Here is a 57,671-nt window from a genome sequence, read left to right on the forward strand (position 1 = left end):
TAAAGTGATTGAAACATCCTGACTGATACTGGGGTGACATATCGATTGGATTAGAGTGGCCTATTACTAGTGTTGACCGAATAAATAAAACGTATTATATTTCCTATTTCAATGGGAAAACCCTGAAAAATTCAGGTAAGGTAAGGTTTGAACGATACAATAATTCGGATACGGTTACACATTCATACCCATTTTTATAAAGATAAGCTAGTGTTGTTTCTAAAGCACGAACTGTTTGGGGGCGGTCACTCCAATCATGAAGTAAAATGATATCTCCGGGTCGCAAGGATTTAATGATGTGGTTTGATATTTTATTGGCTGGAGGCCTAGCCCAGTCTTTTGGGTCCTGATGCCAAGACCAGAGTACCACTTTAAATCCTTTATTAACCGCAGTATTGATGATTGTGTCATTATGGAAACCACCTACAGGACGATAAAGAGAGGGTTTATATTGTGCAAGGTCCCATATAATCTTATCCGTATCATCTAATTCCGATGATAGTCTATGAGCAGTTATATTCCTATCATATGGATGAGTATAAGTATGGTTGGCAATTTCATGACCTTCCTTAATCTCTCTTTTTAAAACATCGGGGTTGCTCTTCACTTTATTACCCGCTACGAAGAAAGTAGCTTTTGCATTATATTTTGCTAAAAGATCCAGGATCTGAGGAGTATAGTCTGGATGGGGCCCATCATCAAATGTAATGGCAACAATTTTTTCTTGAGTATTCACTTCCCAAATAACATTTCCTGTTTTTTCGTAAACTGCTCTGCTGTCTGTTGCTGCCTGGGACTCGTTATACGAGGCAGGAAACAAAATAATGAGGGATAGGGCAATAAATAAAGTTTTCACAATAGTTTCCTCCAGGAAATACGGTTATACATGTTATTATGCGGAGTTTGTCTTTATTTATTAATGATTAGGAATGAGAAGAAGAGAGGTAAGCAATAAGTGCACGTCATTGAGGAATGAAGATGAATATACGTCATATACTGAAACCAGTATCACTTTAGTCAAGTACCCGTTTTATAATGTTTTTCATGATAGATGTTGAGTAATTGGTCAAGCTGTTGACTAAGTTCGATGGCAAGATGTGAACTTAACCCATTTCGCTCCACTATAGTAATAAGTTCACTTCGTTTTAATTCGATTTGTTCAAGACATTCATTACTTTTTAACATAGCTATTCCTTTCTAATCCGAATGCATTGGCGTTTTTTTAGATTTGTTGTAAAATATGTATGAATATAACAATTATAAAGCCTTGATGAATTGTTATCAAATAAGTTTTTCACTTATGGGTAAAGATCATTTTAATTAGCTTTTTCAGGTGTCACGAAAAATTATCAATTCCAAAAATGTATTTTTTTATCTAATTTGATACAATGTTTATAGGTTGTCTTACATAGGAGTGGAAGTCTTGGATGAAATTAATATTTTCTTAGCATTTGGAGCTGGATTTTTGAGCTTTATTTCTCCATGCTGCTTGCCGTTATATCCTGCTTTTTTATCATACATCACAGGTATGAGCGTGGGAGAAATCAAGTCGGATAATACTATGCTGCAAAAAAGAAGCATGTTGCATACGTTGTTCTTTTTGCTAGGTTTCTCGTTGGTATTTATAGCGCTAGGATTCGGTACTACATATTTAGGTTCTTTCTTTTCGGATTATAAAGAGTTAATTCGTCAAATTGGTGCCATCTTAATAGTCCTTTTTGGATTGTTTATAGTGGGAATCTTCCAACCGAAGTCCTTAATGAAGGATAGCCGGTTTGAATTTAAGAACAGGCCTGGTGGTTACTTGGGATCGATTCTTATTGGTCTTGCTTTTGCAGCTGGATGGACGCCATGTGCCGGTCCCCTTTTAGGAACTGTCATGACGCTAGGGGTAACAAATCCTAGTGCCGCTATGAACTATATGATTGCTTATGTATTAGGATTTGCCATCCCATTTTTTGTTTTATCCTTTTTTGTAGGGAAATTAAAATGGATAAAAACCTACAGTCAGTACATTATGAAAATTGGTGGTTATTTAATGATTGTTATGGGGATTATCTTATTTTTTGATTGGATGACTAAAATCATTGCCGTTTTAACTACACTATTCGGTGGGTTTATTGGATTTTAGTGCATTTTCATGTAAAAAAATATATTTTTTGAATTGTATAGGCTTTTCATTGAGTCTTTGGTCTCTTTTTTTTATTCCTTTAGTTATAAAATTCGTTGATTTTAGGACTTAATTTAGATATTCTAGGAATATATAACTTTGAATATCTTTTATTTGTTCTGCTTGTTGTTTGAAATGAGGAGGAGCGGCTATGGCCCAATTATTAGTAGTTGATGATGCTAAATTTATGAGAATGACACTTTCAAATATATTGACTAAAGCAGGCCATGAAGTGGTTGGTGAAGGTGAAAATGGAAAAGAGGCGATTGAACTATATCGAAGACTGAATCCCGATTTAGTCATAATGGATATAACAATGCCGATAATGAGCGGGCTTGATGCAGTTAAGGAAATAAAAAAGGAGTTTTCCTCTGCAATGGTTATTATGTGCTCAGCTATGGGGCAGCAAAAAATGGTTGTGGAAGCCATTGAGGCTGGAGCAAAGGACTTTATTGTAAAGCCTTTTGATGAGAATCGAGTCTTGGATGCCGTTAATAGGGTATTGGATTAAATACTCGCCTTGTTAATCTGATTTAGGTACTATATACTTTGTTTAAGGTTATAATTATTATATAGTTTTCTTAGTGTGTACCTACTTACTATTAGCTAAAAAGGATGAGTTAAATGATATATATAACAACAGGAATGGCTATTTTGATGGCTTTAGTTGTTTTTAAGTTGCGTATGAAGGAAACGGAAAGACCGGTGAATGCGAAAAAGATTATACTACCGCCTCTTTTCATGAGTACAGGAGCTTTGATGTTTCTTTTTCCGATGTTTCAAGTAACACGTTCTGAACTTTTAGAAGCTCTTATAGCTGGTATGTTATTTTCTATCTTATTAATCAAGACTTCGAAATTCGAAGTGCGTGATGAACAAATATATATTCAGCGTTCCAAAGCATTTATTTTTATTTTAATCGGTATTATGGTAATTCGTTTGGTAGCTAAATTGATTTTGGGAAGCACGATTGAAATTGGAGTGCTTGGTGGGATGTTTTTCCTTCTTGCTTTCGGTATGATTGTTCCTTGGCGAGTTGTGATGCTTTACCAATATAAAAAAGTCAAAGCAGCTTCTTTTAGTGAAGGTAAGATGATTTGACTTTTACCCAGTGAAAACCGCATGTTGACACATGTGGTTTTTTTGTTTGGTAAAAACACTTAGTTGTTCTATTCAAAATTAGGTTAGAGGAGAAATTCATTAAAAATCATAGTAATTTCATGCGAATTATATTATATTAATATTATTGTTGTTTACTTAAGGGGGAAACGGTTTATGTTACAAATGATTGTGTTAGGGATTATTTGTGGTTTACTACTAGGATTTGTGCTTCAAAGAGGCCGTTTCTGTGTTGTTGGTGCATATCGTGATTTGCTTATAGCGAAAGACGGGCGAATGTTTTTAGCTACGTTCATTGTCATTGCGATACAAAGCGTTGGTGTGTATGCACTACGGGATACAGGAATCATTCAATTTGGTAATGATGGTTTTCCTTGGTTAGGAACCATCCTCGGAGGCTTTATATTCGGTATCGGGATGGTTCTTGCAGGAGGCTGTGCGACAGGAACATGGTACCGGGCAGGAGAGGGTATGATCGGTAGTTGGGTCGCACTCTTCGGTTATATGCTTGGAGCTGCAATGACGAAGTACGGCGTGTGGAAAGCTACAGGGGATCATCTGGTTTCTTATCGTACGAGTGATACGTATATTCATGAAACGTTGAATGTGTCACCTTGGTTATTGGTCATTGTTTTGATAATCATAGTTGGTATCTTGGTCATCAGGGAATTTAAAAAGCCTAAACTTCCTATGTTCAAGATGAAACCGAAAAAAACGGGATTGGCTCATATTTTATTTGAAAAACGCTGGCATCCCTTTGTCACTGCATTATTGGTAGGACTTATTGCCATCGTGGCTTGGCCTTTAAGTGCGATGACCGGGCGAATGTTCGGTTTAGGGATTACTACACCTTCTGCGAATATTTTAACGTTCCTTATCACAGGAGATGATGCGCTCATCGATTGGGGTACATTTTTAGTATTGGGCATTTTCTTGGGTGCTTTCATTGCAGCCAAAGGCAGCGGGGAATTCCGTTGGAGACTGCCTGATATGAAAACATTGCGTAATAATGCTTTTGGTGGAGTGATTATGGGATTTGGCGCGAGTATCGCAGGCGGGTGTACCATAGGTAATGGACTGGTTAACTCAGCATTATTTGCGTGGCAAGGCTGGGTCGCGATTGTCTTTTTCTTATTAGGAACATGGGTAGCGGCTTATTTCACTATCATCCGTAAGCAAAAGAGTTCAAGCGCATCAAAGGCTGCCTGAGTTTTATCACATTAATTAGAGGAGTGGAGTAAAATGGCAAAGGTATTAGAGACATCAGGAATGGTTTGTCCGTTTCCATTAGTAGAGGCTAAAGAAGCAATTGCAGGTATGACAAAAGGGGAAGAATTGATCATCAATTTCGATTGCACCCAAGCAACGGAAAGTATCCCTCGCTGGGCTGCAATGGAAGGTCATGAAATTACGGAATTTGAACAAGTCGATGACGCTCAATGGCGTATAATCGTTAAAAAAGGGAATTAATAGAAAAAATGTGCCGGGGATTTCCTAGCACGTTTTTTTCTATTTTGAAGCTAAATCGTTGGCGTTAAGCAGTCGGAGTGGTAACATAACTTTAATCTAATATACTAAGGAGTTGTTAATGAAATGGTTGATGAAGTTGTATTGAATGATGTTTCGCTGCAGGTCACAAATTTTCATGCCGAATCTATAAAGAACCCTGAAAGCGGAGAACTTAGAAAGATTAGTTTTGATTTTAAAGTAACGAGCGAGGAGTATCATGATATCACAACGCTGCTCTATCAAATGGTTTTTGATTTAAAGATTCCTGAGACAAGAGAAGAATACCGGGCAGAAATCTTCAACTATTCAACATCGCTTACGAATTTATATGAAGAAAATGCTGTGGGAGACTTTTCCCTTACGTTAATCGAAGTAGATTCTCAAGATTGATTCCATTACCAGCCTTGTAAAGAAATGGGTTACTGTCTATAATAATGGTAACGATAAATTAATTTATACATATGAGGTGGTTCTTTGCTAGGAGGCTGGTTTTTATGGTTTATCCTTTTTTGGGTAGTCCTTTTAGTAACGTTGATGAGCATTGGTGGCTTTTTCATGTTTCGGAAGTTCTTAAAGAGATTCCCGAAAGAAGACGGGAAATCAGATATGGATTGGGAAGAGTATTACTTGGAACAAACGAACCACTTATGGTCACAACAGCAAAAGGATTTACTTGAAGATTTAGTAAGCCCTGTACCGGAACTTTTTCGTGATGTGGCCCGTCATAAAATCGCTGGTAAAATCGGTGAATTGGCTTTGAAAGAAAAGGCACCGGATATAACAGAAGATTTGGTGATTCGTGGGTATATCATTGCCACACCCAAACGAGATCATAAGTTTTTACAAAAAAAGTTGACGGAACGACAAGTGAATATGGATCCCTATCAGCATTTATTTAGCTGAAGGCAGGGTGGGCATACTCTTTAGAGTGTGCCTTTTTTATTATGGATTGTGGTAATAATTAGAACGTTTGTACTCTATCAAGGCTTTCTTTTTAATATTTGATATAATAGTAGTAAGAAAAACGAGGACGGAGTGAAACGATGAAATTTATCCATACGGCCGATTGGCATTTAGGGAAAATTGTTCACGGGGTCCATATGACGGATGACCAACGTCATGCCCTGCTACAATTTATTGAGATAATCGAAGAGGAAAAACCCGATGCGGTGGTCATTGCCGGTGATCTTTATGACCGTTCCGTACCACCGACTGAGGCGGTTGAGCTACTTGATGAGATTCTTTATACGATCAATGTAAAAATGAAAATCCCCATTGTGGCCATATCAGGGAACCACGATTCGGCTGAAAGGTTATCATTTGGCTCATCATGGTACCGCCATAGCCAGTTATACATTCACGGGAAACTGACAAAATCATGTGAACCAGTCCATATCAAAGGTGTTAATTTTTACTGTGTTCCTTATGCAGAACCAGGGACGGTTCGTCACGTTTTCGAGGATGAAAGCATCCATTCCCATCAAGAGGCGATGAGAAGGATAACAGGGGCTATAGAGGAAAAGCTTAATCCAAACGAGCCGAATGTATTGGTGGGACACGCTTTTGTATTGGGTGGTAAAACGAGCGATTCAGAACGGGTTCTGTCAGTGGGTGGATCTGGTTGTGTGACAGCCGATTTATTCGATGCATTCGATTATACGGCACTTGGGCATTTACATAGCCCGGATGCAATTCGACATCAAAAGGTTTATTACTCCGGATCACTTTTAAAGTATTCATTTTCTGAAGCTAAACAAAATAAGTCGCTATCCATCGTTGAAATGAGAGAAGATGGTAACTTTGAGATTCGCTATCGGTCCCTGACCCCTAAGTATGATATGAGGGAGATTTCAGGCACGATGGAAGAATTACTTGACGTTACTTTTTATCAAAACCAAAAAGTAGACGATTATTTGAAGATTACCTTGAATGACGAGGGATCGCTCATCGATCCCATTAACCGATTGCGTCAAGTTTACCCGAATGTGCTTCACCTGGAACGGAAATGGGATCTGACCGATTTGAGACGAAAAAAATCATATTCCTCCGTAAAAGATGAAAGGAAGTCTGAAATAGACTTGTTTGAGACGTTTTATCAGGAGATGACAGATAGAGAGTTCGATTCTCAAAAGCAGGAACTGATGGTTTCCGTCATTGAAGCTGTCAAGAAAGAGGAGGCTTTGAAATGAGACCTCATATTTTGACGATGCAAGCATTCGGTCCATATGCGGGTAAGGAAATCATTGATTTTAATACACTGGGAGAACGGACCATGTTTGTCATTTCAGGAAAGACCGGTGCCGGGAAAACGACCATTTTTGATGGGATTAGCTTTGCTATATATGGGAAAGCGAGCGGTGAAGACCGTAGTGGACAAGATTTACGAAGTCAATTTGCCGAGGATGACGTCTTAACGGAGGTTTCATTGCAATTCACTCTCCGTGGAAAAACATATTTGGTTACCCGATCCCCACAGCAGGAACGAAAGAAGAAATCAGGAGAGGGTACCACAACCGTTAGTGCGAAAGCAGAACTATATGAATTGGTACAAGGCGAGGGGAGAAAGTTACTGGGAGCCAATGTTCGCGAGGTTGAAGAGAAAATCAAAGTACTCATTGGGTTGGATGCGAACCAGTTTAGGCAAATCCTGATGATTCCGCAAAATGAATTCCGTAAACTATTAACATCTGATAGTAAAGATAAGGAACAGATTTTGCAAAAGTTATTCCATACCGAATTATATAAGAGAATAGAAGAAAGATTAAAAGAGGAAGCATCACTTCTTAAGAAACAAAGTGAAAAAAGCGCACAGCGTCGCATTGAATTAATGAAGGGCATCAAACCGGGTGATCATGCGGAGCTTCAATCTTTATTGGAAGCAGCTGAACCAAATGAACAACAAATTCTTCCTTTGCTTCATTCGGTGATATCAACGGCTACAGAAAAGCATCAACATTTAGGTGAGCTTCTAAAGGAAAAGCAGAATGCCCGTGATCAGGTCAACCAAGAGCTATACAAAGCCGCCGATTTATTGAAAAGATTTGCTGAAAAAGACAGATTACAAAATGAAAAAGCAGACTTAGAAAACAGGCGCCCGGAAATTATGGAGTTAAAAGAACAAATGAAAATGGCTCATAAAGCGGCCTCGCTAGAAAAACAAGAGCAATATTACTTGCGAATCGGTAAACAGGTAAAAGAGGTGACATCTGAACTTCAAAGTTTAACGAAGCAGGCCGAACTACTGTTAGAGGAGCGCCTGAAGAAACAGAAAGTTTATGAGCAAGAGCTGGCAAAGGAAGAGGATCGAGAACAGGCATTACGGAATGTACATCAGCTTGAACAGGTGAAAGAAGCCGTTTTGACTTATTCAAGTCTTAGAGAACAGGTTACTTTAGATGAAACAGAGTGGAAGAAAAGTAAGCAACTCCGTGAACATAATATTTCAGAGCTTGCTAGAATCGAAACGGACTTGGAGAAAATCAGCCTTGAAAAGGCGGAAGCCGAAAAAGTGGCCATCCTTTATGGAGAGAAAGAAAGGGAGTTTGAAAAAAACCAACAGCTTCTTTCAAAACTTAGAAAGCTACAAGCTGTTTATTCAGAATGTGAAAGCATGATGGATGTCTTGGAAAATAAAAAGTCTACATTTCAAATGATGCTCGATCATCATCTCCAGGAAAAAGAAAAACTAGAGGTAATCAATCAAAACTGGCGTGCCGGTCAGGCTGGTATGCTAGCATCCATGCTTCATGATGGTGAAAACTGTCCCGTCTGTGGTTCGATTGATCACCCTGAGCCTGCACACTTGCATAAGAATATGCCATCGGATGTAGAATTGAAACAGCAGGAAAATATAGTGAAAATGGCCGATAAACAAAAAAGTCAGGCTGAAAGTGAATTTTACCAGGCAGAATCGAAATTACAGGCACTCACAGACACCAAGAATGAAAGATTCACAGATTTACAAAATGACGTTCCGGAGTTCGCTTCCGAGCTTATCGACGAATACTTGAAGTCATATGAGGAAAAAGGAAGAGAGTTACAAAAGCATTTACAATCATTAATGGATAAGAAGGATGCAGGAAGCGAATTGGAGAAACGATTGATTGCCTTAAAAGAGAAGGGTACTCAATTGAAAGAGAACTTGGCATCTTTAGAGAAAATGGAAGATACTACAAAGACCAGGTTTATTGAGAATTCAACAAAGCTTACAGGCCTAACGAATTCCCTACCAGAAGGAATTCGTACTGAAGTAGAATATGCAAGGGCATTTGAATTGGCAGTCGGAAGGCAGAAGCAGTTACAAAAATCATTGGAAGAGGCACAAAAAGCCCTTCAATTGGTCAAAGAAAAAGAATCGGGCATCCATGCGAAAAAGGAATCGTTCGCAGGAAATATAGATGCATTGAAGCTTGAATTAAATCAAGAGCGTGAAAAGCTGGTTGTGGAAATGTCCAACCAAGGATTTGCTACTTATAAGGAATATACTGCAGCCAAAAGGACTGAAGAAGTGCTTGAATCTATGGAAAAACAAGTACAATTATACGAACAAAATTGGCAAAGTGTGATTAGCTTGTTTCATGATCTGGAAATGAAGTTAAAAGATGTACCAAAACCGGACTTGGAGGGGTTAAGAAAGACCTTTGAATTCATTGACGGTGAATTGGAAAAGTTGCGACACACACAGAATGAACTACAGGCTGAACAAAGGAATAACCAGGAAATCGAGCGGAAATTGGCATATATTAGAGAAGAGCAGAAAAGCCTGGATGAAAAATATAGCATCGTTGGGCATCTTTCAGAGATTTCAAAAGGCCAAAATTCATTCCGAATTACGTTTGAACGGTATGTTTTGGCTGCCTTTTTAGATGATATTCTAAAAGAAGCCAATCTGAGACTGTTAAAGATGACAAGCGGTCGTTATCAGCTATTGCGAAAGCTTGACCCAACTCGCAGGAATATTCAAAGTGGGTTGGAGCTGTCAGTATATGACCAATATACCGGACAGGAAAGGCATGTCAAAACGCTTTCTGGCGGAGAGAGTTTTAAAGCCTCGCTTGCCCTTGCTCTTGGGCTTGCAGATATTGTCCAGCAGAATGCAGGAGGAATTTCCCTGGAAACGATGTTCATAGATGAAGGTTTCGGTACTCTCGATCCTGAATCACTGGATCATGCCATTGAAGCATTAATGGATATCCAGAGTAGTGGACGGTTAGTCGGCATCATTTCCCATGTTCCTGAATTGAAGGAACGAATCGATGCACAGCTTCAAGTCACATCCACTCAAAATGGAAGCACCACAACATTTAATTTTGCTGGCTAATAAAAAAGAATGGCTCTGGAAGCAAGTAGCTTCTGGAGCCATTCTTTTTTATTTAAAGCTATTCGATCTGAATACTATCTTGGTCTTTACCGGGGGAATACTTATGAATACGAATCACTAATGATGGGTGGGTAAACTCGGCAGTGATCCTTCGTGAACAGATGGAAAAAGGGAAAGAAATTTTTCGTTGTGTAGGTGATGTAATCGCTTTATCTTTATGAAATAGCTTTTGAAAAGGTTTGTGAGGCTTTTCAACGGTAATCAAAATTTCGTTATCTTTTAAACGCACTTTAATATCCTTTGCTTCATGGTTTTCCAATATTGCTTCCACCATATACTCGTCATCACTTTCGTAAATGTCAATTGTAAATAATTGATGGTCCAATTTACTTGTCTCCGGATTAAGAAAAAACTTTTTCACCCATTCATCAAAAACCTTTACCTCATTCATCTGTACATCATGTAGTTTATCTTGCATGTGGATACCCCCGGTTTTGCCTTTGTTTGTATTATATGTTGGAAGTATCGAAAATGGTGATAATTAGGAAAACTTTCTAACTTAACTAAAATATATGTGGATTAGATACAAACACAACGGTGATTTTCTTTCAGTGCAATGATTATTATCTTTGCGCCATACGAAGTGAAGACCGATAAAATTGGTGCTGGCAAAACCATTAATCGATACAAGCAAAATTAATGCACGAAACTAAAGAGGATTTAGACTCGTTCATGAAGAAGATAACAGTATAAACAGAAAAATCGAGGAGAGCAGATTGACCTGCTTTCCTTTTTTTCTTTAAGAAGCTAGGAGGAACTGGAATGGAACATGAATTTGTCATTGTAAGTGCGAACCGTACGGCTATAGGTAAAATGGGAGGACAACTAAAAGATGTACAAGCGGGTCATCTAGCGGCAACGGTCATTAAGGATGCAATCGAGAGAGCAGGTCTGGCACCCGAGCAGATAAATGAAGTGATTTTTGGTGAAGTGCGCCAGTCGACCGAATCTTCAAATCTAGCACGTGTTGCCGCGTTAAGAGCGGGTATCCCTCCTGAAGCTTCGGCTTATACAGTAAACCGCCTATGTGCTTCAGGCATACAGGCAGTGATTTCCGGTGTTCAGCATCTAGCTTTTAATCCGGATGATATTGTCGTGGCAGGTGGAGCGGAAAATATGAGTAGAGCCCCCATTTACCTCAGAAATTCACGATTTGGAGAAGGAAAACCTCATCTAGTTGATTCTAATCTTGAAAATGGACAGCAGCCAACCGAAGTGTATGGAAAAGATTTGGGAATGGGGATAACAGCAGAAAACGTAGCGGAAGCCTACCAAATTTCCCGGGAAGACCAGGACACCTTTGCTGTAGAAAGCCAAAGAAGGGCAAGAAAGGCGATTGATTCTGGTTCCTTCGAATCTCAAATCGTTCCGGTTGAAATAAAGACTAGGAAAAGCACAACAGTATTTCAAGTGGACGAGCACCCAAGAGAAACATCGATAGAAAAACTGTCCCATTTGAAGCCCGTCTTCAAAAGTGATGGAACAGTCACGGCTGGTAATGCCTGTGGCCGTAATGATGGTGCAAGTGCTTTAGTTTTGATGACCCGCGAAAAGGCTTCTAATCTTGATATCAAACCGATTGCCAAGATTGTAAACTGGTCTACAGCTGGTGTCGATCCACGTTATATGGGAATCGGTCCCGTTCCCGCGATCGAGAACCTATTGAAAAAGACTGGACTGGCAGTTGAAGATATCGGACTGTTCGAGTTGAATGAGGCATTCGCATCACAATCATTGGCTGTTATACGGGAAGCCAAGCTAGACCCTGCTAATGTCAATGTCAACGGTGGAGCCATTGCATTAGGCCATCCACTAGGGGCGACGGGGGCGATTATCATGACCAAATTAATTCACGAGATGCAACGGCGCCAAGAGAAATACGGAATGGCAACCCTATGTATTGGCGGTGGACAAGGGATGGCCATTTTATTGGAATTGGCTTAATAGGGATTTGAAAAACTCTTCACTAAGCTTAACTCATTAAAACACAAAACTTAGCCACCGATTATACCTGCACTTTCTCTTAATATGCTAGTATACCCATCCTTATTGTAGAAGGTTGGGTTTTTTGATTTTCTGGTAAATGAGAAAAATTCAAAAATGAATTATCAGGTTATGGATGAATCCTTTAAAACAAAGGCTTTATAACGAGTAAGATTCAAAAATGAATTTGATCACTCTAAAAAATTAGCTGTTTCCCCAGTGTGTGATTTGGCATGAAACTTGCATTGTTATATGTGTAAACCATATGTAGAAGAATCGGATTTGAGAAAAATGGAGGGGTTAAAGGTGCGAAAAACAGTAAAACAACCATGGGAGCAATGGTATGCAGAAGGAATGTCGTCATTACTTCTACCGGAAATTTCCGTCTATACACTACTGGACCAATCAGCAAAGAAATTCCCTGATCATACAGCCATTATTTTTGAAGGCCATCTCATGGATTATAAAAGCCTGAAATCACAGGTAGATAAACTTGCAGGTAAGTGGAAAGAAATGGGGTTCGTGAAAGGTGAAAGAATTGGCCTTATGATGGCCAACCATCCTTATTTCATCATCAGTTATTACGCTGCACAAGCGCTGGGACTCATTGTTGTTCAACTGAACCCTATGTATAAGCCTAGGGAACTGCTCCAAATATTAGTGGATTCTAATGCTCTATATATTGTGTATGACCAATTGGCCGCTACTACCATTGAAGAAACAAAAGCGATATATGATTTTTCAATCTGCATGAAGACGGACGATGACCAATTAGACGGCCTATCCCTACGTTCTTTGATAGAAAATGGAGAAAAAATCAAGGAAGTTGAAACGATAAATCCTCTTGAAGATATTGCGGTCATCCAGTATACGGGAGGGACGACGGGGAAAATGAAGGGAGCGATGCTTACCCATTACAATCTGACTTCCAATGTTATACAGAGCTCTGAAATGTATGGGGATTTGATGGTGCCCGGAAAGGAAGTCGTGCTGGCAGCGACACCGCTTTATCATGTTTACGCGATGACAAGTGCCATGAATCTCGGAATTTATATTGGAGCTGCCATTCTATTATTTCCTAAATTCGAGATTCAAAATGTACTAATGAATATTCAAAAGTACCGTCCGACTTTTTTTCCAGGCGTTCCAAAGATGTACAATGCGTTCGTCAATCATCCTGAAATCGAAAAATATGGACTGGATTGTCTGAAAAATTGTTCTTGTGGCTCAGCACCCATGCCAGTTGAAGTCATTAATCGATTCGAGAAGCTGACAGGTGCTTCTATAGGAGAAGGTTTTGGGTTATCAGAAGCCTCTCCTTCCACACATCGTAATCCGCCCTTAGGTAAAAGGAAAATCGGGAGTGTCGGCATTCCTTTTCCTAGAACCGATTGTATGATCGTAGACGCGGACAATAATGAAGTGCCATCCAAAGGGGTGGGAGAGCTGCTTATAAAAGGCCCACAAATTATGAAGGGATATTGGAATAACGAGGTGGAAACGAGAAAAGCTCTCCAAAATGGCTGGTTGTATACAGGCGATCTTGCTTCAGTGGATGAAGAGGGGTATTTCTACATTGTCGGCAGAAAAAAAGAAATGATCATTATTAGCGGGTTTAATATATATCCGCAAGAGGTGGAAGGTGTCCTTTATCAGCACCCGGATATTCAGGAGGCGGCTGTGGTGGGGATACCGCATAAAGAATTAGGAGAGGTCGTAAAGGCATTCATTGTTCCAATGAAGGATGCCAACATTGACCTTGAGGAAATTGAAGGATATTGCTATACCCAGCTGACACCCTATAAGGTTCCGAAGCAATTTGAAGTAAGGGAGGAACTGCCGCGAAACACCGTTGGCAAACTATTAAAAAGGTTGCTTATAAAAGAGGAACTGGAAAAGAGGACAAAGAAGGATTGAAGCGGATCCAGCTTTTTAATGGAGGTAGTGGAAGCAAGAATCAATAGCATTCCAGTGGAGGAAATCGGGAAGTCGGAAGATATGCTTTTTTCGAAGATGAATGTTCTTCATTCCTCAGTGGCCAGGTACTACTGCTATATGTGACTGGAGGTTCTAATGAGATTCCTAGTTTCGTAATGGAATTCAACCAAGAAAGGCATTAATTCGACCACACAGCCAGATAATTCAACCATGGTAGCAAGTAATTCGACCATCAGAAGCGATAATTCAACCACCAAGACTATAAGACTATCTATTCACAAAGAAACGAGGGGATTCACATGCGTTGGTTTGTTCTTTCTCTATTATTCCTCGGAGCGGTCATTAACTTTGCTGATAAATCAATAATCGGACTGGCCGCTGTGCCAATCATGAAGGAATTCGATCTTTCCTATGCCGAATGGGGACTTGTAGGAAGCAGTTATTATTGGCTCTATCCTGTAACGGGCATTTTTGGAGCCGCATGGGCTGATAAGCTCGGGGCCAAGAAAGTACTGGGGTTCATCATGCTGACATGGACTGTTTTACAATTTGGTGTTTTGGCCATTGCTGCTTTGCCACTATTAATTATTTATAGAATCTTACTTGGGGCATTCGAAGGGCCATATAGCCCTATTGCTTATAGCCATGCGGATAAGTGGTTCCCCCCGAAACAACGGGGATTAGCCAACTCGGTTGTAGTGGGAGGGGGAACGGTTGGTGCGATGATTGTTGCACCGCTTCTTGTTTCCATGATTACCATTTTTGGATGGAAAGTGGCCTTTGCTAGTCTTGGAGTAGCAAGCCTTGTCTGGTTCTTCTTATTTCAATTTTTAACGAAGGAAAATCCCGTTCAAGTATATGAGAAGGTCCAGAAGAAAAAGAAAGAAAAGATGGAGAAATTCAAACTGAAAGACTTTCTCGTGCTTTTAGCGTCTCCAACCGCTTTATTTACGACACTCGCATATTTCTCAACGTATATTCTGGTCGTCTGGTTTTCCGTTTGGTTACCGATTTATTTAGTGGAAGTCGTAAATATGACACCCGGACAGATGGGCACGAGCATAGCAATCATTGGAGTCATTTCCGTATGTATTTATATGGGTGTTTCCATGTTATCGGATTACTTATTCAAGAAAAATCAGAATTGGCGTTCATCCAGGGTCTTGGTTGTAGCTGGAGCAATGATCATGGGTTCACTATTCCTATCTTCCATCATGGTCTTTCAAAATCCAATTTGGGTGATTTTTGCAATGTGCTTGGCTAAAGGTCTCACCTATTCCATATTACCGATTGGACCAACGATCATGATCAATGAAATGCGTGAACGCGGCGGACTGATGACAAGTATCTTAACGTCTTCAGGCAATCTTGCAGGCATTGTAGCTCCTCTACTAACGGGTTATATCATTAGTTTAGCGGCGGGGAATAAAATACTAGGCTATAACTTGTCCATTTTGTTCATGGCTGCCCTTGTTCTGGTATTCGGCTTATTGTTTGCCATGTTCGTTAAGCCAACTAAGTCAAAAGATGGGCAGGAAATCAGACCAACAGAAGATTATGATTTGAAATCTTCATAAGAGTTACCCAGCATAAAAAATATAATAGAGGAGCGGATGAGGAAATGAATAGAGATGTGAATAGAGAGGCTGTCATTGTTTCAGCAGTAAGAACGGCGATTGGGAAGCGAGGGGGCGCACTAGCGACAGTACCCGCACACGTATTTGGGGCAGAAGTGGTAAAAGAGGCATTGAAACGCGCAAATGTAGCTCCTGAAATGGTGGACGATGTCATCATGGGGAATGTTTTAAGCGGAGGAGGCAATATCGCTCGATTAACCGCCCTTCAGACAGGTCTTTCCATGCAATTACCGGGTTTAACGGTCGATCGCCAATGTGGGTCCGGAATCAATGCGGTCAATTTGGCTGCACAAGCAATCTGGGCGGGTGATGGGGACGTATATATCGCTGGAGGAGTTGAGAGCATGAGCCGGGCTCCTTATTTGATGGATCGTCCGGATAAACCATATAGCTCTTCTCCACCAAATTTCAGGAAATCTCAGTTATCTCCAAAAGAGGTAGGCAATCCACCGATGGGAATTACCGCCGAAAATTTAGTTGCAAAATATGAGATCAGCCGGGAAGAACAAGATGAGTTCGCCATTGAGAGCCAGAAAAAGATGGCGAGAGCGATGGAAGAGGGACGCTTTACTGAACAAATTGTTTCAGTGAACATCCCGGTTCGAAATGGAGAGCCGGTAGGATTCAAAGTAGATGAACATCCACGTCCGCAAGTAACCAAAGAAGCGCTAGCGAAACTTCCTCCTGCATTCCTTGAAGGTGGCTCCGTAACGGCCGGAAACAGTTCGGGTTTAAATGATGCGGCGTCTGCTCTTGTCATTATTATGTCTAGGGAGAAAGCAGATGAATTGGGAATTAAACCTCTAGCGGTGATTAGAGCACACGCGGTTGCTGGTGTCGATCCCAACATCATGGGAATCGGACCGGTTCCAGCAGTAAGAAAGGTCATGGAAAAATCAGGGCTCTCGCTAAACGATATGGATATTATCGAAATTAATGAGGCTTTTGCGTCGCAAGTAATTGCCTGTAATCGGGAATTGGAAATGGATCCAGCCAAAGTGAATGTGAATGGAGGGGCGATTTCTCACGGACATCCACTTGGTGCCACAGGTGCAATTCTGATCACGAAAGCGGCCCATGAATTGAAACGATCTGAAGGAAGATATGCTCTCATTACGGCGTGCATTGGTGGTGGGCAAGGAATTGCCACAATCTTAGAACGGGAAGGTTGATTTTTCTTAAATTCGGAAGGAAATTCACTAGCATTTTTTTAATAGAATTGTTCCATTTGCGAATCAGACGAATTAAAAAAATCCACTATTAGGAGGCATTTGAATTATGACCATTACTTTAACGAAAGAAATGGAACAAATGAAAGCAATGATTCGGAATTTTGTTGAAAAGGAAGTAGAGCCTCTAGCCCAACAAATTGAAGAAGAGGATCTCATCCCACAACATCTTGTTGAAATGTCCAAAGAACTCGGATTATTCGGGATTAGCATCCCGGAACAATACGGTGGAATTGGCTTGAATACAGTAGAAAAGGCGACTGTATTAGAGCAGTTAGGCAGAACGCACAATGGGTTTGTTTCGTTAATAAGTGCTCATACCGGTATTGGAAGCACAGGCCTGGTAAGGCTTGCATCTGAACAGTTGAAAAATAAATATTTGCCTGAAATGGCGGCGGGTAATAAAATAGCCGCTTTCGCTTTATCCGAACCTGGTGCAGGTTCGGATGCGACCAATTTGGAGACGACGGCAGAGAAAAAGGGCGATTATTGGGTGATGAATGGTACAAAGCATTTCATCACCAATGGACCGATTGCTGATGTTTACACAGTTTTTGCGTTAACGGATAAAGATAAGGGGGCCAAAGGCGGGATAACTGCCTTTTTGGTGGAAAGAAATTTCCCTGGGGTCACTGTCGGTAAAAAGGACAAGAAAATGGGATTAAGAGGTTCGTATACATCTCAGGTCATTTTTGAAAATTGTATCATTCCTGAAGAAAATGTCATTGGTGAAGTGGGTATGGGATATATATCAGCTCTTAGAATATTAGGGGAAGGCCGTGTCGGACTTGCCGCAAGGGCGGTAGGATCATGCGGCAAATTAATCGAGCTATCTACCAAATATGCAAAAGAGCGGATTCAATTCGGTAAACCAATTGCAGATAATCAAGCCATACAATGGATGCTAGCGGACATGGCAACAGAAACAGAAGCCGCAAAGGCCTTGACAATGATGGCAGCACAAAAGATTGATGAGGGGAAAAAGGTGATCAAAGAAGCCTCCATGGCTAAACTGTTCGCTTCCGATGTTTTTAATAGAGTAGCGGATAAAGCGGTTCAAATTCACGGGGGTATGGGGTATATGGCAGAATATCCAGTGGAACGCTTTTATCGCGATGCTCGCATTACAAAGATCTATGAAGGAACAAACGAAGTTCAACGGCTCATCATTGCTAGAAATGTTTTGAATGAGTACTGAATGATGTACTTTAGTATCAAGTGAAGGAGTTGTGCATATAAAGTTGCTTGGTAAGGAAGCGAACTGGACAGCTATATGAGAACTGTTCAGTTCCAGACGTTGAAGGTATGATATGAGCCTTTTTAGGACCTATATGAAGCAAGTGTGATTTTTATATAAGAGGGGGAAAGAATAATTTGACAACTAATGTGGAGGATATTCGCAACCAATTCGAGAGCAGTCCATTCTTTGCATATATTGGATTTGAAATTATTCGATTTGAAGAAGGAAATGTCCTTTTGAAATTAAATATCGAGAAACATATGCTTAATGTAAATGGAACGCTGCACGGGGGTATTCATGCGACCATGCTTGACACCATTCTTGGGATAGTAATACGTTCTCTGACTAAAGCACGTGTTGTGACGACGAGCTTGACTGTTCATTATCTCGGCAGCCTGTCATCAGGAGAAATATATGCGGAAGCCAAGATTCTTCAGGAGGGGTACAAAACCGCTTTTGCAGAAGGAGAAATTAAAGATTCCGCTGGAAATCTCATTGCAAAAGGTACGGGGGTATTCAAATTGATTCGAGATGAATGAAAATAGTGATTGGCGGTGGAAAAAGAAGAAGGAGTGAAGCCGATGAATAGAGTGTGGCAGAAATCTTATCCGGAAGATACCCCCTTTGAGGTAGAAATTCCTTTAATGTCTATATACGAAATATTGGACCATTCGGCACGACAATACCCATCCACCAAAGCTGTTATTGATGGAGAAAGGGAACTTTCTTATTTGGAATTGAAGAGAAAAATTGATTGTTTTGCAGGTTCATTAAACAAGTGGGGATTTAAAAAAGAGGATAGAATCGCATTGATGTTACCCAATTGTATAGAATACATCATTGCCTATTATGCTATCCACCGTTTGGGAGGCGTGGTGGTACAAGTGAACCCGATGTATAAGGCAAATGAACTAGCCTATATATTACGGGATTCCAATGCCACATGGTTAATTGGAAATGATGAACAAAAGAAAAAGATAGTACAAACTGGTTTGGCAGATAGGCTCACGATTATTTCAGCAAATAAAATGCAGGAAGACAGTTACTATTCATGGAAAGAAGGCGATAATGAACTCCCTGAACTGGATATTAATCCAAAAGAAGATATTGCGTTATTCCAATATACAGGGGGAACTACAGGAAGAGCCAAAGGGGTCATGCTCACTCATTTCAACCTGATTGCCAATGTCATACAAGATTTTGCATATACAGCCAACGCCCTTCAACTGCAAAAACCGGGTGAGCGTATGCTTGGATTGACGCCACTGTTTCATGTATTCGGTAATGGCAGGATGAACAGTGCTTTTTATGCGGGAGCAACGTACATCACTCTAGAGAGATTTGAAATAAACAAGGTCGTCGATTTGATTAGAAAACATAGACCGACCATTTTTCCAGGCGTTCCTACCATGTATATCGCTTTACTAAATCATCCGGATTTGACAGCGCAAGATCTCAGCAGTTTTAAATACTGCAGCTGTGGCTCGGCGCCCCTTCCAGTGGAAGTTATCCATCAATTTGAGCGTAAATTCGGTGTGTCAATATCAGAAGGCTTTGGCATGTCGGAAACTTCACCTACCACCCATCGAAACCCAGTAAAAGGTCAAAGAAAGATAGGAAGCATTGGTATTCCCTATCCTAACACTGATGCCAAAATCGTCGATATCGAAACGGGGAAAGCGGAGCTGCCGTACAATCAGGCAGGGGAACTAATCATTAAGGGTCCACAGGTGATGAAGGGGTATTGGGGAAATCTAGAGGAAACTTCAATGGCATTAAGGGAGGGTTGGTTATATACCGGAGACATAGCCACAATGGATGAAGAAGGGTATTTCTTTATTGTGGGCAGGAAAAAAGAGCTAATCATTGCAAGCGGCTATAATATTTATCCGATTGAAGTAGAGGAAGTCATTTATCAGCATCCCGGAGTGGAAGAAGCTTGCGTATTTGGCATTCCGGATACCTATCGCGGGGAAACCGTCAAAGCTATAATCGTGCTAAAGAAAGGGGTAATTGCAACAGAACAGGATATCATAAAGTTCTGCAATGAACGTTTGGCTAATTATAAGGTTCCACGAGTGATAGAGTTTAGGGAACTTATTCCGAAGTCAGCGGTTGGAAAAATTTTACGACGGGTTTTGGTTGAGGAAGAAAGCAAGCGGACTAAAGCTTAAGAACTTACCGTTGATAGGTTTAATAATTCCGCACAATTAATGATCCTGAAAAATCTTGGTCAGTTCTACATACTCTATATTAAGGACAAGACGATGTTCATCATTGTTTATGTCCTATTTTTTATTGCTAAGATTATATTTAAAAATAGTGCTCGAAATCCTATAATTGGAAATAGAGGGACTTGTAAATATAATCTTAGCCATAATACTGGTATGAAGTTATAATTAGAGGAGAACAAGTTAAGCTTTTTCAAATCAATGTAAAAGCAAAGGAAAGTTTAATTTAGGAATTAAGGAAGTGTAGGATGAAAAAACATATACCTAATATGCTGACTTTGGGAAATCTATTATGTGGGTTCTTAGCGATAGGATGTATTATTACTGGTGATTTAAGAAATGCGACGATATTGATTTTTATCGCGTTAATGCTGGATGCATTGGATGGCAGGGTGGCAAGGATCCTTGGGGTATCTAATGAGATGGGGAAAGAATTGGATTCACTTGCCGATATCGTATCTTTTGGAGTAGCCCCCGCCTTTTTAGCCATACATACATATTTCAACGACTTTGGACAAGTTGGGATGCTAATCGCCGGTTTGTTCCCTCTATTCGGTGCATACCGATTGGCCAGGTTTAACATTACCGATCAAGCGGAATCTGTAAAATACTTTAAAGGGGTTCCCATCACATTAGCAGGCGGAATTGTGGCTTTTTTCGTCTTGTTTTCAGGATCCGTACCATTATGGATATTTATTATCCTGTATTATGGACTGTGTATATTGATGGTAAGTACAATGAAAATCCCAAGCTTCAAAAAAGTTGGCAGACCGAAGAATAGTGTTCTTATTACCTTGTTTTTATTCTATTCATTTTATTTAGTGGCTAAATCTAAATTTGAATCTGTTCCGATATCTTTCTATATTGCATTAGGAACCTATATATTGTTAATTGTGGTGAGATATATAAAAGAAAAAGAACCAAAATTCCCAAACAAAAAGAAAGTTAAAAAGCAAAAAATCAAAGTGATTCGTAAGAAAAGGATGAAACAATAAAAAGGCGCTGTCCCAAAAGGCATGGATAATGACTTCTGGGATGGCCCTTTTTTTCGATAACAAGAAACCGTCTAGTCTTTAGTTTTTGTTCGAAATAAAAGTGAAAGAATTTAGTTTGACATTATACCCCTGCAGGTATATTATTGGGATATAAGTTGTTCCACAGGTTCTTTGTTTGTCTATATAGATAGGTGGGTGGGTATAGATCATGGAATACGATAAAAGCGTCATCAATCGGTTAAGACGAATTGAAGGCCAGATTAAAGGTGTGCTAGGCATGATGGAACATGGCAAGGACTGTAGAGATATCGTCACTCAGTTATCAGCAGCTCGAAATGCGATTGATAGGACGATGGGAGTCATTGTTAGCGCAAATCTGGAACAATGTGTGAGGGAGAATGTCATGAAAGGCGAAGATACAGATAGCCTTGTCAAAGAAGCTGTTGAATTACTAATCAAAAGTAGATAATATAGCCCAATAAATAACGCAATTATGTAGACTGTCCAGCTCTCAAGTGGGTTGACTACTATTATTTTTTTGTCTCATATATACCCCTGGGTGTATAACGGGAGCAGGTAAATTTTTTAAAAAATATACCCAATAGGGTAATTTGAATACAGGGGGAAATACTAATGACAGAACAGAAAAAAACGACGATCATTTTATTTAGTGGAGACTATGATAAGGCAATGGCTGCTTACATTATTGCAAATGGAGCGGCGGCTTATGATCATGAAGTGACCATTTTCCATACATTCTGGGGGTTGAATGCATTACGAAAAGATGAGCCATTGACATTGAAAAAAGGCTTCCTTGAAAAGATGTTTGGAAAAATGATGCCGCGTGGTGCAGATAAAATGGGATTATCCAACATGAACTTTGCAGGCATGGGTCCTAAGATGATCAAGCATGTCATGAAAAAACATAATGCCATGTCCCTCCCCAGTTTAATTGAAATGGCCCAAGAACAAGAAGTGAAACTGATCGCTTGTACGATGACCATGGATTTACTTGGTTTGCAGCAAGAGGAATTACTAGAAGGCATTGAATATGCGGGTGTGGCTGCTTATTTAGCTGACGCAGAAAATGGTAACGTCAACTTATTTATCTAAGGTAAGGGAGGAATCAAGCTATATTGGGTACACTATTAAATATCCTCATGATTGCTATAATCGTCTGGTTCTTGTATCAACGATTTATTCCGGCAAAAGGGATTAAACAGATTACTACGATCGAATTAAGAACACAATTAAATAATCAAAGTAAGCAATATATTGATGTCCGGACGCCTAATGAGTTTAGGGGAAAACATATCAAGGGATTTAAAAACATTCCCTTATACGAACTGCAAAATAGAGTGAAAGAACTCTCTAAAGACCAAGAAGTTTTCGTAATCTGCCAAAGTGGTATGAGAAGCAGTAAGGCAAGTAAGTTATTGAAAAAAATGGGATTCATAGAAATCACGAATGTTAAAGGCGGAATGAGTGCTTGGCACTAATAAAAGGAGGAAGTCTGCTATGAAGGAAATTTCAACACAGGAAGTCGAAACTCTTTTAAATCAAAAGGCACCAGTGAATATTATCGATGTACGTGAAGTGGATGAAGTGAAAACGGGTAAAATCCCATCTGCCATGCATATACCTTTAGGACTAATAGAATTCAAGATGCAAGATCTGGACAAGTCAAAAGAATATATCATGGTCTGCCGCTCTGGTGGTAGAAGTTCAAAGGCCGTAAAACTACTTGAGGATCATGGGTATCAAGTAATCAATATGACAGGCGGAATGCTTGCCTGGAACGGACCAACCGCGTAATTTTTTTGAATAGTTAAATACCCCATGCAGTATAAATCGAGGAGGAAGAAACATGATTAAAACAAATTCTGTTTTAGATGCAAGAGGATTAGCATGTCCGATGCCCATTGTCAAAACCAAAAAGGCTTTAAATGCCTTGGAGTCCGGTGAAGTATTGGAAGTCCAAGCAACGGATAAAGGTTCAACGGCCGACATGAAAGCTTGGGCAGAGAGTACAGGTCATCAATATTTAGGTACAGTCGAAGAAGGAACGGTTCTGAAACATTACCTTCGTAAGTCAAGCGGAGAAGAAAGTATGGAAAAGAGACACCCGAACGTCATTTCTAATGAGGAGCTTCAACAAAAGCTGGAAGCCAAACAGAATATCGTCGTACTGGATGTACGAGAATCAGCAGAGTTTGCTTTTGAACACATTCCCACGGCACAATCCCTTCCCCTTGGTGAATTGGATGGCCGTCTAAGTGAATTGGATAAAGAATCCGAGATATACGTGGTTTGCCGTACTGGGAGCAGAAGTGACCTAGCTGCGCAAAAACTAACTGAATCAGGATTTAAACAAGTAATCAATGTTATGCCTGGCATGAGCCAATGGAATGGTCCGACAGAAAAGTCAGTGAAGTAATAAAAACTAAAACTAATATGGAGGAATGAAGGATGACTAAAAAAGTAGCAATCATCGCTAGTAACGGTGGATTATTTGACGCATATAAAGTTTTTAATATTGCCACAGCAGCGGCAGCAACAGATCAAGAGGTAGCCATTTTCTTCACATTTGAAGGGTTAAACTTAATCCACAAGGAAGGCAATAAACAACTTCCGATGCCAGAAGGAAAAGAACATTTTGCGGAAGGATTTGCAAAGGCCAATGTACCGGCCATTCCAGAATTACTTGCTATGGCTCAAGAATTGGGCGTTACATTCATAGGATGCCAAATGACAATGGATGTTATGGGACTAGTGAAGGAAGATTTCGTCGACGGAATTGAAGTGGGCGGCGCCGTAACATTCTTGGAATTCGCTAAAGATGCGGATGTTACTTTAACATTTTAATAGCTAAAAAAAATAAAAAAATTTGAAATTAAATATACTGTAGGGGGTATATAGAATGCCATACAATGAAATGACAGCTAAAGAAGTGGCAAAGAAAGTAATCAATAAAGATGACCTATTTATCTTTGACGTTCGTAATGAAAATGATTTTAACGATTGGAAAATTGAAGGAGAGGGTTTCGAATACTTTAATATGCCGTACTTCGAATTGCTAGATGGTGTGGATGAAGTCATGGATAAAATCCCTGCCAATAAGGAAGTTTTGGTGGTATGTGCAAAAGAAGGTTCATCCGTTATGGTAGCGGAAATGCTATCTGATGCAGGGCTAACGGTTTCTTACTTAAAGGGCGGAATGAAAGCGTGGAGTGAACACTTAGAGCCATTGAAAATTGGCGATTTGAAGGATGGTGGGGAGATCTATCAATTTATCCGTCTTGGAAAAGGATGCTTGTCCTACATGGTCGTTTCCAACGGAGAAGCAGCCATTATTGACTCTACCAGGATGATTGATACCTACCTTGATTTTGCAGAAAGCATTGGTGCAAAGATCACACAAGTATTTGATACACACTTACATGCTGACCATATTTCAGGTGGTCGACAAATTGCAGAAAGCACGAATGCAACGTATTGGTTGCCACCAAAAGATGCAACCGAAGTTGTCTTTGGATATGAGCCTTTAGAGAATGGTAAAGTAGTTAAAATCGGTCACACGGCTATTGAAATCCAAGCTCTATATTCTCCAGGACATACAATTGGTTCTACTTCATTTGTTGTCGATGAAAAATACCTTTTGACAGGGGACATTCTATTCATCGATTCGATTGGTAGACCGGATTTAGCTGGATTGGCTGAGGATTGGGTTGGCGACTTGAGAGAAACCCTTTATACACGTTACAAAGAACTATCAGACGAGTTGATTGTCCTTCCATCTCATTTCATGATCATTGAAGAATTGAACGAAGACGGCAGTGTCGCTAAGAAGTTAGGATCGTTGTTTGAAGAAAATCATGGCCTGAATATTGCAGACGAAGCAGAGTTCAGAAAGATGGTAACGGGAAACCTACCTCCACAACCGAATTCTTACCAAGAAATCCGTCAAACGAACATGGGGAAAATCACGCCTGATGAGGAAAAACAACGTGAAATGGAAATTGGACCGAATCGTTGTGCGGTACGATAAAACATCACAAAAAACTATGAATAGAGGAGATTTATCATGATGAAATCAGAAAAGATATTAGATGCTAAGGGATTGGCTTGTCCAATGCCAATCGTAAGAACAAAGAAAGCGATGAATGAATTGGAATCCGGTCAAGTATTGGAAATACATGTAACAGATAAAGGCGCAAAAGCAGATTTAGCGGCTTGGTCAAAATCAGGCGGACATGAGCTAATTGAAATGGCAGAAGATAATGGCGTGTTGAAATTCTGGATTAGAAAAGGCTGATAAAGATAAGGGGACCAATTAGGTTCCCTTCTTCTAAAGGAGAGACTGACATGGACATTACTTTTATCATCACCATATTTTTAATTGGTTTCATTGGCTCCTATATTTCAGGAATGCTTGGCATAGGCGGGTCGATCATCAAGTACCCGATGCTTTTATACATTCCACCGATCTTCGGTTTAGCGGCATTCAGTGCCCACGAAGTTTCAGGTATCAGCGCCGTACAAGTATTATTCGCCTCCATCGGGGGTGTATGGGCTTACCGTAAGGGTGGTTATTTAAACAAGCCGCTTATCCTCTACATGGGTATCAGTGTATTAATAGGAAGTGTGATTGGGAGTTTCGGATCGGAATCGATGTCGGAAGACGGTATCAATATTGTCTATGGCCTGCTTGCTTTAATAGCAGCTGTGATGATGTTCATACCGAAAAAAGGAATCGATGATATCCCGTTGGACCAGGTCAAGTTTAATAAATGGTTAGCGACAGTACTTGCCTTAATAGTCGGTTTAGGTTCCGGGGTTGTCGGGGCAGCAGGGGGCTTCTTACTTGTTCCGATTATGCTCGTTGTCTTGAAAATACCGACGAGGGTAACCATTGCCTCTTCACTAGCCATTACCTTCATTTCCTCCATTGGGGCAACAGTCGGCAAGATCTCTACAGGCCAAGTTGACTATTACCCGGCAATCATCATGGTAGTTGCAAGTATCATCGCAGCCCCACTTGGTGCCATGGCAGGGAAGAAAATGAACACAAAAATCCTTCAAGTTATATTGGCACTATTAATATTAGCGACGGCGGTTAAGATTTGGATGGGGATTTTGTTGTAGAATTGGTAATAGAATATTAGACCTCTACCTTGACAGGGTAGAGGTCGCTGGTTTGAACCCAGTCGGAATCATCATTTCTGGAAGCCGCAAGTCCTTGTGTATCAAGGGTTTGCGGCTTTTTGTTTATTTTCTGACACCTTGATTTTTAGCTGTTTTTTTATGCGTTACACAGAAATTGGACAAACACTGCACAAAACATCCATTTACATCAATCGTGTCAAGGGTTCCAGCTTGTGTCGTATTTTCTTTTTTGTCCATTATGTCCAAAAGTTCTGGTCAAATCGTTCGGCCGTTTTTCGCTGCATCTCCTCATTTGTATGTGAATAAATATCGAGCGTGATACTGACTCGTGCATGCCCTAATCGCTCACATACAACCTTTGGGTTCTCACCGGAACGCATTAACATGGTTGCGTGTGTATGACGAAGATTATGAAAAGAAATATACGGAACGTCTGCTTTTTCCGTTAAGCTTTTATACATCCTCAGCAAATTCCTTGGTTCGACATACGTTCCTTTTTTCGAAGGAAAAACGAGATCCAAAGGATTATCGGTTTGGTGCTGTTTGTGTATGGTCAAAGCTTCTGTGAGGCTGGGAGAAAGAAATATTGCTCGTTCTGAATGAGCGGTTTTCACCTCTTTCGGTTTCAGCCCATGCGCTTTTGTTCGTGCTAAAGCTTCAGCAACATGAATCACACCTTTTTCTAAATCAACGTTATTCCAGCGCAAGGCAAGGATTTCACCTCTTCTCATGCCAGTGAACAGTGCAACTAGAAAAAGAGCGAGGCAGTTTTCTGCTTCACAAACCTTTAGGAATCCTTTTGCTTCATCCAATGTCCATACTTGTTTGTGTTTCTTATGAATGGATGGCGGAGCGGCATCTTTAGAAGGATTGCTTTGAATTAGACCCCATTTCAACGCTTTTTGCAATGCTTTTGATAACAAGTTATGGATCTTCTTTACATAAGCATTTGATCGTCCTTCATTTAACTTTTGAGCATACAATTGGTCAATCATATAGGGAGGTTAGTAGAATAAAGTAACCAACTTCTGAATATACAGTACAAAGATAATCCATCTGAATGGGAGAGTTGTACTTGAGAATACTTGTAACTGGTTCAACAGGAAAATTAGGGTCGGCTTTGTTAAAGCAATTAAAAGGTTTAGATTATCAAGTAAAAATAACTTCGAGAAGAAAACCAGAAGGAGTAGACTTTACATGGGTTTACAGCGATTTATTATCTGGCGAAGGTATAGAAGAAGCGGTAAAAGATGTTGATGTAATTATTCACGCAGCAACTAGTCCGATAAAAAATTCTAAAAGCATTGAGGTTGATGGGTTTGAAAAACTTTTAAGCAAGTTGCATCATATAAAACTTTTTATTTATCCATCAATTGTAGGTATTGAGGAAATCCCCTTCAAATATTATAAACTTAAATACAAAGCAGAAGAATTATTAAAAAATAGTTCTGTACCTTATACAATTGCTCGTGCAACTCAGTTTCATAGCTTTGTTGAGAATTTATTCTTATCAAAACCTTTCTTTAAAAGATATATAGTCCCTGGAAAGATTAAATTTCAAAGCGTGGATGTTAATGAATTCGCTAGACATTTAATCGATTTAGTTAATAAAGGCCCACAAGGAAAATTAGATGATTTCTGTGGTCCAGAGATAATGACATTAAGAGAAATGGCGGAGTTGAAAATTAAGGTTAACAATGAAACCAATGATGTTTTAAGCATTCCTTTTTCAGGAAAACTATACAATTCTTTGACTGAAGGAAAAAATACAAATCCTATGCAAAAGAAAGGGATGATTACTTATGAGGAATATCTAGGAATAAGCTGAATTAAATTTACTGAGTGAATTTATCAATAAGGTATCAAGTAAACAGCATATAAAGTGGTTTCATTTTTTTTTGAAAGGAATTGATGATATCGAACGATTTGATAATTACAGGAGGTTAAACAGTTGAAAGCAGCAATTTATAGTTCTTATGGTTCCCCTGAAGTAATGGAGATTAGGTATGTTGAGAAACCGTTCATCAAAGATGAAGATAGGGTATTAATTAAAGTGGTCTCCGCCTCTGTAATTAAATATGACATTCTATATCGAAAAGGTTATTTGCCAACAAGAATGGAGAATGGCCTTATAAAACAAAAACGCAAATTCTAGGAATAGACGTCGCAGGTACCGTTGAAGCCGTGGGAAAAAATAATTGGCGATCGTGTTTTTGGAAGTTGCGTCGGTTCCCATGCTGAATATGTCTGCCCAAAAGAAAATGTTCTGACATTTATGCCAAATAATGCAACGTTTGAAGAGGCAGCCGCAATACCATGCGCTGCACAGACCGCTCTACAAGCATTACGAGATGTAGGGAAGCTAAAAGCAGGCGATAAGGTTTTAATCTATGGTGCATCGGGTGGAGTGGGGCATTTTGCTGTTCAGCTTGCTGTGGATTTTGGCGCTGAAGTAACCGCAGTTTGTAGTACGTCTTATATCCAGGAAGATTTCGCTCACAACGGAAAAAATACGATGTCATTCATTACACCAACCAAAACGGCTGTCTCCGAAACATTCACTGCGGCCATAAACCAATCTCCTGATAGTAACGGCTGATATAATAGTACAGCAATAACTGCACTTGCGTCGGCAACAATATAAAATATACCGATAAAGAGGAATAAAAAAATATCGATTCCACTTAAATAGGAATCGAGTCAAATTAATTAAACCCATCAGCACCAATGTGTTGCCACATACATTCTACACATTGTGAAGCGGTCGCTTGGTTAGAATTGGTTTAATAGTGAAATAAAATAAAAAGTAGAATGTTTAGAAGTTTTGGTATCGTATTTCTAATTTATTTATGGTGGAGCAAGGCACTCATTATAAAGTAATCACCACTTTACCTTTAGCGTGACCTTCTTGAAAATATTTGAATGCTTCCGTTATTTCACTTAACTTAAATCGTTTATCAATTATTGGTTTTACTTTTCCCATTTCAAGTAACTCTTTTATATCATTTAAGTCTTTTTGATTTGCTCTTTGTAACAGGCTACTTATTTTCTTGCTTCCAGTCAATGAAATAAAAGGTCCAAGAAATAATGTTTGATAAAGTTGAGACTCGGAACCTCCTACGTGAACAAATTTCCCATTTAATTTTAGTACACGTTTATAAGCTGCAATGGAATTAGAACCATTCACGCCTAGAACCAAATCATAACATTCCTTATCTTGTGCGAAATACTCTTCTGTATAATCAATGATATGATCTGCTCCTAGAGAACGCAATATTTCAACGTTTCGTGTACTACATACGCCCATTACTTCAGCACCGAATGATTTAGCAATTTGTACCGCAAAAGTACCAACGCCTCCAGATGCGCCATAGATTAATACTTTATGCCCCGATTTAATTTCACCTTTATTACGTAGTCCTTGTAAGGCAGTCACGCCTGCCATAGGAGTAGCAGCAGCTTCCTCAAAGGAGATATTGGTTGGCTTTATGGCTAAAGCAAATTCGGGGGCCGTTACATATTCAGCAAAACCACCCCAGCCACAACCAGAGAGGTCACCAAATACTTCATCACCTACTTTAAATAGTTTAACTTTTTCCCCAACAGCTTCAACTGTACCAGCTATGTCACCTCCTGGAATTGAGTATTTTGGTTTTGTTAGTCCAAAGGCAAAACGGGCTAAGAAGGGTTTACCTTTCAAAAGAACTAAGTTGCCAAAGTTTAAAGATGCTGAATGAACCTTAACTAATACTTGATTCTCGGTAGGGAAAGGTTTTTTTACCTCCTTTAATTCAAGTACATCGGGCGAACCATATTTATCACAAACTATCGCCTTCATAAAAATCCCCTCCAAATGCTAATATCTTTGATTAAATTTAATAATAACAAGGTGATAAAAACCGTTCATTAACTTAAGTTAATTTCTAGATACTTTATAATTTTTTTTTAATTCGTTTTTTTATTCTACTTAACGACTCAGGAGTAATTCCAAGATAGCTAGCTAATTGATGTTGTGGTAAACGGTCAATTAACTCGGGGCGTTTCCTTAAAACAGATTCGTATCGTTCTTCTGGAGAAGAACCAATAAATTCACCGAATTGTTCTTGTATTTCACCAACGTTTATTTCCATCATTTTGCGTATCATTATTTCAAGTTGTGGGTATTTGTTAAACATCGTATTTTCAGAATCAACATCACCAACAACTAATATGCAATCTTCAACACACAATAATGAATACTTAGATAAGTCATCTTGAGTCTTTTCGTTGATAATTGGAATAGCTTGATCTTCAGTAAAAAAATTTGATGTTACTTCTTTACCTGATTCATCTATAAAAAACTTCCTAACACACCCCATTAATACGAAATAACATTTAATGGCGGAAAGTTCTCCTTGTCTAAGAAGATATTGTCCTTTTTTATATTCATCAGATTGCCCGCTGTTCATCTTCGCTGATTAAAGTAAAGTCAGACATATATTTTAAGAGTATATCAATCATATATTCTCTCCCTCTCTAATTGAAGCAATTTAAATGTATCTTAATCATTTCAACACCTTTATTAGATAGAAACAATAGAAATAGCATCTCTTTTACTATTCAACTAAAGGGATGCTTTAGTAAAGAAAGGAGTTATAATAAAGCATATAAAAATTAATCTAATAACATTCCAAAAGAAAAATTAGGCATACTAAAAAGGACCAGGTTCTACGATTGTAGGACCTAGCCAATTACTTAAATCCTCAAGCATTAATGTGTTGCCACATACAGTCGGCACATATGGTATGTGGGAACATAGTATACACATAAAATACTTTTTATGTTGTGAAAGTTTAAGGGTAAAATGATTCTGATTCTTATTTTGAATAGAATAATGTGATGTTCAACAATCGGGCGCAATTCCTAAAAAGGGGTTATGCCTTCTTCAGCTAAAGGGCCAGATTGTTGAATAACATTCTTTTGTGAAAGGTAACCAAATGACGCTATGTTAACTTAAAAGGCACTAAATGTTAGGATGATTAGATACTTTTGCAAGATATTTGCTTTGTTCACAATTTGTTGCCCTTTAGTAATTCTAAAGAATATTTAGTTTTCAATACGATGTGACGATGAGGAACATCAAAAATAATAATTCTTGTAGTTTTTTTCAGACCAATCATCTGTGTACTGCTTTCCACACTTATGAAAATAACGGCTTTTACAAGTAAAGCAACCAAATACGGTTCAGCAGTATATTCACTGCCAAGGCATTTTGCATAGCCTAAGTCTATAACCATTAAAATGTTCTTTAAGTATTCGTGTAATGACCCAACTATTCTTTTCAAGCCAACTACGAACTTTATACAGAACAGTTATTCACAAATCGATTATTTTCAAATTTCCTAAACAACAAAAAGGGTGTTGATGAATTTTGATTCATCAACACCATAAATAATAGAACCCTATAGATATTTAAACAACTTTTACTTTCTGTTCGGCCTTTGACAACACTAGATAGCCTACCGCTGCGAATGCTGATAAGAAGGCTACAACTATATAAGACCAGAACCAACCAAATTGATCAGCTAAAATTGGCATTAACCAATTGGAACCCATGTTTCCAATTAAATACGCTGTAACACCCACAAAACCAATTGCCGTCCCAGCTACATTCAAAGGAACAAAGTCAATTGTTAGAATGTTAACAATTAATTGTGGTCCATAAATTAAGGCTCCTAAAATCCCACAAACCACCAAGAACAATGCGTAATTTTTTACACCACCGCTAACTAAGCTCTCGTAGAAAAAGACAAACACCACCATGGCAAACAAGCCAATTGCTCCAATTTTAGCCATTTTATTTGGGTATTTAACAGCTAACCATGCAAATATAAGTGATCCCGGGATCGCAATCCATTCAAGAACTGAAACAGCCAATTGTGCTCTTGTATTCGATAAGTTCCCCACTTCGCTAAGATAAATTGGCATCCAATCTGCAATTCCAAAACGGAGAAAATATAAGGCCACGTTGACAGCAGATACTAGTAATATTAGTGGATTGGTAAAAACATATTTCCAAATTAATTGCCAATAGCTCAGTCCAACTTTTTCTTCTTCAGTTGCCACATTAGATTCCCCGGCATCCCCATACATGGTTCTTAAGGAATCGAGGCCTTCAGATTCAGGGCTATCTCCGCCATAACGCCAACATAAATATGCAAAAATCAGTACCAAAACTCCTGGAACTAAAAAAGCCATGAAAATATTTCCTGTTTCAGGAACGACTAGTCCCATACTGGTTAGGGCCACAATGATTAAAGGAAGTAAAGCTGATCCCACATTTTGTGAGATATTCCAACCCGCAATGGCTGCTCCACGAGATTTATTCGAGTAATAATTAGCAAGCATCATTTGAGAGGCAGGAGCTAAAGCACCTTGTACAACTCCACTCAATATTAGGAGAATGGCTAATACTGCAATCGATGTGTTGAAAAAGCCAATGAGAATGGCGATTAAGGCACTTGCTCCCAAACAGACCGAGAAAAGTTTTCTTATACTAACACGGTCTCCTAATGCTCCCATATAAAACTTAGCTAATCCATAAGAAATCGTTAAACAAGAAAGTAACAAAGCAATATCTGTTTTATCCCATCCATTTGTAGTCATGATACTATTTGACATTAACTTAAAATTATTCCGCACAAGATAAGCACATACATATCCTAGAAATGCAATTAGAAAAATTATTTTCCGCCGATAGAGATAACGTGCAAATTTCTCGGTATTTTGCTTTTGGTTAACTAATTCCATTACTGAAACCACTCCAATACAGTATATTATAAGTTCTAAAGTCTTGATTCTATTAGCATATTTTATTAAGCTGCTTGAAATATCTTCTAATGGCATCCCTCCTGTTATAATGGAAGCGCTTAAAAAAGGTAGGTAACACAAGTGTTTTACATAATAGTATTATCTTACTTTTTAACCCTTTAAACTATCAGCAGATTTCCTATTACCTGTCAGAAAATATCCTACACTGTGCGACTAATACTATTAAACTAGTAACAATGTGAAACTATGATTGTGATATAATAGTAAATACTACTAATTACTAGGAATAAACTTCTAATCTGCGAATTGTTTTTGACGAATTCGTCCTAGAAAGGGATATATGGAAAAATTATACAAGTCAATTCCAATTTTATTAATGATCACATTATTAATAGGTTGTGGGTCGAACCTATCAACCTATCAAATTGTTTTTTCAGAATATGAAAAGCAATCTACAGATATTAAAGAGGATAAACAAGACCCGATACGGTTGGCCATGTCGAGTGTGCTTTCTCCAACAGATACGATTATTTACTATCGAAAAATCGCAAATTATATCGGTAAAAAACTTAACCGACCAGCCATTTTAATCCAACGCAGAAGTTATAATGAAATAAACAACCTAATGATCAATGGGGGAGCTGATATAGCCCTGCTTCCAACAGGAGCTTATATCACGTATAGAGAAAACGGAGGATTTGAAGGAATTGCAACGCAAGAAAGATTTGGGAGCCCTTATTATTATGGTTACATTGTTGCAAGTGTTGAAAACGGTTTCTCGACAATTAATGATTTGGAAGGCAAAGATGTTGCATTTTATGATCCTTCAAGTTATTCTGGATATCTTTTTGTGGAAGAAGAGTTGGAAAATTTGGGGGAAGACATCAAAAGCTTTTTTGGGAGACATGTATACACATATAGCCATGAACGATCCCTTAGTGCCGTTTTAAATAATACCGTAGATGCTGCAGCTGTCAATTCCCTAGTTTTTGAAACGATGGAACGTGAAAACCCTAAAGAAGTCAAAACATTAAAAATTATCGGAAAATCGATGCCATTAGGTACTGGACCTGTTGTTATCAGAAGTAATTTAGCTAAGGAAGAAAAGGAAATGATTAAAGCGAGTTTTCTTACTATGCACGAACAGGATTCTATGAAGATAGCACTTCAAGGTTTATATATTGATCGCTTTATCCCATTCGACTCGGAATATTATGAGGTTCTTTATGAAATGGATAAATAACTTGAAAATAAACCAAAAGATACTTGGGGCTATCATGTTCTCCTCACTTTTTCTAGCTAGCATTTTTGGATGGATCATATGGGATTCACTTACAAATATGATGACAGAGGATCTCGCGAAACGTGGTGTCAATATCGCAAAAAATGTTGCAGAAACAAGCTCAGACTACATTCTCTTTGACGATCAATATGCGGTGGATAATCTTATTAAAGAAACAAAAAAGGTAGATGAAGAAATTCGCTATATCTTAGTTTTTGATAGTCGTCGCACGCTTTATGCTCATACATTTCCGAATCCTGAGATTCTTCCAAAAGGAATAGTAAAGGCACATACACCAAAAGGGGTTACCCAAAAAGAGGATGCGACTTTATCCTCAGATGAAGGTAATATCCACGATGTCATAGTTCCTATCGAAGAAGGAGAAGTAGGGTATGTTCGAGTGGGGATGTCAGAGGAAAAATCGTTGGAATACATATATTCTAGAATCGTTAAATTACTTATTGTCACATTACTAATATCAATTGGTGCCATGGGAATGGCTTATTTTGCTACCCGTATGATAACTAAACCGATCAATACTTTAGTAGATGTAGCTTTAGGCATATCGGCAGGTAACTTGTCCTTAAGAGCAGAAGGAACCAATAACGATGAGATTGGAAAACTGGCACAAGCTTTTAATGAAATGACTGATCATCTTATTAATTCTAATAATGAAGTGGACTATTTACTTAAGGAACTTCAACAAAAGGATTTATTGCGTGATAAGTTGATATCGAAGTTATTATCTGTTCAAGAAGATGAGAGAAAAAGAATTTCACGTGAACTTCATGATGAGACAAGTCAAGCTCTCACCTCATTAATGGTAACCATGCGAATTATGGCTAATGAGGCGAAAGATGGTGAACAACGTGAGTTACTTTATACAAGCAGAGATATAGCTGCAGGAATTTTAAAACAGATAAGGGATCTAGCCGTCGAATTACGGCCACCGATCCTTGATAAGATGGGGCTTGTTTCAGCGATAAAAAAATATGCGAGAAATTTTGAGGGAAAATACAAAATCCAAGTTCATTTATTTGTTCCTGATGATGACGTTACTATAGCTGAACATGTTACGTTGGCTCTATATCGAATTGTTCAAGAAAGCATGAGTAATGTGGTGAAACATACCAATGCAACTGAAATTATGATTGGCTTGGATATTAATAAACGATGGATCTATTTGACAATAAATGATAATGGTCAGGGAATTCATGAAGCAGATTTTGAAAAAGCTAAGCAACAAAATAGGATTGGTATACATGGAATGAAGGAAAGAGCAGAGTTGCAGGGTGGTACATTTTTTATCAGGACGAACAAGATGGGAGGGACAGAAATTTCCGTTTCTCTACCATTAAATTAGAAAGAAGTGGTAAAGTTGAAACAGAGTTTTAAAAGGAAAATCAGTATTATACTAGTTGATGATCATGCCATTCTTATATCAGGGTTAAAACTTTTATTGCAAAAACGGACTTCTTATCAAGTTGTGGGAGTAGCTGATGATGGGCATAAAGCTCTTGAGCTTTATGATAAATTAGTGCCGGATATTTTGATCCTCGATATTTCTTTGCCCGGTATGGACGGGCTACAGGTACTAAAAAATATAAGGGTACGATATGAATATGCAAAAGTGATTGTCTTAACAATGTACGAAGATGAGGAATATGTATCGTTAATTATGGAAGCAGGTGCATCGGGTTACGTCCCGAAAGTGGCTGTAGATGAAGAATTGTATTCTGCTATTGATACAGTTATGGATGGCTATATATACTTACGCCCAAAGGAAATGACGTCAATGATAAAAAATAAGCAGAGTGAAGAAAAGATTCACAAGATGTATTCAACAATAAGCCCCCGCGAACAAGAAGTATTACAGCTGATTGTTAAGGGACATTCATTAACTGAAATTGCAGGGAAATTACTGATAAGTATAAAAACAGTAGACACACATAAAACAAGAATCTTCAATAAACTAAACATTACTAAAAAAAGTGAACTGGTTGAATTCGTTTTTAAACATAATCTGATTGATATATAGAGGCAGCTGAATGTCGGTGCCTGTTTTTCGGTACGCTAATGTTTATATATCGAGGGACAGAAACCATACCTCCAACGATTACTAGAACTTGTTTCTCTGGGTAACGCAATTTTGCTGCTAGGGCAGATGGTATCAAATCCACTATAAAAAACTACCTAACACATCACATTAATACGAAACAACATTTAATGGAAGTGGTATCTCCCTGCCTAAGAAGAGATTTTCTTTTGTTATATTTATCAATTGTATACTTTCAGGGATTGCCTGCTCATCTTCACTAATTAAAGTAAAATCAGACATATATTTCATGAGTATTTCTTTCCCCTTTTCTGATTGAGGCAATTTAATTGTTTTTTTCATTTTTTTATTTATTTCCCTTTTTAAATTAAACAATCGAAATAGCACCTTAAAATTATCAGGCGCGATTCTGGAATAAGTACCTCTTTTCCCATTCAACTAACGGATCCCTTAGGAAGAAGGGATTTATAAAGCATACGGAAATTTCCCTTTAACATTCAAATATAAAAAATTTAAAATACTAAAAAGCTAGGTTCTACTTTAGTAGGACTTAGCCAATCAATTAAACCTATCAGCACAATATGTTGCCACATACAGTCGACACACTGTGAAGCGGTGGAGTGGTTGGAGTTAGCATAATAAAAATTGAAAACCAAATATATATGTTGTACAAGAAAAGTTTGGTTTACAAGTCATAGGTTAAGAAACTCAATTATCAAATTATTTTGAGGAATGATTTGGTTCGGGAACAAAGCCTATTTTGAATGGGATAAACAAGAATTGCTAACTATCCAATCCATGAATCAAACTTTTTGATACTTATTTAACGCAGTTGAACTTCAGTGAATATACTCAATAAGATTGGCAGGGAAGGGGTCGGGGTTCGAATCCCTCATAGGTCATCACTTTCCAAAGGCTAGAATACTTGATAAATCAAGGGTTCTAACCTTTTTTGTTGTTGTCGTACTAACTGCATTTTAATCGGCTAGAGTGATTTGCTAACATAGTTATTTTTCTTAGCTGAATTTAATAACCGGAAATAATCAATACAGAATTTTGATAAATCAACTTTCGAGACTTAATGTAATTAGTTGTTCTAGATTATTTTGTTCCATGAAATTGAAAGGAAAAAGGTGTAGGTTAACTCCCGCCCTCTCCAATAAAACACAATTATAGAGGGATTTTATGAAATAAGTGAGTAAGAACAGGCTATGTTGGATCATCTTATAAAAAAATATGTTGATAGTAAATTTGACGTTCTTAAAGTTGCAATTAAAGGTGTAGATAATAAAGAAATTATTAACTCTCTTCTAAATAATAATTTTTAAGCTATCAAGACGCAATCTCTCTCTATATAGACGGGTTATGGAACGAATTTCTCTAGACCTTCTAATATAGAGAAATTTAAAAAAACTTTTAGTGTTTAAAGGTGACTCTACTACATCTCTTTTATATAAAATGTCCACCATCCACACTCACCACATGTGGAGTGCTGTGCGTTGATAATTTCTTTAATCCTCCAATTCTACACTTTTAGACATTCATTTTTGGACATTCTTCGATTAGCATTTTTATCTCTGAAGTATTAACTTTAATCCAAATTATGCACCATTTCACCTTCAGTAACCATCGACTCCTCTAACTATTCTATAGCATGCCAATATCACGGAGTATAAAATGTCAGGCTCTACATGGACTTGATTATTAAAGGTATCGACAAGTTTTTTTATATCAAAAATATCTCTACAAAACAGGTCAAAACCTATGAACAACTGACAAATACTTTGAAAGGTATCCATTAAATACGTCGATTCCTACCTATTAAACAAATTGAATGTAGGGTTTTGTCAAATAAAACATTTTTATAAATCCGAAAACCAACAAAATTTTCACTAAGTAATGCTTATGATTAACACTAAGATTTAAAGGAATCTATTAAATATTTTTTAAAGAGATCATCATATCTATGCACCTGGAAAATCTGAATTTACAAATATAACCAAATGGTAAATTTCATGCAGGTGTTGTCCGATTTATTACTATACGGTTTATGGCTTTGGAGGGGATAAACTAGGTAAGGCATTAAGCTGTGACAGGAGGAGAGGTGATAAAGGAGCGTGTTTCTAACCAATGTTGAAGCCTCTAGCTAAATAGTAATGATTTAAAAGCGTCTGGGACGGTATTTGCGGATATTATCTCGCGTGAAATACCAACAAGGCAGTAAATTCAGCCGAACCGGGCTCCACGGTATCAACATAACGATTTAACACCTAGCAATTACCTAATCGGACTGGCGTAACAGTATGATAGGCGGTAAGTACAATGAAAAATCAGAATCTGCGGATAAGGTTGTCAAACAAATGCTTGGTTTCAAAGTGATGTTGGATCATCAAAAAAATACGAAATGCAATGATTGAGGTCTGGCAGTAGGTTAGATTACACATGTCAGGATATGCCTTCTGTGCCGGGGGAGGCACGGCGTAGGGGGGAAACGTGAAAGTGACAATTTATGAATAGAAAAGCCGGTTAGTGTACAAACCCATGTTAAAAAAGGGGAGGTCGTTACTTATAAAACAAGTGACGGAATTCTAATTACCCATCGGATTGTTAAGGGGCGGGGACGCAATACATAACTAAGGGCAATCACAAAATGTACCGGATGCCCCTATATATCATTGGGCATCTATATTGGGGTTACAATTCCTTATCCTGGTTATATCAGTCACTTTATCAATTCAAGTGAGACTAGCGCTTTACTGCTTATTCTACTGGGGGTGTTGTTATTCTTAATGCAGGTTTTACCATTTGGTAGATCTTAAGGGGAATTGGAAGTAAAGAAGATAGCGAAGGAACAATATCAATTAGATTCGGTTATAAAACTAAACTTGATAGCCGTTCAAAAATAAAACCCCTAAAAAAGGGGAAAAAGTTTAAGGAGGAGTAAATATGGAATTGAAAAAGAAGTTAGGTATGGGAATTATGACGGGAATAATGGGGATATCTTTAATTGGGGGGGGGACTTTCGCGTACTTTAGTGACAGTGCAGATGCGAGCGGTACGTTTGCGGCGGGGACACTCGATTTATCTGTGCAACCCACAAAGATTATTGATATCAGCAACATCGCTCCTGGAGACTCGATGACGCGTGTTTTTGAACTGCATAATGACGGGACACTAGATATCAAAGACGTGACGTTGGGTACCCAGTATTCCGTGGTTGATACCAAAGGGGATAACACGGAGGATTTTGGCAAGTATATTGAAGTGGAATTTCTGTACAATATGGACCAATATAATGAAATCATTTACAAAACAACATTGGATAAGCTAAAGGGTATGAGCCCAAAAGCGGTGTCAGAAAAGATATTTAACGAAGCTCTTGATGGTGGCATCCTTAAGGTGGGCGATGAACATGATTTAGTAGTGAAGTTCAATTTCATTGATAACGAGGGAGATCAAAATCAATTCCAAGGGGATAAACTTAAACTATCATGGACTTTTAACGCCACACAAGGCAAAGGTAGAGACCTATAAGATAAAAAAAGCTGTGTCATGGCTGTTTATTTATTTTGATTGGGACACTTCTCTATCAAACTTAATTATAGATTTTCGCATTTATGAGATTCATAGGAAAAAACCAATAGAATGACTGGGACAGTTGGAGAACTGTCCCGTCTAGTATAGAATTGAGAAGCCAAATTGGCATTTACTTGCTGCCTGAACTTTGCCCTACATAGTTATATTTTTACAATACCCAGTGAAATATCGGAGGCATTTTGAAGCTTATTAAGCTTTTTATTTGATGGGTAAACTCAAGTCTGATCAGTCAGCGACAATGACTCTGGAAAGTTATGAAAAGTAGGAATTAAGATAATTGATGAAATTGATCAGTTTTAGCCATTTTATCCATTAGTAGTTGATATTAATATCGTAGAACCTTACATCAATTACATAGTTAATTATCATAACGAAAGTGTTTGTCATTATAAAGTATCAGGCTATTCTTATGGAATGATTACACCACCCTTGAATTTTTAGAAGGGGACGGAGGAAAATGTATCAAAAAAATTGATGGGAGGTGATTTGCAGGCGCTCTCCTATTAGGGTGCTTAAGAGGTAATTCCCTTAAGTTGCATAAGAATTGAGGTTAAATAAAAGGCTCTTGTATTCCTCAATTTGTTAAATGTCAAATGCTATGGGGATGTCTGCCTTAAGGGCCCTATTAAGAATTTGGGAAGAGCGGATAGTTTGCCAAGCTACGTTTTCAAAGTAAAGGCGTGGAATGTTAAAAAAATTAAGGATTAGATTGAAAAAGCAAAAAGGGAGCATTCATTTTTAGAAGCTCCCATTTGGTATGACGGGGTGCTAAATCGTGGCGAGACAAACATGACAGTAAAGAAGCATTAGTAAATACTGGCCTTGTAAAAGATGGCGCTTCAGTTACCCACGTATCATGAAGGTATGGAGGCGGAACTTCGCGTTAGAATCGAATGATGAGAGTTATTACTAGTCTCATAGAGGCTACATAAGTTCCTACATCCCTTTATTAGACCTAGACAACAGGATAACACGGAAGAAGCTGGCACTATTTTTTCGATTCTACCTCGAGTTCCTAAGATTGCTTGGCCAGCCTTTTCCTTATGACTGGATTTAACGAAGGAATGTAGGCACACTGATGCCTAAAGAATCAGGAAGGGATGTTAACATAGGCATTTAATAATCCATTCTGCAGTGCACAAATCCCTATGACTACTTTCCATAATTATCTACTAGTGAAAGCACAGCGTACCCATATCTTGAGATAGTTTCACAGAATATTAAGATACTATAAGAGACTTTGTCAAAAAAACTTTTTGACACTCTACCAAAAGTTAAAACCGTTGGTACTACAACATATATACAGGGGAGGAATATGATGAAAAGGTTTGGTCTGAAAAAAGTTTTTTCAATAGCGATAATAATTGCATTTCTACTTGGTACGAACCAAATGAGTTCTACGGCTGCGGAAAATCGAATTTTCAATGATATGCCACATACAGGAAATGTTTTCGCAGACATGGAAAAACAAATTGATTATTTTAAAGAAGATGGGAATATTCGGAGTGATATCGCGGTCCGTACATTGAAAATGCACATTAGCGGAGTAGCTCTTTTTCAAAAACAAGGACAGACCGATAAGGTAATTAAACAAATGCAGAGTTTTAAACGCCTGCTTGATAATCAGAAAAGCAGCGGGGGCATTTCCGGAATAGCGCATGATGTCCTGAATACGTACACGCAATACGCGATTGGAAAAATTAATGGTTCATTTAACTCCGATAATGTTATGAAGCATATCAAACACCTAAGTGTTGATATTGGGCCAAGGGAGGCAGGCAGCGAAGGAGAGAGAGCAGGTGCTGAATACATTGAAAGTGTGTTGAAAAGTTACGGCTATGAGACCAAAATCGAGGAAGCGCCCAGGAGCAATCGAGTTGAATTGATACTTAAGGTGCTCTCCGACAATAACAAAAAACTTCCATTGAGGGCCGTTAGTGGAGCCCCTCAAACGACTGGGGACGGTATCACAGGGAATATTTATCATGCGGGTGCTGGCCAACCGAGTGATTTCACTGCGGCTGCAAGGGGCAAAATCGCCTTAATACAAAATGGTGGAATCACTGCCGGGGCCAAGGTGCAAAACGCAATGGCTGCAGGTGCGATAGGTGTCCTTATATATGACAACCAGGATCGCTTTACCCTTCCATCTGTTTCCCTAGGCAGCGTACGCCCTAACATTCCGGTTGCGACAATTACCAAGAAGGATGGGGAAGCATTTGTTTCTCAACTTTCCAAAGGAAATGTAGAAGTCCAACTTTCAATTAAAACACTGACGAATCAAAAAACAGTCAATGTAATCGCTGTAAAAAAACCAAAAGGCATTGAAAATCCTGAAATTTATTACATTGGCTCACATTTGGACAGTGTTGCATTCGCGCCAGGGGCCAATGATGATGCCTCCGGGACGTCTACACTAATGGAGTTGGCAAGGATTTTTAAAGACTATGATGGCGACAAAGAATTACGCTTCGCTGCATTTGGGGGCGAAGAACTTGGATTTGTAGGTTCGAAATACCATATCGGTAATTTGTCAGAAGATGAAGTTAAAAGAACAAAAGTTCAGTTTCAGATGGATATGACTGGTACGGCTTGGGTACCTGCCTCGCAACTTTTTATTAATACTGTAGATGGGAAATCGAATCTTGTTTCGCAATCAACACACCAAGCTGCTGAAAAACTAGATATTAATAAGGATTTATTGCCTGTTCATATGTTGAGTAGGTCTGATCATGTACCATTCCACGAGAAAGGGGTACCATCAGCATTGTTCATATGGATGGAACCTGGTACACCACCTGGGGGAGCTGATATCGAGCCTTATTATCACTCTTTAGAGGATAAAATAGAGCATGTAAGCCCTGAAAGAATACAACTTACCGGGGATGTAGTTTTTAAAGCTATTTCTGATTTAATTGGTTTCCAGAAAAATAGTGGTAAGAATGAAGAGGCATCACTAAAGGATGCTTCATAGATTCATAGTTAAACAGATGAATGCCTGGAGAACAGCTTGATTTCGTAAGGAACTTCCAGATAAGTAACCAAACATATCAAACATTTCCTTGGGAAGCCTAAGGGAATATTTGATACACTCACCACATTACGAAGCTGTCGCGGTACTGGAATTAGTTTAATAAGCCAAAAATAGCTGTGTCAAAAATCCAGGTTTGAGTGGATTTCGGCACAGCTTTTCTTTTGTAGATATGATTTATAGTTAAACAGGATTAGTTGCGAAATATCAAGGCTATGAATAAAGAAATGAACAACTGAGGGCTGCATTTACAGAAAAAGAAAAAATCCTTACGTCTGCTTCGGCTGAAAAACAAGTATTTGAAGAAGCACTAGCTGCTACTCTTAGTTTGTCTTAATACAATAGATTTTTACAATGAAGAGCAAAAATTAAAGCTTCTCTATATTGCGATTTAAGCGCGTGAGAAATTGCTTGAGTTGCTGTAATTCGCTTTCTGAAAAATCATCATAGAGATCATTCATAAATTGATTTTTAAACATTGTACAGCCTTCTAATAATGCTCGTCCTTTATCTGAAATCGTTACAAGTACTTCGCGATTGTTTTTTTCATTACGTTTGCGTTCGACATATTGCTGTTCTTCAAGCAACTTTAAATGGCGCGTAATGGCCGATTGATCGATAGCTAAGGATTGTTGTAGTACCTTTTGTGTAACACTATCCTTTTTAACTAAAGAAACTAAAATTTCATATCTAGTCAAACTAACTTCTGTTCTTTTTTCAAAAATTTGAGTGACGTGACGGTCTAACCTTTTCAACATCATAATCATTTGTTTCTTATCATCCAAACAAACTTCCATACTATTCCTCCTCACATTGGTTGCTCGTCGTTTTGCGCTCACTAAAACTTGTGTTCGAATTCGGCCCTATTATAAAAGCAATTTAGGTATCTAATGATGTACGCCAAAAACTGTTCTTTGTTACATTTAGCTTTTGGACGCTTTGCGATTCCTATATGATAGCATTTCCGTTCATTTGGATAAAGTGTAACAAATTTCAAACTTACGTGAATCAAGATATGATTAATGATTTAGTGATACGAATCAATAACACGTCATGTGAATACTTCCTCTAATTCACTTAGCTTGAAAAACGAATAATTTGTTCAAACGGTAAACGTGATGAATTACGTGCTGGCATAGCAGGCTTTCCGATAGCAATTAAAATCATCGGTAACTCATTGGCAGGTAGCTCATATTTTTTAGCGAATGCTGCTTTATCAAAGCCGCCCATTATTACTGTTTCATAGCCCATGTCCTTCGCTAAAAGTACTACTTGCATAGAAATTAAACCAACATCTAAATGTGCAATATTTGTTCGTTCAATTTCAGAAAAATTACTATATGCAGATTCAGAATTGGCAATCATCATATCAGCAATATCACGTGGCATATAACCTAGCTCAACATTTAAATCATTAATTTGTTTAGCGTTTTTATACATTTCATTATCGCCTAATACCGCAATAATCGCTGATGATGTTTCGATTTGTTCCTGATTAAATCCAGCAATGCGTAGTTCTTTCTTTTGCTCTTGATCATCAATAACAAGGAAGCGCCAAGGCTGTAAGTTACTTGATGATGGAGCTGATGTTGCTTGTTCTAAAATATGTTGAATTTGCTCACGAGGAATAGTAACACCAGGCTCATATTTACGCACCGATTTACGTTCATCCATTAATTTTTCTAAAGCTGTTTTTTGTTGTATCATATTTTTCACCCTTTTTTGTTGGAATTTGAATCGGCTTTTATTATAGTTGATTAGTCAACAGTTGACAAGTCATTTATCAATTTAGGATTTTTGATAGGAGAATGATTCGACAATTGGCACGGAAGGGATCAGGGGTTCGAATCCCTTACAGGTCATCTGATTGGTAGGCCAGAATCCTTGATATATCAAAAGCTTTAGTCTTTTTTTCTGTTATTATTTACATGATATTAGTTAAATTCCCTAAAATAGTAGCAATTACCAAATGGTATCGTTAAGCGGTTAAAGAGGTAATTATAATAAAGATAAAATTAACGCCAGAGAAGCCAAAAAGATAGAAACGGTTTGCGTGAGCCATGGCACTGAATAGGGATTACCACGATGATATAAATTAAATTGCTTAGGTACTAATACATGGAAGCACCTGTCATTAGGTTCTGCTATGTATTTTTTTACATGGAAACTTATCCTAGATCACACTGACGGAAATAATTTTAGCTGAGTATGTGAATTTGTACGTGAGTTATCGTGTGAATTGTACAGAGGAAAAGAAAAATAGAATAACATTATGTGATAAGATACACTTAAATGTTTTTAAGGTTATTAAGTTAGTAAAGTTATTATACTATTATAAGGAGTCCTAAAAGTGAAAAGGATAACAAGTTATTTAGCATTACTTTTAACGATTATGTTTATGGTTGGTTGCACGAACGAAGAAAATGCAACCATTACAGATGGGGAAACAAATTCACAAGAAGTAACCACAGTCGATACTAATGAAAATAGTAAAAAGGAAGAGACTAACAATACGGATCTTGACGGATCAATAGTTGAAGAAACAACAACCGAACCAAATGATGAAAAGTTCTCAGGTAACAAACGTATTGAAATTGATGGTGGTGATTTGTCTGGATATCGTGAACCCAACGTCGTTGTTGACATTGGCTATGGGGACCGTGAATATTGGGCATTTACTAATGAATATGGGCAACTAGTACGTGTCATTGCTGATGAAATCACTTTACAAGATGACGGTAACGAACCTGTCACATCGTCTGGAAGATACTATTCGGATGAGGCGAAAGTTCCAGGTGTCGAAAGCGATGTTCTAGATGAAGGACATATCATCGCTGATTCTCTCGGAGGGGTATCGAATGCATATAATATTACCCCGCAAGATAGTACACTTAACCGCCATGGTGACCAAGCTTATATGGAGAACGCGATACGTAGTGCAGGTGGAGCCACTAATTTTGAGTCGATTATTACATATCCAAATTCGAATACGCAGATTCCTTCACATTATCAATATACCTATACTTTAAAAGGCAACAAGATTGTGGATTCATTTGACAATGGAAACCCTGATGAAGTAAATGCAGCACTCGGTTTAACAGGCAGCAAACCTTCTAATTCAGATAGATCAAATAAAAATTCAACGAGTTCCAATAAAAACGGTGATATTTCTAGTGTTGATACTAACGGAAATGGACAAGTTACGATTAAAGAAGCAAAAGAAGCAGGTTTCAGTATGCCCATAACGAGTGAACATTGGTTATACCCTTATATGCGTGATACCGATAATGACGGTATGGTAGGTGAGTAAGAGCCTTTAAGGTAAAATAAAGATTATTCACTAACAGATTTTTGCATTAATTTTATAAATAAACGGGGTTGTCCTAAAAGTCATTTGCCAGACTTTTGGGACAGCCCCGTTTTTTATTTTGCCTAATTGGCTGTATTTGAGCTTATAGAAGTATGCTGGTTAAGTACGTTCATTATAATGAGTTTAAAATTAACCCGATTGAAGCGTAGATAATTACCGTAAAGTAGATGGCCATCATGTGTACTAAGGAAAATACAAACATTTTATTTGCCCAAACCTTCAGTTCGTTTTTACGTTGTCCGAATAAGCTGAGCCCTAACCAAATTAGGCCTAAGATAAGTGAAATTAAGGTGAGACCTAAGCTTAGTGGTAGAAATAAAAAGCTGGATAGCACCAATAAAATCAAATAGAAGTTGGTTTGAATATATGTCCGTTTCCTACTTTTGACAACGGGAAGCATTGGAATATTCGCTGCAGCATAATCTTTTTCCTTACGGATGGCAATCGCATAAAAGTGAGGCATTTGCCAAATCACCATGATTAAAAACAATGCCCAGCAAGCGGGATGCCAAATATCTGGAGCGACTGATGCCCAACCGATTAAAGGAGGCATGGCACCAGAAATACTCCCAACTTCCGTATTCCAAATAGTATGGCGTTTAGTCCACATTGTATAAGGGACAACGTAGAAAAATACCCCTAAAAATCCAAGTAAAGATGCTAATGGAGAGGTTAAATATAATAAAACTAACCCGATCACTAGTAATAAAATGGCAGCTACTAAAACTCTTTTAATCGATATAGCACCTGTAACTGTAGGGCGAACCTTTGTACGAGCCATAATGGCATCAATATCGCGATCATAAATGTTATTGAACGCACCGGCTGCGGCTATAACGGCTGCTGTTCCTAAAAATGCAAAAACTACATTCCAAACGTTATCTACAAAACTGTATTGATACGTATATAAAGCGAGCATTAATCCTGCGATCATTGGAATAAGATTTGACTTGATAATTCCTGTTTTAACTACTTGAGCCCATAAGGTCATCTGTGATTGCTTTTTCATTGTATTTTGTAGCTCCTCTTTTATTCACAAGAACTAATATAACCTATAAGGTTAGCTAAATTCCATCATAATATTGCTTTTCTACAATCATTTTTAATTATATCATGTCTATATCTAATGAGATAAAAATATAGATGAACTTTATCCATTTCTTTGTTTTACAGCATTGATTGCTTGCTAGGGGATAGTGGGATGGAAATGATATGGGTTAGTTGATCCAACATGAAAAATCATTGCTTTTGTGTACAGCTACTGAAACATGCAATGGACTTCTCGAAAGAAGTGTACGAAATAAGGAGATTATAATGACTCATGACTCAACCATATTCTTCTGCTTGGAAAATATTGAGTGGCTCTGAATATCCAAAATTGAATGGATAAATACATTCCTTTGACAAATAATAATTGTGAGAAAGTAAGCGGGAATTTTATTTTACATTGGAGGAATATCATGGGTAAATTGGATGGTAAAGTAGCTATCATTACAGGGGCAGCACAAGGGATGGGTGCCATGCATGTTCGCAAATTCGTGGAAGAAGGCGCAAAAGTAGCAATTACGGATCTAAACTTTGAAGGTGTACAAAAACTAGCCAATGAATTGGGAGAAAATACAATCGCTCTTAAATTAGATGTTGCTAGTGAAGAGAACTGGGTAGAAGTGGTAGGAAAAACAGAAGAAACATTTGGTCCAATCAATGTTTTAGTAAACAACGCAGGCATTGGTATTTTCAAAACTTTAGAAGAATTAACCGTAAAAGACTTCGAATTAACATTTAAAGTAGATGAACTGGGAGTATTCTTGGGAATGCAAAAAGTACTTCCTTCTATGAAAAAAGCTGGCGTAGGTTCAATTGTTAACATTTCATCAGTAGATGGTTTAGTAAGTGCGCCAACGGCCATTGCTTATAGTGCTTCTAAACATGCTGTCACCGGTATGACAAAAGGGGCTGCTGCAGAGCTTGGACCCTATAATATCCGTGTGAATTCCGTACATCCTGGAATCATCAAAACACCTATGGCTGACCAACCAGATGTTGAAGAATATCTAAAGCAACTTGAACAAGATATTCCCCTAAGAAGAAGAGCAGAAGTAAAGGAAGTTTCTAATTTAGTTATGTACCTTGCATCCGATGATTCTAGCTATTCGACTGGAAGTCAATTCGTAGTAGATGGCGGAATGATCTCTGACCTATAAAAAGAGGGAATGGTTATGAGGAAATTTTCAAATGCAGTCTTTATATTTTACTAATTATTACTATTATTGGCGCAATTCTGTAGTGGGATTGTGCTTTCTTATGATTATAGATCTAAAAATGGCATGTAGCTTGTCGAGTTAGAGAAAAGAATATATGATGACAAACAAATTATCACGACAGATTTTAATAAAAATTCAAAAGGGCTCGGAATTAAATACTTCCGAACCCTTTTACCTTCAAATTAAATGTCGTGTATGATGGGTTAATTTCTATGTGAAATGTTATATTACACAATTATGTTTTCTAGATAGATGATGAAAAATTAATTCTTGGGAAATCTTCGAAATCTCATTCATCTAGTTTATTACGGAAAAAGTTCTGTATTTCTTATGACTATAAGTTCAAGTTCCTTTTTTAACATAGAATCAATTTTAATTCCTGGATGGAAGAGAATATGGTGAAGTAGAGGAGACGATTTAATAGTAAGGTTTGTATGATTATTAATCTTTTTTAAGATAACGTTTATAATATACATGATTATAAACGATCCTTTTCATGAGAAAGGTAGATATCTTCGTGTCGTTAGAATCCTTAAAGTATTGAGGAGAGTCCCATAACTCTTTAAAAACTTCTGAAATTAAGTTTTCTGAATAGATCTTAGATCCAGTTAATTTTAAGGCAATACTCTTTAGCATTTCTTCATGATTAGAGTATAACTTACTAAAATACTCGGTATCTTTATCTAATATATGAGTAACAATTTCATTTTTCGTATCCAATATTACACCTCATTTCTGTGTTGCTATAGGTAATATGTACCCTGTTTTTACTGAAGGAAAACTTGAAATCATGAGAAGCAGAACTTTATATAGAACAAGGTTGTAGAATTTATGATATTTGCAGCTAAAAAGCCTACATGATCTCATAGAGTCATGTAGGCTTTTTCTTAGTTATAATTAAGTTTCATTTCATTTTTTAGGGATTAAAAAAAGATTAAACTAGTACAGACAGTTTGAAAGGAGAAATTATAAAGGAATAGTTATGTACGTTTACCTTTTCTAAAAGATTGCTGCGGAACGACTAGGTGGAATAATCTTTTCTTTTTTTACCTATGATTTAATTCTTTTTTTACCAGACAAACAAGTGATGTACACTCCAATTTAGGGTCGAATATGAGACAGCAATCAAATTTATGAATAGTAGCTAGAAACTACATAGCTTTATTTTTTCGACGAAGCAACAATAGTTCTATTGCTCCCGATCCAAGTAATACTCCTGAAACAATGAAGATAAGACCAAAAAAATGTGCTGGAACGATTGCTTCGTTCAATAGAATAGCCGCACCGACTAATGAAAAAAAGGTGTTGAAGTTTAAGAAGATAGAGGATTCTGCGGCTCCAACCTTTCCAATGATATAATTATAAGTCATATGACCTATTCCTGTAGCAAAAATAGCTGAGAAAAAGAAAGCTACCCAGATAGAAAACGAAGCAGATGAGATTGAAGCTAAACCATGTGGTTCCTTCCAAAGACTTATGGCAAATAAAATAAATGATCCAATTAGCATCATGTAACCCGTTAATAGCCGCGGGTCCATCGTTTTCGAAGCTTTATAAATCAGGATAAAACTTAGCGCTTGTGAAAGAATGGAGAGTAAAATATCAAAATCTCCTAGATTAATAGAATGGATGCTTCCACTTCCGGCCAAAACGGTAACACTCACGCCAAGAGCCCCACAAATAAACCCAAGAACTCGAATGAATGTAAGTTTTTTGCGAAAAATCACCATAGAAAAGATGGCTGTCAATAAAGGTCCCATCCCCAAAATCAATCCAGTATTCGTAGCTGAAGTTTTTGTTAACCCTTCTGCTAAAAAATAATGGTGAAAGACTACGCTCAAAAGGGCTCCCCCAAAAATGTAAAAAAGTTCAGATTTTTTTGGAAGACGAATGAGGCCAAGCATTCCCAAAATTAAAAAGACTATCAAAGAAGCCGTAAAAATTCTTAGAGAAGTTATGGTCACAGGTTGAATGTGTTCAACTAAAATTTTTATAACAGAAACGTTGAAACCCCAAATAATCATGATTCCAATAAGCAACATGTAAGTTTTAAAATAGCTCATACAAAAACAACCTTTCAAACTTATTCAACAATTGACCTATTATACTACCTTTTTCAAGAAAATACCAAAACTAAAAGAGATAGTTTTTAAAAACTGAGCATGAGTAAATTATTTATGCCAATAATTTGTAGTGACTACTTTGAAATGGATGTTAGTCCCTATACTTCACATCGTATTAGTTTGGGTGTAGATGAAATGATTCTTCAGTTTGAAGAGTGGCTATAAAAAAGCCTACAAGATCTCATAGGATCTTGTAGGCTTTTTCATTAGTTAAAATTTAATTTTTTCTTCCATTTTAAAGAAATTAAACTTGAAGAAATCGTAATGATAAAGAGGACAATAACAATAATGAATACAGTATAGTAAGAACCTGTTGAATCAAAAATGTAACTGAATAATGTTGTACCGAATGCCACACCTAATGTAGAGGCTGACATGATCGTTGTATAAATGGATGCGTAGTCTCGCCCGCCGAATACTTCGCGAATCACGACTGGAGGAAGTAAGGTAGACCCTGAGAATCCTATACCAAATAGTAAGGCACCAGTATATAGCATACCAATTCCGAATGAATCAGAAATAAGTAGTGCGACAACACCTAGCATACCCCCGCCAATACCAACAAATAGAGCTACTTTAATTCCCATTTTATCGTTTATGGCACCAAGCAGGAATTTACCACCTGTTTGACCAATCGTTACACAAGTTACACCTGTAGCAGCCATTGTAGCACTAAAGCCTACGGATTGTACAAAGTTTGGTACATGGAAGCTAACGGTTGAAGCCAGTCCGAAAAGCCCTGTGAATAAAACAACCAAATAGAATGCTTGGGATTTCATTGCAACACCTTTCAAGACACCTGATTCAGGTTTTTGTTGCGTATTAGTAGTATCGGTGTCGACTTCATCGGCACCATAAGCAGTCATATTTAGTTGTTCTGGTTTTGAACGAATAACGAATAGAGAGAATGGTAAAATAAGAATGGCTACAATAACACCTAATGTCATATATGTGGAGCGCCAGCCAATCGATTCAATCAAGGCACCGGTGATTTGAGCGAAGACCGCACCGCCAACCCCCATGAATGCCATAGCAAAACCTAAAGAGGTACCAACTTTTGCTTTAAACCAGTTATTCATGATTAAAGGAATGGACCCGTAAATTAAGAATGTACTACCAATTCCTAATGCAATCCCTGAAATATAGAAAGGGAAGACAGAATGATAGGTACCCATTAATCCAAATGCTAGCGCATTTATAATACCAGCAATCGTCAAAATATAGCGGATGTCAAACTTGTTCAATATCTTTCCTGCAAATGGTAGTAAAATGGTGACAGTTAAATACATTAGCGATGTATACAAGCTAATTTCAGAAACCCCAACTTGAAGATCTTCTGCTACTGCACGGTATAGTAAACCTGCACAGCTTACGATAATTCCGACACTTGCGGCGTAAATTGCAGCACTTGCCACCATAATCCACCAAGCATAGTGGATTTTCCCTTGTTTTTTCATGATGTCACCTCGTAAAAGTGGAGAAACAAGCACGTTGCTTCTCCACTTTGTATTATTTTATAAATTAAGCAGTTAAAAATTTGTATATTTATTGAATGGTAAATCCGCCATCGATTGGTACAGCGGCACCACTTATGAATTTCGCTTCATCTGATGCTAAAAATACAGCTAAATCAGCTACTTCTTCTACTTGGCCAAATGTACGAGTCGGTACTAAATCCTTAGGAATTCCAGCTAAAACATCCTTAACTAAAGGTGTTTCGATGGTTCCTGGGCAAATAGCGTTAATTTTAATACCATGGCGTGCATATTCAGAAGATAAATGCTTGGTATACCCAATTACTCCATGCTTAGTAGCGGTATAAGCAGCTCCACCTTTACCTGCAACCAAACCAGCAACAGAAGCAATATTTACGATGGAACCAGTACCACGCTCAATCATGCTAGGTAAAACAGCATTCGAGAATTCGAATACACTTGTTAAGTTAATATTTAAGAAGAAGTTCCATTGATCTAATGTCGTATCTAATGATTTAGCATATTTATCAAATACACCTGCATTATTTACTAAGACATCAACTGGACCGAAAGTGTCTTCTGTTACTTTGACACAATTTTGGATATCCTCGGTTTTCATAACGTTCACAGATACAGCGATAGCTTCTCCGCCAAACGCTTTAATTTCTTCAGCAACAGCTTTTGCCCCTTCTAAATTCAAGTCAGCTACAACTACTTTTGCGCCTTCTTTTGCAAAACGGATAGCTTCTCCTTGCCCCATACCGGATGCTGCTCCTGTAATGATCGCTACTTTGTCTTTTAATCTCATATTGAAAACCCCCATATATTTTTTGTTCACAATTTGTTCATATATCAGTGACAATTACATTTTAAACGTATTTTGATATAATGAAAAATACCAATTAACTATTTACTTATAACTTCAGGTTATTAAGGGTAGGAGGAAAATTATGGACCTAGTAAAGTTACGATATTTTTATACAACCGCACAATTAGAAAACGTGTCACTTGCAGCTAAAGAACTATCGATTTCGCAACCAGCGTTAAGTAAGGCGATCACTAATCTTGAAGCAGAGTTAGGGATGGATTTGTTTTTCCGTAGTGGCAAGCGCATTTCATTAAATGAAAATGGAAGGTTTTTATTCAAACGTGCGGAGCGCGTTTTCTCTGAGGTACATCATTTAGAGCGTGGATTAGAGGAAAGACGAGGCGAGGGAAGTGGGAACTTGTCGATTGTGACGACATTACCATATACTTTCACGAATATCTTAGATCAGTTTTTCAATAATTATTCCAATGTTAAATATCAACAAGTACCGTTATCAAAAGAAAATTTACAACAATTCACGGAAAATGGAAAATATGATGTATGTATTACCACTGAGCAAATTGAACATCCAAATGTAGAATGGGTCCCATTATTTGAAGAGGAAATTTTTCTAACTGTACCAAAATCATATAAAGAGAAGAAAGAAGGAACAATTAATTTGTTGGAATTTGACGAACTACCTTTTATCGGTTTAACCAATAAGTACACCTTTCGTCAATTTACCGACAGATTTTGTAAATCAATAGGATATACACCGACTTATCAAGTTGAAGTGGAAGAAGCAACAACCATTTTACAGCTTGTGAAAAATGGACATGGTGCAGCCTTTACACCTGAAACAGCTGTTAATTTATATGAAAGTAAACTTAAGCACTTAAAAATTGAAAATAAGAAGTTTACCCGTACCATCGGCTTATTAAAGCATCGATATTTATATCCTACAAAAATTTCAGAGGCTTTCATTGCCCACTGTCATCGCTATTTTCAAGAATATAAAAAAGATTAAATGAGATTAGTTTTAAATGGGGAATTATTCGTAATGAAGATTCGGCGAGATAGGGATTTAGATGGAATATCAATATATATTGAAGTGTTGAAGTGGGTTTAGTAGAAGAATTTAAGTAGTAAAATCCTATTAAAAATATGGAAATGTTAATAGCGATTCTTGAATGTCAGAGAGAAAAGAGAAGACTAGATACGTCTAGGAACCGAACCTAGTCTTCATTTTTACCTCAATTTTTGGTTTTTCAATAGTGTACAGTTTCCATTATAAAGTAGAAAGTAATTGAATTTAAAAGGAAACCGTTTTCAAATTTTATAGATTAAACGAATTTTAAAGTGGCCAATACTTATTTGATCTATCCATTGTCCATTTTTCAACTGATAGCAAACTTTCGTTACCTTTATCCTAGCCAACAATCTTCATGGTAGGAATAGGTTGGCAGGTAAATTCACACATGGAAATATTAATCTAGCCAGAAAACTGGAATCGTAGAAACAGCCCTTTATTTTACAGGTATTGCATGTGAAATTTTATTTTCTTGCATGCCTAAGTCCATTACATTGTCTGTGCTTTTGATGGAAAGACGTAAAACATCGCCATCTTGCAAGTATCCATTGTCTTTTTGCGTATCGATAAAATAAGAGATTTTCTCTTCATGAGGGATTGCATTATCAGAAATATATTGGATGATATCAGCATTTAGACGTAAGCATACACCACCGGGCGTTCCTGTAAGCACGAGGTCTCCTGTTTTCAAATTGAAGATTTCGGACATTTCACTTAATGTTTCTGTTGGTTTGAAAAGTAATTGATCCGTTATTACATGTTGGCGGGTTTCCCCGTTTACTTCTAAGAGAAGAACAAGTTGATCTAGGTATTGAATCTCATCTTCTTCTAATAAATAAATGTACGGCCCTACTGGACAAAAACCTCGATAGCTTTTTCCTTTGAACCATTGTTGTTCTACAATTTGCACGTCTCGTGCAGACATATCATTGGCGATAACAAGGCCAGCAATGTAGTCTTTCAGATTATCCCCTGTAATCGTGGTTTGTTCTGTGATGTCTTTATTTATGATCAGACCAAGCTCAATCTCATAGTCCAATAATTTCACATGTGCAGGACAGAGTATATCAGCCGTTGCGGATGTTAATGTGCTAGACGCTTTTGTGAACAGTAAATTGTACGGAGGCTTTTGTTTTGTAAAACCAGCTTCTTCGCGGTGTACGCTGTAGTTGGTTCCTTGACAAAAGATATTAGCATCTTCAGTGACTGGTGAAAGTAAAGTGATTTCTTCATTAGTAACGATTTTTCCATTTGTTTTTGCATGTTGAATGGCTTCATACCCGTTAGTTAATAATTTGTTTAATGATTCGGCCTCATGTTCAATGATTCGAATGGCTTCTTCTAAAACACCCCAATGTACTTGAGATTCATATTCAAAACGTAATAATTTTATGCCCATATTAATATCCTCCTTAAAGTTATTACACTTATTGTAATGGTTAAGCTTTACATGGTACTAGAATAAGATTTATTGAAATCTAGAGTGAAATTAAATTTAAAAATGAAGTTTGGTCTTGACATGTTTTTCAAATACAAAGTAATATTTAACATTCACGGAAAAATCAGCTCAATCAGGTCTTCATATTTAGAGGCTCCTGTATACCAATAATTGATTAAGTATTTTCAGAGTAGATAATTTGAAAAATAAATCTGCGAGACCCCGGATTGATCTAATTTGTTTTTGATAAGGAAATTTCTGGACTAAATGAAATATCCATTAGCCTTTTAACTCGCTCCATAAGTATGTAAACTTGGATGCATATCTAACACCTAAATCATTTCTATAGTGAGAGTAAGCACAGTTACTTCTTCTTTTTTATCCAGATAGGTATATTCATGTTTTTTTGTTTGAATATTTTGTTTCTTTGCACGATGTTTGCCGCTTTGGTACACTATGATGAAGTACTCAGCTTGGTTGCCAGGCTTATAATGGATAATATGAAGTTTGTATATCTTTACATAGACCATGTATTAAAGATTGTAAGAGTAATTCCGAAACCGGATATGTAAATCGGAATTTCCTATTTTGTGACTTGAGGACAAACACATAATAATTACCAGTGTTACTAATACTGAAAGAATCATTCAATCCCTCATCAAGGGTTACGTGAGAACTAGTTTGTCTGGATTTTTCTTTGGATATACTCTATTAGTAATAATAGTAGGAGGAAGTAATGAATAACTACAAATTGACCATTCAATATGATGGTGGACGCTATCAGGGTTGGCAACGACTTGGCGATAGTGAAAATACGATTCAGGGAAAAATAGAAAGTGTATTAACGGAAATGGTAGGAGAACCCATTGAAATCATTGGGTGTAGTAGAACCGATTCGGGTGTACACGCGATTTCTCAAATAGCCAATTTTAAGATGAGTTTGAATATGACTGAAACTGAAGTCATGAATTATTTGAATAGGTATTTACCACGAGATATCAGTATTGTGGAAGTTACATTGGTTCCTGAACGTTTTCATGCCCGTTATAATGTGAAGGATAAGACCTATTTGTATAAGATCTGGAACGAACCATATACAAATCCATTCATGCGAAAGTACAGTATGCATGTTGAGGAAAACCTCAATATACCAAGCATGATAGAAGGTAGTCAATACTTTATAGGCAGTCACGATTTTACGGCCTATTCAAATGCAAAGTCAAAGAAGAAATCCATGGTTCGTGAAATATATTCTATTGATATAGAAGAAGTAGCGGGCTTCATCGAAATTAGAGTGCGAGGTAACGGTTTCCTTTATAATATGGTTAGAAAGATTGTCGGGACCTTAATAGAAGTCGGATTGAATGAAATAGATGCTAAAAATATCCCAAGTATCATCGAGTCGAAAGAAAGAATCCAAACGGGTCGTATGGCAGACCCAGCTGGGTTGTATTTGGAAACGGTCGAGTTTTAAAACAGACCAGCGACAAGGTTAAACTCAAAAAACCAACTGAAATTGAAGTTGGTTTTTTTGAGTTATTTATTCATTTACTCTCTTCAACTGGAGATTATATCTCAAAGTTTCTTCGTCTGAATATAATTTATATCCAAGACTATCACTGTAGCTAAGAAATACTTTATTCGGTAAGTGCTTTTTGGATTCACTTGATATTAATATAGGCACTCCATCGATTATGAATTTCTCATCTTCTTCTGTTTGATTATCAATT

General features: G+C 37.8%; 55 protein-coding genes and 1 pseudogene (2 of these 56 only partly in view). 39 read left to right on the forward strand and 17 right to left on the reverse strand.

Translation table 11 applies throughout. The features are described 5' to 3' along the window. A protein-coding gene (locus ACIQXQ_RS07415; RefSeq protein WP_402956417.1) for a TetR/AcrR family transcriptional regulator crosses the window boundary here: on the forward strand, positions 1–3 show its 3' portion. The gene continues 633 nt to the left of window position 1, outside the view; only the last 3 of its 636 coding nucleotides appear in the window; its start codon lies off the left edge, out of view; it ends in the stop codon at positions 1–3. Between the two features lie 100 nt (positions 4–103). Here the strand turns inward: ACIQXQ_RS07415 and ACIQXQ_RS07420 are convergent, their stop codons facing one another. Beyond that, on the reverse strand, positions 104–859 hold the full coding sequence (locus tag ACIQXQ_RS07420; protein ID WP_402956503.1) for a polysaccharide deacetylase family protein: 756 nt from the start codon (positions 857–859) through the stop codon (positions 104–106). A gap of 158 nt (positions 860–1,017) precedes the next feature. Then, on the reverse strand, positions 1,018–1,185 hold the full coding sequence (locus tag ACIQXQ_RS07425; RefSeq protein ID WP_402875367.1) for a Spo0E family sporulation regulatory protein-aspartic acid phosphatase: 168 nt from the start codon (positions 1,183–1,185) through the stop codon (positions 1,018–1,020). A 238-nt stretch (positions 1,186–1,423) separates the two neighbouring features. Here ACIQXQ_RS07425 and ACIQXQ_RS07430 point away from each other — a divergent pair, with 238 nt between their 5' ends. The 9 genes from ACIQXQ_RS07430 to ACIQXQ_RS07470 all read left to right on the forward strand — a co-directional run bounded on the left by ACIQXQ_RS07430 (position 1,424) and on the right by ACIQXQ_RS07470 (position 10,118). Further along, entirely contained in the window at positions 1,424–2,131 is a 708-nt protein-coding gene (locus ACIQXQ_RS07430) for a cytochrome c biogenesis CcdA family protein (protein WP_402875369.1), read from the forward strand. A 190-nt stretch (positions 2,132–2,321) separates the two neighbouring features. Next, complete coding sequence (locus ACIQXQ_RS07435) at positions 2,322–2,681, forward strand: response regulator (RefSeq protein WP_402875372.1); 360 nt, start codon at positions 2,322–2,324, stop codon at positions 2,679–2,681. Between the two features lie 113 nt (positions 2,682–2,794). After that, entirely contained in the window at positions 2,795–3,271 is a 477-nt protein-coding gene (locus tag ACIQXQ_RS07440; RefSeq protein WP_402875374.1) for a CcdC family protein, read from the forward strand. A gap of 174 nt (positions 3,272–3,445) precedes the next feature. Then, positions 3,446–4,498, forward strand: coding sequence for a YeeE/YedE thiosulfate transporter family protein (locus tag ACIQXQ_RS07445; protein WP_402956419.1), 1,053 nt, complete (start codon positions 3,446–3,448; stop codon positions 4,496–4,498). Positions 4,499–4,531: 33 nt separating this feature from the next. Next, positions 4,532–4,759: a sulfurtransferase TusA family protein gene (locus tag ACIQXQ_RS07450; protein WP_402956421.1), complete on the forward strand. Its 228-nt coding sequence runs from the start codon at positions 4,532–4,534 to the stop codon at positions 4,757–4,759. A 123-nt stretch (positions 4,760–4,882) separates the two neighbouring features. Further along, complete coding sequence (locus tag ACIQXQ_RS07455; protein ID WP_402956423.1) at positions 4,883–5,188, forward strand: DUF3219 family protein; 306 nt, start codon at positions 4,883–4,885, stop codon at positions 5,186–5,188. Positions 5,189–5,272: 84 nt separating this feature from the next. Then, positions 5,273–5,701: a DUF2621 domain-containing protein gene (locus ACIQXQ_RS07460; protein ID WP_402956425.1), complete on the forward strand. Its 429-nt coding sequence runs from the start codon at positions 5,273–5,275 to the stop codon at positions 5,699–5,701. A 140-nt stretch (positions 5,702–5,841) separates the two neighbouring features. Further along, entirely contained in the window at positions 5,842–6,987 is a 1,146-nt protein-coding gene (locus tag ACIQXQ_RS07465) for an exonuclease SbcCD subunit D (RefSeq protein WP_402956427.1), read from the forward strand. Next, positions 6,984–10,118 (forward strand): AAA family ATPase, encoded by a 3,135-nt coding sequence (locus ACIQXQ_RS07470; protein ID WP_402956429.1) that lies wholly within the window; start codon positions 6,984–6,986, stop codon positions 10,116–10,118. Before ACIQXQ_RS07465 ends, ACIQXQ_RS07470 begins: the two co-directional genes overlap by 4 nt. A gap of 58 nt (positions 10,119–10,176) precedes the next feature. Here the strand turns inward: ACIQXQ_RS07470 and ACIQXQ_RS07475 are convergent, their stop codons facing one another. Continuing rightward, positions 10,177–10,596 (reverse strand): Hsp20/alpha crystallin family protein, encoded by a 420-nt coding sequence (locus ACIQXQ_RS07475; protein WP_402875388.1) that lies wholly within the window; start codon positions 10,594–10,596, stop codon positions 10,177–10,179. 344 nt (positions 10,597–10,940) lie between these two features. Here ACIQXQ_RS07475 and ACIQXQ_RS07480 point away from each other — a divergent pair, with 344 nt between their 5' ends. The 17 genes from ACIQXQ_RS07480 to ACIQXQ_RS07560 all read left to right on the forward strand — a co-directional run bounded on the left by ACIQXQ_RS07480 (position 10,941) and on the right by ACIQXQ_RS07560 (position 26,576). After that, positions 10,941–12,122 (forward strand): thiolase family protein, encoded by a 1,182-nt coding sequence (locus tag ACIQXQ_RS07480; RefSeq protein ID WP_402875390.1) that lies wholly within the window; start codon positions 10,941–10,943, stop codon positions 12,120–12,122. A gap of 345 nt (positions 12,123–12,467) precedes the next feature. Further along, complete coding sequence (locus tag ACIQXQ_RS07485; RefSeq protein WP_402956431.1) at positions 12,468–14,078, forward strand: long-chain-fatty-acid--CoA ligase; 1,611 nt, start codon at positions 12,468–12,470, stop codon at positions 14,076–14,078. A gap of 320 nt (positions 14,079–14,398) precedes the next feature. After that, positions 14,399–15,676, forward strand: a complete 1,278-nt coding sequence (locus ACIQXQ_RS07490) for an MFS transporter (protein ID WP_402875396.1) — start codon at positions 14,399–14,401, stop codon at positions 15,674–15,676. A 56-nt stretch (positions 15,677–15,732) separates the two neighbouring features. After that, positions 15,733–16,908, forward strand: coding sequence for a thiolase family protein (locus tag ACIQXQ_RS07495; protein WP_402956505.1), 1,176 nt, complete (start codon positions 15,733–15,735; stop codon positions 16,906–16,908). Between the two features lie 106 nt (positions 16,909–17,014). Beyond that, positions 17,015–18,163, forward strand: a complete 1,149-nt coding sequence (locus ACIQXQ_RS07500) for an acyl-CoA dehydrogenase family protein (protein WP_402875397.1) — start codon at positions 17,015–17,017, stop codon at positions 18,161–18,163. A gap of 176 nt (positions 18,164–18,339) precedes the next feature. Next, positions 18,340–18,744 (forward strand): PaaI family thioesterase, encoded by a 405-nt coding sequence (locus ACIQXQ_RS07505; RefSeq protein ID WP_402875399.1) that lies wholly within the window; start codon positions 18,340–18,342, stop codon positions 18,742–18,744. A 42-nt stretch (positions 18,745–18,786) separates the two neighbouring features. Beyond that, complete coding sequence (locus ACIQXQ_RS07510) at positions 18,787–20,379, forward strand: long-chain-fatty-acid--CoA ligase (RefSeq protein ID WP_402875401.1); 1,593 nt, start codon at positions 18,787–18,789, stop codon at positions 20,377–20,379. 305 nt (positions 20,380–20,684) lie between these two features. Further along, a complete protein-coding gene (gene pssA, locus ACIQXQ_RS07515) occupies positions 20,685–21,431 on the forward strand; it encodes a CDP-diacylglycerol--serine O-phosphatidyltransferase (protein WP_402875403.1) in 747 nt (248 codons plus the stop codon). 208 nt (positions 21,432–21,639) lie between these two features. Continuing rightward, positions 21,640–21,900: a metal-sensitive transcriptional regulator gene (locus tag ACIQXQ_RS07520; RefSeq protein WP_402956433.1), complete on the forward strand. Its 261-nt coding sequence runs from the start codon at positions 21,640–21,642 to the stop codon at positions 21,898–21,900. A gap of 164 nt (positions 21,901–22,064) precedes the next feature. Next, entirely contained in the window at positions 22,065–22,544 is a 480-nt protein-coding gene (locus ACIQXQ_RS07525) for a DsrE/DsrF/DrsH-like family protein (protein WP_402956435.1), read from the forward strand. Between the two features lie 20 nt (positions 22,545–22,564). Further along, on the forward strand, positions 22,565–22,930 hold the full coding sequence (locus ACIQXQ_RS07530) for a rhodanese-like domain-containing protein (protein WP_402956507.1): 366 nt from the start codon (positions 22,565–22,567) through the stop codon (positions 22,928–22,930). A gap of 19 nt (positions 22,931–22,949) precedes the next feature. After that, the gene (locus tag ACIQXQ_RS07535) at positions 22,950–23,246 is read left to right on the forward strand and encodes a rhodanese-like domain-containing protein (RefSeq protein WP_402875408.1); all 297 of its coding nucleotides are present in this window, start codon (positions 22,950–22,952) and stop codon (positions 23,244–23,246) included. Positions 23,247–23,298: 52 nt separating this feature from the next. Next, a complete protein-coding gene (locus ACIQXQ_RS07540) occupies positions 23,299–23,868 on the forward strand; it encodes a sulfurtransferase TusA family protein (protein ID WP_402956436.1) in 570 nt (189 codons plus the stop codon). Positions 23,869–23,900: 32 nt separating this feature from the next. After that, the gene (locus tag ACIQXQ_RS07545) at positions 23,901–24,296 is read left to right on the forward strand and encodes a DsrE/DsrF/DrsH-like family protein (protein ID WP_402956438.1); all 396 of its coding nucleotides are present in this window, start codon (positions 23,901–23,903) and stop codon (positions 24,294–24,296) included. A 55-nt stretch (positions 24,297–24,351) separates the two neighbouring features. Beyond that, a complete protein-coding gene (locus tag ACIQXQ_RS07550; protein WP_402956440.1) occupies positions 24,352–25,479 on the forward strand; it encodes an MBL fold metallo-hydrolase in 1,128 nt (375 codons plus the stop codon). Positions 25,480–25,518: 39 nt separating this feature from the next. Further along, positions 25,519–25,746, forward strand: a complete 228-nt coding sequence (locus ACIQXQ_RS07555) for a sulfurtransferase TusA family protein (RefSeq protein WP_402956509.1) — start codon at positions 25,519–25,521, stop codon at positions 25,744–25,746. A 50-nt stretch (positions 25,747–25,796) separates the two neighbouring features. Beyond that, a complete protein-coding gene (locus ACIQXQ_RS07560; RefSeq protein WP_402956442.1) occupies positions 25,797–26,576 on the forward strand; it encodes a sulfite exporter TauE/SafE family protein in 780 nt (259 codons plus the stop codon). Positions 26,577–26,833: 257 nt separating this feature from the next. On the opposite strand, the gene ACIQXQ_RS07565 is transcribed toward ACIQXQ_RS07560, so the two are convergent. Continuing rightward, positions 26,834–27,520: a tyrosine-type recombinase/integrase gene (locus ACIQXQ_RS07565; RefSeq protein ID WP_402956444.1), complete on the reverse strand. Its 687-nt coding sequence runs from the start codon at positions 27,518–27,520 to the stop codon at positions 26,834–26,836. A gap of 152 nt (positions 27,521–27,672) precedes the next feature. On the opposite strand from ACIQXQ_RS07565, the gene ACIQXQ_RS07570 reads away from it, so the two are divergent. The 3 genes from ACIQXQ_RS07570 to ACIQXQ_RS07580 all read left to right on the forward strand — a co-directional run bounded on the left by ACIQXQ_RS07570 (position 27,673) and on the right by ACIQXQ_RS07580 (position 29,196). After that, positions 27,673–28,425: an SDR family oxidoreductase gene (locus tag ACIQXQ_RS07570; protein ID WP_402956446.1), complete on the forward strand. Its 753-nt coding sequence runs from the start codon at positions 27,673–27,675 to the stop codon at positions 28,423–28,425. A gap of 123 nt (positions 28,426–28,548) precedes the next feature. Next, on the forward strand, positions 28,549–28,752 hold the full coding sequence (locus ACIQXQ_RS07575) for a hypothetical protein (protein WP_402956448.1): 204 nt from the start codon (positions 28,549–28,551) through the stop codon (positions 28,750–28,752). Between the two features lie 21 nt (positions 28,753–28,773). After that, on the forward strand, positions 28,774–29,196 hold the full coding sequence (locus tag ACIQXQ_RS07580; RefSeq protein ID WP_402956450.1) for an MDR/zinc-dependent alcohol dehydrogenase-like family protein: 423 nt from the start codon (positions 28,774–28,776) through the stop codon (positions 29,194–29,196). Between the two features lie 270 nt (positions 29,197–29,466). Here ACIQXQ_RS07580 and ACIQXQ_RS07585 read toward each other — a convergent pair whose 3' ends face one another. From ACIQXQ_RS07585 to ACIQXQ_RS07595, 3 genes and pseudogenes are all read right to left on the reverse strand, one after another. Further along, positions 29,467–30,435 (reverse strand): NAD(P)-dependent alcohol dehydrogenase, encoded by a 969-nt coding sequence (locus ACIQXQ_RS07585; protein ID WP_402956452.1) that lies wholly within the window; start codon positions 30,433–30,435, stop codon positions 29,467–29,469. A gap of 94 nt (positions 30,436–30,529) precedes the next feature. After that, positions 30,530–31,097 (reverse strand): annotated as a pseudogene (locus ACIQXQ_RS07590) (Crp/Fnr family transcriptional regulator). Between the two features lie 951 nt (positions 31,098–32,048). After that, on the reverse strand, positions 32,049–33,482 hold the full coding sequence (locus tag ACIQXQ_RS07595) for an MFS transporter (RefSeq protein WP_402956454.1): 1,434 nt from the start codon (positions 33,480–33,482) through the stop codon (positions 32,049–32,051). Positions 33,483–33,747: 265 nt separating this feature from the next. On the opposite strand from ACIQXQ_RS07595, the gene ACIQXQ_RS07600 reads away from it, so the two are divergent. The 3 genes from ACIQXQ_RS07600 to ACIQXQ_RS07610 are packed head-to-tail and all read left to right on the forward strand — an operon-like array spanning position 33,748 to position 36,727. Continuing rightward, a complete protein-coding gene (locus tag ACIQXQ_RS07600) occupies positions 33,748–34,650 on the forward strand; it encodes a substrate-binding domain-containing protein (protein ID WP_402956456.1) in 903 nt (300 codons plus the stop codon). Next, positions 34,634–36,052, forward strand: a complete 1,419-nt coding sequence (locus ACIQXQ_RS07605; RefSeq protein WP_402956458.1) for a HAMP domain-containing sensor histidine kinase — start codon at positions 34,634–34,636, stop codon at positions 36,050–36,052. The genes ACIQXQ_RS07600 and ACIQXQ_RS07605 overlap by 17 nt, the downstream gene beginning before the upstream one ends. A 15-nt stretch (positions 36,053–36,067) precedes the next feature. After that, on the forward strand, positions 36,068–36,727 hold the full coding sequence (locus ACIQXQ_RS07610; protein WP_402956460.1) for a response regulator: 660 nt from the start codon (positions 36,068–36,070) through the stop codon (positions 36,725–36,727). 168 nt (positions 36,728–36,895) lie between these two features. Here the strand turns inward: ACIQXQ_RS07610 and ACIQXQ_RS07615 are convergent, their stop codons facing one another. Further along, on the reverse strand, positions 36,896–37,120 hold the full coding sequence (locus tag ACIQXQ_RS07615) for a hypothetical protein (RefSeq protein ID WP_402956462.1): 225 nt from the start codon (positions 37,118–37,120) through the stop codon (positions 36,896–36,898). Positions 37,121–39,691: 2,571 nt separating this feature from the next. On the opposite strand from ACIQXQ_RS07615, the gene ACIQXQ_RS07620 reads away from it, so the two are divergent. Both ACIQXQ_RS07620 and ACIQXQ_RS07625 read left to right on the forward strand, forming a co-directional pair. Next, positions 39,692–40,279, forward strand: coding sequence for a TasA family protein (locus ACIQXQ_RS07620; protein ID WP_402956463.1), 588 nt, complete (start codon positions 39,692–39,694; stop codon positions 40,277–40,279). Positions 40,280–41,660: 1,381 nt separating this feature from the next. After that, the gene (locus ACIQXQ_RS07625) at positions 41,661–43,316 is read left to right on the forward strand and encodes a M28 family peptidase (RefSeq protein ID WP_402956465.1); all 1,656 of its coding nucleotides are present in this window, start codon (positions 41,661–41,663) and stop codon (positions 43,314–43,316) included. A 425-nt stretch (positions 43,317–43,741) separates the two neighbouring features. On the opposite strand, the gene ACIQXQ_RS07630 is transcribed toward ACIQXQ_RS07625, so the two are convergent. Further along, positions 43,742–44,170 (reverse strand): MarR family winged helix-turn-helix transcriptional regulator, encoded by a 429-nt coding sequence (locus tag ACIQXQ_RS07630; RefSeq protein ID WP_402956467.1) that lies wholly within the window; start codon positions 44,168–44,170, stop codon positions 43,742–43,744. Positions 44,171–44,450: 280 nt separating this feature from the next. Continuing rightward, complete coding sequence (locus ACIQXQ_RS07635; protein WP_402876088.1) at positions 44,451–45,080, reverse strand: nitroreductase family protein; 630 nt, start codon at positions 45,078–45,080, stop codon at positions 44,451–44,453. A 691-nt stretch (positions 45,081–45,771) separates the two neighbouring features. On the opposite strand from ACIQXQ_RS07635, the gene ACIQXQ_RS07640 reads away from it, so the two are divergent. After that, positions 45,772–46,683 (forward strand): DNA/RNA non-specific endonuclease, encoded by a 912-nt coding sequence (locus ACIQXQ_RS07640; protein ID WP_402956469.1) that lies wholly within the window; start codon positions 45,772–45,774, stop codon positions 46,681–46,683. A 172-nt stretch (positions 46,684–46,855) separates the two neighbouring features. Here the strand turns inward: ACIQXQ_RS07640 and cyoE are convergent, their stop codons facing one another. Continuing rightward, positions 46,856–47,752 carry a heme o synthase gene (cyoE, locus tag ACIQXQ_RS07645; protein WP_402956471.1) on the reverse strand — a complete coding sequence of 299 codons (897 nt, stop codon included), beginning with the start codon at positions 47,750–47,752 and terminating at the stop codon, positions 46,856–46,858. Positions 47,753–48,203: 451 nt separating this feature from the next. Here cyoE and ACIQXQ_RS07650 point away from each other — a divergent pair, with 451 nt between their 5' ends. Beyond that, a complete protein-coding gene (locus ACIQXQ_RS07650) occupies positions 48,204–48,947 on the forward strand; it encodes an SDR family NAD(P)-dependent oxidoreductase (RefSeq protein WP_402876091.1) in 744 nt (247 codons plus the stop codon). Positions 48,948–49,448: 501 nt separating this feature from the next. On the opposite strand, the gene ACIQXQ_RS07655 is transcribed toward ACIQXQ_RS07650, so the two are convergent. From ACIQXQ_RS07655 to ACIQXQ_RS07670, 4 genes are all read right to left on the reverse strand, one after another. Further along, the gene (locus ACIQXQ_RS07655) at positions 49,449–49,727 is read right to left on the reverse strand and encodes an RNA polymerase sigma factor (protein WP_402876092.1); all 279 of its coding nucleotides are present in this window, start codon (positions 49,725–49,727) and stop codon (positions 49,449–49,451) included. A gap of 431 nt (positions 49,728–50,158) precedes the next feature. Beyond that, positions 50,159–51,070, reverse strand: a complete 912-nt coding sequence (locus ACIQXQ_RS07660) for a DMT family transporter (protein WP_402956475.1) — start codon at positions 51,068–51,070, stop codon at positions 50,159–50,161. Between the two features lie 266 nt (positions 51,071–51,336). Next, positions 51,337–52,620, reverse strand: coding sequence for an MFS transporter (locus tag ACIQXQ_RS07665; RefSeq protein ID WP_402956477.1), 1,284 nt, complete (start codon positions 52,618–52,620; stop codon positions 51,337–51,339). Positions 52,621–52,675: 55 nt separating this feature from the next. After that, on the reverse strand, positions 52,676–53,413 hold the full coding sequence (locus tag ACIQXQ_RS07670) for an SDR family NAD(P)-dependent oxidoreductase (RefSeq protein WP_402872331.1): 738 nt from the start codon (positions 53,411–53,413) through the stop codon (positions 52,676–52,678). A gap of 142 nt (positions 53,414–53,555) precedes the next feature. Between ACIQXQ_RS07670 and ACIQXQ_RS07675 the strand changes: the two genes are divergently transcribed. After that, the gene (locus ACIQXQ_RS07675; protein WP_402956479.1) at positions 53,556–54,440 is read left to right on the forward strand and encodes a LysR family transcriptional regulator; all 885 of its coding nucleotides are present in this window, start codon (positions 53,556–53,558) and stop codon (positions 54,438–54,440) included. 499 nt (positions 54,441–54,939) lie between these two features. On the opposite strand, the gene ACIQXQ_RS07680 is transcribed toward ACIQXQ_RS07675, so the two are convergent. Then, positions 54,940–55,902 (reverse strand): fumarylacetoacetate hydrolase family protein, encoded by a 963-nt coding sequence (locus tag ACIQXQ_RS07680; protein ID WP_402956481.1) that lies wholly within the window; start codon positions 55,900–55,902, stop codon positions 54,940–54,942. Positions 55,903–56,677: 775 nt separating this feature from the next. On the opposite strand from ACIQXQ_RS07680, the gene truA reads away from it, so the two are divergent. After that, a complete protein-coding gene (gene truA, locus ACIQXQ_RS07685) occupies positions 56,678–57,415 on the forward strand; it encodes a tRNA pseudouridine(38-40) synthase TruA (RefSeq protein ID WP_402956483.1) in 738 nt (245 codons plus the stop codon). Between the two features lie 66 nt (positions 57,416–57,481). Here the strand turns inward: truA and ACIQXQ_RS07690 are convergent, their stop codons facing one another. Further along, a protein-coding gene (locus ACIQXQ_RS07690; protein ID WP_402956485.1) for an iron-sulfur cluster biosynthesis family protein crosses the window boundary here: on the reverse strand, positions 57,482–57,671 show its 3' portion. The gene runs 128 nt beyond the window's last position; the window shows 190 of its 318 coding nt (coding positions 129–318); its start codon lies beyond the right edge, outside the window; its stop codon occupies positions 57,482–57,484.

The sequence above is a fragment of the Peribacillus sp. NPDC097198 genome, from assembly GCF_044762055.1.
GTDB lineage: Bacteria > Bacillota > Bacilli > Bacillales > DSM-1321 > Peribacillus.

Coding starts and splice junctions, on each gene's coding strand:
- ACIQXQ_RS07425 (WP_402875367.1), bottom strand. CDS start 1,185: ATGTTAAAAAGTAATGAATGTCTTGAACAAATCGAATTAAAACGAAGT.
- ACIQXQ_RS07435 (WP_402875372.1), top strand. CDS start 2,322: ATGGCCCAATTATTAGTAGTTGATGATGCTAAATTTATGAGAATGACA.
- ACIQXQ_RS07440 (WP_402875374.1), top strand. CDS start 2,795: ATGATATATATAACAACAGGAATGGCTATTTTGATGGCTTTAGTTGTT.
- ACIQXQ_RS07445 (WP_402956419.1), top strand. CDS start 3,446: ATGTTACAAATGATTGTGTTAGGGATTATTTGTGGTTTACTACTAGGA.
- ACIQXQ_RS07450 (WP_402956421.1), top strand. CDS start 4,532: ATGGCAAAGGTATTAGAGACATCAGGAATGGTTTGTCCGTTTCCATTA.
- ACIQXQ_RS07455 (WP_402956423.1), top strand. CDS start 4,883: ATGGTTGATGAAGTTGTATTGAATGATGTTTCGCTGCAGGTCACAAAT.
- ACIQXQ_RS07465 (WP_402956427.1), top strand. CDS start 5,842: ATGAAATTTATCCATACGGCCGATTGGCATTTAGGGAAAATTGTTCAC.
- ACIQXQ_RS07470 (WP_402956429.1), top strand. CDS start 6,984: ATGAGACCTCATATTTTGACGATGCAAGCATTCGGTCCATATGCGGGT.
- ACIQXQ_RS07475 (WP_402875388.1), bottom strand. CDS start 10,596: ATGCAAGATAAACTACATGATGTACAGATGAATGAGGTAAAGGTTTTT.
- ACIQXQ_RS07480 (WP_402875390.1), top strand. CDS start 10,941: ATGGAACATGAATTTGTCATTGTAAGTGCGAACCGTACGGCTATAGGT.
- ACIQXQ_RS07490 (WP_402875396.1), top strand. CDS start 14,399: ATGCGTTGGTTTGTTCTTTCTCTATTATTCCTCGGAGCGGTCATTAAC.
- ACIQXQ_RS07500 (WP_402875397.1), top strand. CDS start 17,015: ATGACCATTACTTTAACGAAAGAAATGGAACAAATGAAAGCAATGATT.
- ACIQXQ_RS07510 (WP_402875401.1), top strand. CDS start 18,787: ATGAATAGAGTGTGGCAGAAATCTTATCCGGAAGATACCCCCTTTGAG.
- pssA (WP_402875403.1), top strand. CDS start 20,685: ATGAAAAAACATATACCTAATATGCTGACTTTGGGAAATCTATTATGT.
- ACIQXQ_RS07520 (WP_402956433.1), top strand. CDS start 21,640: ATGGAATACGATAAAAGCGTCATCAATCGGTTAAGACGAATTGAAGGC.
- ACIQXQ_RS07525 (WP_402956435.1), top strand. CDS start 22,065: ATGACAGAACAGAAAAAAACGACGATCATTTTATTTAGTGGAGACTAT.
- ACIQXQ_RS07535 (WP_402875408.1), top strand. CDS start 22,950: ATGAAGGAAATTTCAACACAGGAAGTCGAAACTCTTTTAAATCAAAAG.
- ACIQXQ_RS07540 (WP_402956436.1), top strand. CDS start 23,299: ATGATTAAAACAAATTCTGTTTTAGATGCAAGAGGATTAGCATGTCCG.
- ACIQXQ_RS07545 (WP_402956438.1), top strand. CDS start 23,901: ATGACTAAAAAAGTAGCAATCATCGCTAGTAACGGTGGATTATTTGAC.
- ACIQXQ_RS07550 (WP_402956440.1), top strand. CDS start 24,352: ATGCCATACAATGAAATGACAGCTAAAGAAGTGGCAAAGAAAGTAATC.
- ACIQXQ_RS07555 (WP_402956509.1), top strand. CDS start 25,519: ATGAAATCAGAAAAGATATTAGATGCTAAGGGATTGGCTTGTCCAATG.
- ACIQXQ_RS07560 (WP_402956442.1), top strand. CDS start 25,797: ATGGACATTACTTTTATCATCACCATATTTTTAATTGGTTTCATTGGC.
- ACIQXQ_RS07585 (WP_402956452.1), bottom strand. CDS start 30,435: ATGAAGGCGATAGTTTGTGATAAATATGGTTCGCCCGATGTACTTGAA.
- ACIQXQ_RS07595 (WP_402956454.1), bottom strand. CDS start 33,482: ATGCCATTAGAAGATATTTCAAGCAGCTTAATAAAATATGCTAATAGA.
- ACIQXQ_RS07600 (WP_402956456.1), top strand. CDS start 33,748: ATGGAAAAATTATACAAGTCAATTCCAATTTTATTAATGATCACATTA.
- ACIQXQ_RS07605 (WP_402956458.1), top strand. CDS start 34,634: ATGAAATGGATAAATAACTTGAAAATAAACCAAAAGATACTTGGGGCT.
- ACIQXQ_RS07620 (WP_402956463.1), top strand. CDS start 39,692: ATGGAATTGAAAAAGAAGTTAGGTATGGGAATTATGACGGGAATAATG.
- ACIQXQ_RS07625 (WP_402956465.1), top strand. CDS start 41,661: ATGAAAAGGTTTGGTCTGAAAAAAGTTTTTTCAATAGCGATAATAATT.
- ACIQXQ_RS07630 (WP_402956467.1), bottom strand. CDS start 44,170: ATGGAAGTTTGTTTGGATGATAAGAAACAAATGATTATGATGTTGAAA.
- ACIQXQ_RS07635 (WP_402876088.1), bottom strand. CDS start 45,080: ATGATACAACAAAAAACAGCTTTAGAAAAATTAATGGATGAACGTAAA.
- ACIQXQ_RS07640 (WP_402956469.1), top strand. CDS start 45,772: ATGGTTGGTTGCACGAACGAAGAAAATGCAACCATTACAGATGGGGAA.
- cyoE (WP_402956471.1), bottom strand. CDS start 47,752: ATGAAAAAGCAATCACAGATGACCTTATGGGCTCAAGTAGTTAAAACA.
- ACIQXQ_RS07650 (WP_402876091.1), top strand. CDS start 48,204: ATGGGTAAATTGGATGGTAAAGTAGCTATCATTACAGGGGCAGCACAA.
- ACIQXQ_RS07660 (WP_402956475.1), bottom strand. CDS start 51,070: ATGAGCTATTTTAAAACTTACATGTTGCTTATTGGAATCATGATTATT.
- ACIQXQ_RS07670 (WP_402872331.1), bottom strand. CDS start 53,413: ATGAGATTAAAAGACAAAGTAGCGATCATTACAGGAGCAGCATCCGGT.
- ACIQXQ_RS07675 (WP_402956479.1), top strand. CDS start 53,556: ATGGACCTAGTAAAGTTACGATATTTTTATACAACCGCACAATTAGAA.
- ACIQXQ_RS07680 (WP_402956481.1), bottom strand. CDS start 55,902: ATGGGCATAAAATTATTACGTTTTGAATATGAATCTCAAGTACATTGG.
- truA (WP_402956483.1), top strand. CDS start 56,678: ATGAATAACTACAAATTGACCATTCAATATGATGGTGGACGCTATCAG.